Below are 56,556 nucleotides of genomic sequence, written 5' to 3'. Positions count from 1 at the left end.
ACCGTGGACACGGCGACACCGCTGGCAAGGCGGCTTTCCGCCCGGGCGGCGGAACGGGGATTGGTCATCGTCGGCAAGGAAGCGGTGCCCGCCAGCCATCTGTTGAAGGGCTATTTCTCCGCGATCGCCGAGGACAAGGAGACGATCGTCATCTTCGTCTGGGACGTGATCGGTCCCGACGGAAACCGTCTCCACCGCATCCAGGGGCAGGAACGCGTCGCGGCATCGGCGGAAAACGCCTGGACGATCGTCCCACCGCAAACCATGGAAACGATCGCCGACAGGACGATCGACGAGCTTTCGCGCTGGCTCGAAACGCATCCCGGATGATCATCGTAGCGGAAACGCTTTCTTTGGATTAGCCGACGAATCCGGCCGCCGGCGCTTGCAATGGCGGATTCCGACGCTAAAAGCCACACGAACCGAGCTTGGCGTTCGCCGGGGAAACTTCATGAAGCTATTTGCGGGCAACTCCAACCGGGTGCTGGCCGAAGCCGTCGCCCGGTACCTGAACGTTCTCCTGGGACGGGCGAGCGTCAGGCGGTTCGCCGATCAGGAAATATTCGTCGAGATCCAGGAAAACGTGCGCGGCGAGGACGTATTCGTCCTCCAGTCGACCTCCTATCCGGCCAACGATCACCTGATGGAAATGCTCATCATGATCGACGCCTTCCGCCGGTCCTCCGCGCGGCGCATCACCGCCGTCATGCCCTATTTCGGCTACGCACGGCAGGATCGCCGCGCGTCCGGCCGCACGCCGATCTCCGCCAAGCTGGTGGCGAACATGATCACCGGCGCAGGCGCCGACCGGGTGCTCACGCTTGATCTCCATGCCGGACAGATCCAGGGCTTCTTCGATATCCCGACCGACAACCTCTTCGCGGTCCCCGTCCTCGCGCGCGACGTCAAGGCGCACTACCAGCTGGCGAACGTCATGGTCGTGTCGCCCGACGTCGGCGGCGTGGTGCGCGCGCGCGCGCTCGCCAAGCGCATCGACGCTCCCCTCGCCATCGTCGACAAGCGGCGCGAACGACCGGGCGAATCCGAAGTGATGAATGTCATCGGCGACGTGCACGGCAAGGATTGCCTGCTGATCGACGACATCGTGGATTCGGGCGGAACGCTCTGCAACGCCGCCGACGCGCTGCTCGCGAACGGCGCCACCAGCGTCACAGCCTATATCACCCACGGCGTGCTGTCGGGTGGCGCGGTGGCCCGCATCACCGGTTCCAAGCTCAAGGAACTGGTGACCACCGATTCGATCCAGCCGACCTCCGCGGTCGAGGCCGCTCACAACATCCGCGTCGTTTCCATCGCGGATCTCATCGGCGAGGCGATCTCTCGCACGGCGACGGAAGAATCCGTATCGAGCCTCTTCGACTGACCAGCTATCGGTAGCGGCGACGGGCGCCGATTCCGGCCTTTCCGGTTTGTTAACCTAGGCTCTGGTCATCTTTCTTAACCCCATGCCGCTTAAGCTACGTCATGGCGCAAGGGGTTATGGAAAACACCGCCGGTCGACCGCGATCCGGCTTCGGGAGGAGCCGATCCACAACTGGCTTCTTGTGGCGCATCCATGAGTGGATATCCGCTGCTCCGGGCAACGATGTGCCGGAGGTTCGCGAGCGGCTGATCCGCAGCGTGTTCGAACGCAGGGCCGTCGTGGTCTTCGGCGCGGTAACCTCTACCGTATCCGCCATCACGGCCGCGATCCTCACCGACGCGTCATGGCCGTATCTGTGGCTGATCGCGGAAGCCATCCTGTTCGTGGCGCGAATGCGGGGACTTGTCGCCGTCGACAATTCCTCGCCGCAGCAGGCGGAGCGCTGCTACGCAATTCTCTTTTTTCTCGGCATCACGTGGGGAACGGTCTTCGGCCTCGGCAGCTACGGACTCATATCGACGGGAGACCCGTTGCTGGTCGTGCTGGCCGCCATCAACGTCGCCGGAGCGGTCGGAAACATTGCCTCACGCAACGCGCCGCTGCCTCGCTTCGGCGCGCTGGTGATGGCAGCGACCTGCATCCCGTTTGCGACGGCTCTCCTCGTCCACGGTCCCTCCGAGATGTGGATCGCGCTCCTGATGGGTCCCGTATGGGTCGCAGGCATGGTTATCGTCATGCTTCAGAACCACGATATGACGGTTCGCATGATCGTCGCCGAACTCGAGAACCATCGTATCGCGCGGACAGACCGGCTCACCGACCTCCCGAACCGAATTTCGCTCGAGGAGCGCCTTGCAGAACTCTGCAGCGCCATCGGAACCAGTGGCAGCGAAGACAGCTTCGCGATCCTCTGTCTCGACCTTGACGATTTCAAGCCCGTCAACGACGAGTACGGCCATGCGGTCGGCGACAAGCTCCTGGGCGCCGCCGCGCGCCGCATCCGCAATTCGATCCGTGAAGTGGATTCGGCATACCGCTTAGGCGGCGACGAGTTCGTGGTGCTCCTGCCCGGGACTGCGCGCGCGGAGGCAGTCTTCGTCGGCTCCCGCATCATCACCGCCCTCACCCGGCCTTTCGACGTGGGTGCCGGCGAGCTGGTCCGAATCGGTGCCAGTATCGGCAGCACGGTCGCCGATGCGCCGAACGTCGACCCCCAGGCTCTCCTCGATCGGGCAGATCAGGCGCTCTATGCCGCCAAGGCGGCCGGCAAGAACGTCTATCGCGACAGCCACACCGGCGCAGGCGGATAGGGCACCAGGCCGGGTGCCACTCCGGCCGCAGGCACCTTCCTCAGCTCCGAACGAGCAGCATGGCCGCGCCGGCCAGTGCCGCGAGCACCAGGACGGCGATCAGGTTGGCGTGGAAGCGCAGGAGCGCGATGCCGGCCGCAATCGCGATGACCGCGGCCGCCACGTCGAAGCTCGCAAGATCCGGCGCGGGAAGATCGAACGGACCGATGGAATAGGCGTGCACGTCGCCGAAGAGCACGTGGAGTGCGAACCAGACCGCGAGGTTGGCGATGACGCCGACGACCGCGGCCGTGACCGCCGCCAGCGCCGCCGCCAGCCAGCGGACGTTTCGCACCGTTTCGACATAGGGCGCTCCGGCGAAAATCCACAGGAAGCAGGGCACGAAGGTGAACCAAAGCGTCACCAGCGCGCCGGCGAGCCCACCCAGGAGCGGATCGAGAGCCGAAAAACGCGCCGCTCCCAGATAGCCGACGAAGACAAGCACGAGGATGAGCGGTCCCGGCGTGGTCTCCGCAAGTCCCAGCCCCGTCAGCATCTCGTCCGGCCGCAGCCACTGATGCACCTCCACCGCCTGCTGGGCGACGTAGGCCAACACCGCATAGGCGCCGCCGAACGTTACCGCGGCCATCCTGGAGAAGAACGATGCTTCGACGGCGAGCACGTGTTCCTGGCCGAGCGCGGCGTGGAGCAGGAGCAGCGGACCGAACCAGAGCGCCAGCCAGATCGACGTGGTGGTGAGGAAGCGGGCGAGGCTCGGCCGTGCCCAGGACGGAAGCGGCGCCTCCGAGACCACATCGGCAGCCGGATGACCGGCGCCGGTCCCCCTGACGGCCGGCGAACGAAGCAGATGGAGCACGGCCCCGATCAGCGCCGCGCCCAGGATGATGGCGGGAAAGGCTATGCCGAGGAACGCGATGGCCACGAAAGCCGCCACCGCGATCGCCACCATCGACGGTCCTTTCAAGGCGCGCCTGGAGACCTTGATCAGCGCCTCCAGCACCACGGCGAGCACTGCCGCCTTCAGCCCGAAGAGTAGCCCCTGGACGATCGCGACCTGCCCGACGAGCATGTAGGCCGTGGTGAGCGCGACCAGCACCACCGCGCCCGGAAGCACGAAGAGGAGCCCCGCCATCAGCCCGCCCCGCACGCCGTGCAGCAGCCAACCGGCATAGGTGGCAAGCTGCATGGCCTCCGGTCCGGGCAGGAGCATGCAGTAGTTCAGCGCGTGCAGGAACCGCGCCTCGTCCAGCCATTTCCGCTCCTCGACGAGATAGCGGTGCATGAGAGCGATCTGTCCGGCGGGGCCGCCAAAGGACAGGAGGCCGATGCGCGCGAAGACGGAGAAGGCCTCGCCGAACGGGACCGTACCCGCAGACGGCGCCCCGGGAGCCGGATTCATGGTTCGGCTCCGATCGCAACCACGGAGTTTCCCCCTTCCTCCCAGGCCGCGAAGCCGCCTTCGAGATAAACAGCATCGACGCCGGGTTCCGTCAGCCGGTCGGCGTCGATCAGCAATTGCGGTTCGGGCAAGGAGATGAGATCGGCGGGAGTGATCGGGATCGGCATGGCAGGCCTCCGCAACAGATGAGCGAAAGCGGACTTGGGCCGAAGCCTCTCGCGGGGAGTCCACCCATGCCCCCGAAACATCAGACTATCGCGGCGTGGCGCCGCGAGCAACGGCCAGCGTCAAGCCTGGGCCGAATATTGCGCGTCGGTGACCGGCTCCATCCAGTCGACGTGCTTGCCGTCCAGCGCCTCGTGGATGGCGATATGGGTCATGCCGGTATCCGGTCCCGCGCCGTGCCAGTGCTTTTCGCCCGGCGCGATCCACAGCGTGTCGCCGGGACGAAGCTCGATGACCGGCTCCCCGAGCTTCTGCGCCAGCCCCAGGCCGGAGACGACGTGCAGCGTCTGCCCGAGCGGATGCGTGTGCCAGTTGGTGCGCGCGCCGGGCTCGAAGCTAACCGAAGCGGCCCGCACCCGCGCCGGCTCTTCCGCCTCGACGATCGGGTCCTGCCAGACGGTACCGGTGAACCAGTCGGAAGAAGCTCTCTTCGTCGCGCGCGTTCCGCTCTTGAAATGTCGCATCGTATTTCCTCCGAAGTTTCAGGTCTGCGTGTGCGCGGGCTGCGCGAGGCAGAGCGCACATTGGAATGGCATAGGTAGCATTGCAATCCTACGACAGCGCGGGCTGCGTGGCCGAGAACGCCTCCCGCATCGCAGCCGCCATGCCGTTCACCGCCGCGCCCTTGGCGGCCGGGTTCCGGTGCAGGACAACATGCGAGGCATCGATGTCGCCGAAACCGTCCTCGTGGCTCAGGGCGCGGCAATCCTCGGGAATATTGCTGCGCGAGATGGGCGCGATGGCGAGGCCCGAGGTGACGGCAAGCTTCAAGCCACCGTTCGTGTCGCTGACATAGGCCACCCTGTAGTCGATCCCGCGCTGTTCCAGCGAGCGGACCGCGAAGTTCCGGCACCAGCCGGAACTGCCATAGAGTGCGATCGGCAATGGGCGTTCCTCGTGCATGCGGTGGAGTTCGGACGTCACCCAGACGGTCGGGTCTGTCATCAGTATCTCTCCTTCGGAAAAATCCTGCCACTCGAAGATCACCGCCAGGTCGAGCTCGCCGTTGCGGACCTTCGCGAAATGGTCGGCGGAGAAGCCGTACCGGACGGTGACCTCGACATTGGGCTGCCGCTTGGAGAATGCGCCGAGCGCCCGCGACAGCGTACGCTGGCCATACTCCTCAGGAATTCCGATGCGGACCTTCCCGTCCAGCGCCGGCGCATCGAGCATGGCGACCGTCTCGTCCATGAGCGACACGATGCGCCTGGCGTTCGACAGGAGCTGGTCGCCCCTGCGCGTGATCTCGACACCCCGCGAACCGCGGGCGAAAAGCGGGCCACCGACCTGCTCCTCGAGCCGCTTGATCTGCATGGAGACCGCCGACTGCGTGCGGCGCACATGCTCGGCCGCCTTGGTGATGTTGCCGGTTTCGGCCACCGCCACGAAGGTGCGCAGAAGGTCACTGTCCAAGCGGGAGGTCATCCGTCCACCATAAACATTCCTGATGGCTGGCATCATTGCAATTCGTTTGAAGCATGTCAAAGGCTGGCTATATGCATGGCTTCGGCACTTGGAGCAGATCATGGCCTATTCGCAGACTTTTCAGGGAGGCATCTCCCTTCGCCGTTCGGAAGTCGCGGCCTCACCGGCACCGGCTCCGTCGGTCCCGCTGGCGAGCCTGCTCGACAGGCGCGACGACCACCTGCTGACCGACATCGGCCTGACGCGCGACGACTTGCTCGGACCGGCGGCGCGGTTCTGGCGCGAATGGAACGCGACCAAGGAGCCATGGTCGCTCTGACGCGCAAAGGTTCACCGGCTCCTCACTGGCCCGCCTGCGCGAATGCAGGCGGGTGCTTTTTTCGTGGCGAGAACACGCACGGGCCGGCAACTTGCACTCGGTTCGGCCTTCCGGTATAGGACCGCCACCCGCGTAGACACCCTTGGAGGCAACGCGGCGGAGGGCCGCCTCGCGAGGCGGCTTTCGACGTTTGCGGCCGGTCCGCCGCCCGCGAGCGCTCCAGCAACACGTGAAAGGAAATGCCATGGCTCACGAAGCTTACGAGCTGAAGGCCGAGGCGCGCGAACGGGTCGGTAAGGGGTCCGCCCGGGATGTTCGCCGCAACGGAAAAGTACCCGCCGTCATCTACGGCGACAAGCAGGCGCCCCTCGCCATCGCCTTGACCTACAAGGACGTCTACATGAAGATTCATGGCGGCGGCTTCCTGACCACCATCGCCACGATCGATCTCGACGGCAAGAAGATCCAGGTCCTCCCGAAGGACTATCAGCTCGATCCGGTCCGAGACTTCCCGATGCACGTCGATTTCCTGCGCGTCGGCAAGGACACGGTGGTGACCGTCGAGGTGCCCGTGCACTTCGTCAACGAGGAGAAGTCTCCCGGCATTCGCCGCGGCGGCGTGCTCAACATCGTGCGTCACGAGATCGAATTCACCTGCCCGGCCAATGCGATCCCCGAGTTCATCTCGGTCGATCTCGACGGCACTGATCTCGGCGATTCCATCCACATCTCCGCCGTCAAGCTGCCCGAAGGCGTCAAGCCGACGATCACCGATCGCGATTTCACGATCGCCACGATCGCCGCGCCCGCCGGCCTGAGGTCGGAAGAGGATGAAGGCGCCGAAGGCGCCGCGGAGGAGGAAGAAGGCGGGGAGGAGTAGTCTCCCCCGCGCCGTCTGGCCAAGGACATTCAAGGCGCGTCGCGATCTTTCCGATTCGCCCCCTGCGCTTCAGCTGTCTGTTTTTGCGCATGTCTTTGTCCCGAAACCGGATCCCACTTTCGAGAGACACGCTCTAGCGCCGGGAGGCGGAAACCATGCAGATCATCGCAGGTCTCGGCAACCCGGGCGCAAAGCACGAAAACAACCGGCACAATGTCGGCTTCATGGCGGCGGACGCGATTGCCCGCCGCCATTCCTTTTCCCCCTGGTCGAAGAAGTTCAAGGCCCTGATCGCCGAGGGCATGCTGGGCGGCGAGAAGGTGCTGCTGGTCAAGCCGCAGACCTTCATGAACCTGTCGGGCCAGTCGGTCGGCGAAGCGGTGCGCTTCTACAAGCTCACCCCCGCCGACGTGACGGTGCTCTACGACGAACTCGACCTTGCCCCCGGCAAGGTCCGCATCAAGACCGGCGGCGGCGCGGGCGGCCACAACGGCATCCGCTCGCTCGATACCCACATCGGCAAGGACTATCGCCGCGTGCGCATCGGCATCGGCCATCCAGGCGCCAAGGAACTCGTCTACAACTGGGTGTTGGGCGACTTCGCCAAGGCCGACCAAGAATGGCTGGAGCCTTTGCTCGACGCCATCGGCGACAACGCCGCAATGCTCGCCAAGGGCGACGACAACGGCTTCATGAACAAGACGAGCCTCGCCGTGCCCGGCTCCGCGAAGGCGGAAGCCTCGCGCGGCGGCGAAGAACGCCCGGCGAAGGGCAAGAGCCACATCCGCCAAGCCCGGCCGCAGCAGCCGGAGGTGAAGGTTCCGGAGACAGGGCCGATGGCGGCGATGCTGAAGAGGCTGTTCGGGAAGGATGGCGACTAGTGAAGCGGCGGCTGAGCCAGACGGGAGCGGCGGGATAAGAGGGCTTGCGTTGATCGCACTCTCGACAGTCCCACAGGATTCCATACGTAGTGTTAGGATATTCTATGCTCAGGCGGGCGGCTGAATATTGTAAGTCGATGGTTCTAGACTAGTAAAGCGCCCCCGCGAACTTTGGCGGGGGCGCTTCAATTTTCCTGAAGTAGGTGTCAGCACTGAGGCCCGACGCAAACGCACGCGGGGGGGAAAAGACCTGACAAACAGAGGGCTTCCGCACCCCCCCAGTACCAAAGCCACGCAAGGACGGCGCTTACTGCAGCTGACCCCCCTGCGATCCCAATGCCGCGTAGAAATCCGTCAAACAAATCATCCGATGATGAGGCGATGAGAACAGGCATCGCGCGATCCCGAGGAGTCGCGATACTCCACTCTAAATCTCTCGTCATTTCAACTTGGTCATATGCGCTCCCATCTGTGGCACTCTCGATCGGAACATGGCTAGCCATCGCAACCGACACGTACGCCATCAGCACAACGACGAACGTGATAAACGCGACAAGTATGATCCTGATCCTATTGTTGATCCAAGCAGATACCAGCGTCGTTTCAGCGTCATTATTACGCATTTTCATTCTCCCTTCTGCGTAACATAAGCAATTACAATTTAACTTCTCTCGGTAAATTGTATACCGTGTTTACATGGCACTTATTCTGTACGATTTGTATTCTTATACGTAACACCGTATCTAAAATATATCAAATGAATTGGAAAAAGTCGCGATTTAATATGAGTTTATATCTATAATTTTGGAGCCTATATGAAATATTGCTATTATATTTCATCTGCATGACCAGTAATTCGAGAGATTTTGTACGATTGACAAAACTGCTACACATTCTGAGCCATAACTCTTGCAATCCAGCGGATTCCGTAGAATCTTACAGACTTACATATCTTCCTGTATGGAGCCGATCAGTGGTTGGTCTGATTGAGTCAGCAACATTATCGTCAGCCGAGCTGGGCAGTATTCTCTTTAAGTATCGATCTTGGGAGCCGTGCTCATGGGACGAGCTATTGAGGTTATGCAAATTTCCCGCCAAGGCGGCCAATCGTTTTCAGAATTGTTGTCGAGGTCTAACGTCATTTGACAAGGAAGAAATCGTATCAATAAGTCGTATTCTCGATGAACATTTCGACGATGCACATTGGTACAAAATGAAAATTGATCTGAAGCTGATATATGATAAATGCGTTTTCATAAGAAGACCGTTGTCTAATGTTTTTGCTGGCATCAACGGCAACATAAGCAATGAAGCATCGGAATTTAATAGGAAGTGTACTGGAAAAGAAAATGGTGCATATCTTATAATTCGCTGGCGGGGCAATACAGATCTAATTATCGCCTATATGCTCATAAAAACATCAAGGCCTAGTAAACCAGTTGCCGAATTTCTTACTTATAGGCCGAGATCAAAAGATAAAACACGCCGTGTTCGTGGCGTTATTTTTGAACAGCGTGATATTATTTATTCATTTGGAAGAACACGAAATGCAAATGGTTTTAGGTCAGCAATTCTCAAGCAGCATAATGTATCTCGGGGTGGGTTTGATCGAACTGATCTGTGCGGAGTGAGACTTGGTCTCCAAGAGGACCCTGACCGCCCATTTGCCTATCCAATCTACTGCTATCAACTCATTAGAAAGCGACAGAAGACTGCTATTCGAGACATACTAGGCTACACAACTGTGGAACAGGTTGAAAAAAGTGGGCAGGTTGACGGAATAAGGGAAATATATGAGAAATTGACGCACGCAGCGCGGCACGAACTAGGATCCTGGTTTTGATTCATAGCTCTGTAAATCGCACTTAGGAAGAAATATAAAAGTTACGTCTTGTCAAGTGTAAAGAATATACATCGAGCATCACGTCCCCATCTCGATAGTCTCCACCTATGTCGTATCATCCTTCTCCAACGATAAAGAGCTACGTCATCACGTTATTATTAGTACTTATCGTCGTCACAACTTGTGAAATCTTCATATTTTCTGTCTCGAAGCTCCTACGCCACATGTGCCGGTGAAATGCACTCCGACGCGGGATAAAATCAACTACCCGATCTAAGAGGTGTCGTCGACAGATCGGCGCCCTTCGGCACCACCCCATCTCTCTCGAAATCACGGCTGCCGCGCGACTCATACGACTGCGGACCAGCTATCAGTGGTGGGATTGCCTGCTGCTCGCCTCAGCGATCGACCTGCGCTGCGAATGCTTCCTTTCCGAAGACCTGAGCGACGGTCATGCCATTCCCGGGTTGACGGTCATGAGCCCATTCCGGCATAGCCCTCCACACATCCCGCTCCACTAGGAAATACCAAGACCATGGGCTTCAAATGCGGCATCGTTGGCCTGCCCAACGTTGGCAAATCGACCTTGTTCAACGCGCTGACCAGGACGGCGGCGGCGCAGGCGGCGAACTATCCGTTCTGCACGATCGAGCCGAACACCGGCGAGGTGGCGGTTCCCGACCCGCGGCTTAAGGCGATCGCGGCCGTTGCGAAATCCAAGGAGATCATCCCGACGCGGATTTCCTTCGTCGACATCGCCGGCCTCGTGCGCGGCGCCTCCAAGGGCGAGGGCCTGGGCAACCAGTTCCTGGCCAACATCCGCGAGGTCGACGCGATCGTGCATGTGCTGCGCTGCTTCGAGGACGACGACATCACCCATGTCGAGGGGCGCATCGACCCCGTCGCCGACGCCGAGACGGTCGAGACGGAACTGATGCTCGCCGACCTCGACAGCCTGGAGCGGCGCATCGTCCAGTTCCGCAAGCGCGCGAGCGGCAAGGAGAAGGAGGCTATGACGGTGCTTTCCGTGATGGAGCGCGCACTGGAACTCCTGCAGGACGGCAAGCCGGTGCGCGTCATGCTGAAGGGCATCGCGGCGGAGGATCTTCGTATCCTGCAGGGGCTCAACCTGTTGACCGCGCATCCGGTGCTCTACGTCTGCAATGTCGCCGAGGGAGACGCGGCGACGGGCAACGAGCACACGCGTGCCGTCGAGAAGATGGCCGAAGCGCAAGGCGCGCGCACGGTCGTGATCTCCGCGGCAATCGAGGCGGAGGTTGCGCAGCTGCCCGACGAAGAGGCGCGCGAGTTTCTCGAATCCATGGGGCTGGAGGAGCCCGGCCTCGACCGCCTCATCCGCGAGGGTTACGCGCTGCTCGACCTCATCACCTATTTCACCGCCGGGCCGAAGGAGACGCGTGCCTGGACGGTCGAAAAAGGCTCAAAGGCGCCACAGGCCGCCGGGGTGATCCACACCGACTTCGAGCGCGGCTTCATCCGCGCGCAAACCATCGCCTATGACGATTATGTCTCTCTGGGCGGCGAAGTGGCGGCCAAGGAAGCTGGCAAGGCGCGCGACGAAGGCAAGGAGTACGTCGTTCAGGACGGCGACGTGATGCTCTTCAAGTTCAACACCTGAGCGTCTCCGCCTCGTTCCAACTCATCCGCTCTGACGTGTGAAGTCGCGCACAGACGTGTGCCGCGGCGTTCGCTATCGCTCGCCAAGGGTGAGCCCCGCCACCGGTACGACAAGTCGGACGGTGCCGTGGGTTGCCTCGACCGGATTTCGCTCACATCACGGCAAGGGGAACAGGCGGGGAGCACTGTGCCCGCGAACGGCGCTGTCCGGGAACTGCTGACCGCGGGATGCCGCGGAAAAGGGGCCTCACGCACCCGCCGCAAACCGGCGGCAGCAAGGAGTTTCTCCATGCCTCAGACCCTCGAAGACGTCAAGAAAGCGACCGAACCCAAGCACATTCCCAAGTCGCTGATGCAGATACTGACCGCCGCCTCCAACACGGTGAAGGTCAGCCACGGCCACGGAAAGGCCGGACGCCAGCCGAACCGGGCCCTGCTCGACACGCTGTCGGGAAACCGGGACCCCGGCATGTTCGGCAGGATGTTCCCGAAGCTCGCGCCGCTCGACATCCCGGATGCCAAGCTTCAGGCACTGGCGGACGCCATGCTCGAAGCAGGTGCAGCCGACGCTTCCGGGGACAACCCCAACATTCCGGCCGGCTTCACCTTCCTCGGCCAGTTCATCGACCACGACATCACGCTCGACCTCACCTCGCTTGCCGAGAAGCAGAAGGACCCGCTCGGCATCGAGAATTTTCGCACGCCGGCGCTCGATCTCGACTGCGTCTACGGGCTTGGCCCGGACGGCAGCCCGCATCTCTATGCACGCAGATCCTCCTCCGACCGCAAGCATGGCCCGAAGCTCCTGATCGGCCGGAACTTCGATTCCGGGGAAGGCGCGTTCCGTAACGACCTGCCGCGCAGCCCCGAGGGTTTCGCGCTCATCGGGGATCATCGCAACGACGAGAACCTCCTGGTCGCGCAGACGCACCTGCTCTTCCTGAAGTTCCACAACGCGGTCTGCGACTGGCTGGCCGGTTCCGCCAATCCGCCGCCCGACGTGTTTTCCGAGGCACGGCGGCTGACGTCATGGCACTTCCAGTGGATCGTGCTGCACGACTGGGTGGAGCGGCTTACCGAGCCGGGCATCGTCGCGAAGATCCTGCATGACGGTCGAAAGTTCTATCGCTTCCGCAAGACGCCCTTCATGCCGATCGAGTTTTCCGCCGCCGCCTATCGGCTCGGCCACTCGATGGTGCGACAGTTCTACAACGTCAACCGCGTGGCCGGCCCGACCGACTTCAAGACGCTTTTCGAGTACAGCGGCCTTTCGGGCGGCATCGTGGGCGATCTCGCGCCGACCCCGCCTCTGGACCCGCCCGCAACCGCCTACGCGAGCGTCCCGAGCAAGATGATCCTCGACTGGCGTCGCTTCTACGACCTCGACCTGCCGCCCCAGGCGGGCGTCGCCACGGCCGCGTCGCGCCGGCTCGACCCGTTCCTGGCGAAGGAACTGCACATGCTGCCGGACGGCACGAGTCTTCCCTTCCGCAACCTGAAGCGCGGCGTCAATCTGGGCCTCCCGTCCGGCCAGGACATCGCCGCGGCGATGAAGGTCAAGAATCCGCTGACGCAGGACGAAATCGCCTCCGGCTCCGATGGAGCGGTGGCGAAGGCGCAGGGCCTGCACAAGGCCACGCCGCTCTGGTACTATATCCTGAAGGAAGCGCATGTCCGACACGCCGGGCTTCGGCTCGGACCGGTTGGCTCCACGATCATCGCGGAGGTGTTCGTCGGGCTCGTGCATGGCGACCAGCAATCCTATCTCTGGCAGCGCAAGAACTGGAAACCCGAACTCCCGTCCAGGACGGCGGGGGAGTTCACGATGGCGGACCTGATCCGCTTCGTCGACGACGTCAATCCGCTCGGATGATGTCCGGATCGCCCGCCGCCCGGGCGGGCGATCTTTTTCATGCCCCGTTGCTTCCGAATGTCTACGGCGATCAAATTCCGCCGCCTCCGCGACAGGGTGATCAATGACCTCCAAGGTGCTTGCGCCCTCTCTTCAAAACGGCCAGAAACCGTTCGGCTTTGAACAGGTGCAGGCGATGACGGACAAGAAGTGGGCCTACGAGGATTTCGAGGTCGGGCGCTCGATCGATTTCGGGCCCCGCACCGTGGAAGCGGACGAGATGATCGAGTTCGCCGCCGAGTTCGATCCCCAGCCGATGCATCTAGACGAGGCAGCCGGAAAGGAGAGCCTGCTCGGCGGGCTCGCCGCCTCCGGCCTCTTCACCACGTCGATCTTCATGCGCATGATGTGCGACGCCTACATCCTGGATTCGACATCTCAGGGTTCTCCCGGCGTTGACTACGTGAACTTCCGCCGCCCCCTGATGGCCGGCGATACGGTCAGGGGACGAACCACCGTCCTGTCCAAGCGGATCTCGTCATCGAAACCGGGGCTCGGCTTCATCTCGGTCAAGCACGAACTCTTCAACCAGCATGGCGACCTGGTGTGCGACATGGCCAATTCCGGCATGTTCCTGCTGCGCGAACCCGGAGCGGCGGCATGAGCATCGACAGGAGACTCGGCATCGGCGAGACCGTGACGCTCGGCAGCCACACCTTCGGCGCGGAGGAGATCAAGGCTTTCGCGCGCAAATACGATCCCCAGCGCTTCCACGTCGACGAGGAGGAAGCCAGGAACAGCGTGTTCAAGGCGCTCTGCGCCTCGGGCTGGCACACGATCTCGATGTGGATGAAATACAACGCGGCGACCTTCGCCGCGACCGTGGAGCGCTCGAAGGAATTCGGCGATCCGGTCGAGTTCGGCCCCGCCGCCGGCCTGCGCGAGCTGAAATGGCTGAAACCGGTCTACGCCGGCGACACCATCACCTTCACCCGCACCCCGCAGTCGCACCGGGCTCTTGCCAGCCGCCCGGGCTGGCGCATGCTTACGACCCGCAACGAGGCCTTCAACCAGCATGGGGAACAGGTGATGTCCTTCGTCACCATGGTCCTGATGAAGGTCGGCTGAAGCGCCCGGCGCCTTAGAAACTCGCCAAACCTCGCCTCAGGACGTGTCGGCCGGCCGCTACGCGCAAGGCGTTTGCGTCACTGCATCGTATTGGGCAGCCACATGACGACCCAGGGGAATGCGATGAGCAGCCCGAGGCGGATGATGTCGGTCGCCACGAACGGCAGCACGCCGCGATAGATGGTGGGCAGGCTGACGTCCCTCGCGAGCGTATTGATGACGAAGACGTTCATGCCGATCGGCGGCGTGATGAGGCCGAGTTCGACGGTCATGACGATGATGACGCCGAACCAGATCGGGTCGAAGCCGAGCGCCAGGACGACCGGATAGAGGATCGGGATCATCAGGATGATCATGGCCATTGCGTCCAGAACGCAGCCGAGCACGAGCATGAATGCCAGGATGAGCAGAAGGGTCGGATAGGCGCCGAGTTCCAGACCCAGCAGAAAGTTGGTGACCTTCTGCGGCGTCTGGGTGATCGTCAGGAAATAGCCGAACAGGATCGCCCCGATCAGGATCATGAAGATGCCCGCGGTGACCTGGATGCTTTCGAGTAGGCTCTGGAACAGTTTCCGCCAGCCCATCCTGCCTCGCACGACGCTGATGATGATGGCGCCCGCGGCACCCATTCCGGCCGCCTCCGACGGCGTGAACATGCCGCCGTAGATGCCGCCGATCACGAAGACGAACAGAAGCAGGATCGCCCACACTCCGCGCAGGGCGGCGAAGCGTTCGCTCCATCCAGCCCTCTCGTGCGCCGGGATGCCGCCGCCGGAAAACGCCACGTAGAGGCGGACGGTGGCGAGATACATCAGGAGCGCCAGGATACCGGGGATGAGCCCCGCAATGAACAACCGGCCGATGTCCTGTTCGGTCATCACCCCGTAGATCGCGAGCACGATCGAAGGCGGGATCAGGACGCCCAGCGTGCCCCCGCCGGCGATCGAGCCGGTCGCGAGCGTATCCGGATAGCCGTAGCGCTTCATCTCCGGGAGCGCGACCTTCGCCATGGTCGCCGCCGTCGCGACCGAGGACCCGCAGATGGCCGAAAATCCGCCGCAGGCGACGATCGTCGCCATGGCGAGACCGCCGCGACGGTGGCCAAGGAAGGCATTCGCCGCGCGATAGAGTTCCGCGCTCATGCCCGATGCGGAGGCCACCGCGCCCATGAGGATGAACATCGGTACCAGCCCGAGCGAATAGTCCGTGACGGTGCGGATCGGCGACAGCGAGAGCAGGTTCAAGGCCGGCGTCCAGGAACTCAGGAGTCCGAAGCCCCCTATCCCGACGATACCCATCGCGACGCCGATAGGAACCCGAAGCAGGAGGAGAAGGAAGAGGACGACGAAACCGCCGACCGCGATGATGTCGTTGGCCATCATCGCTCCAGGCCCTGCGCCGGCTCGCGGAAGGTCGCTATCGCGCGAAGGATCCGGGCGACGAGCACCAGGAAGCAGAACGCAATGCCGAGCCACGCCACCGCGTTGAACGGCCAGACCGGGATCGCGAGCTCGAAGGTCGTGAGGCCGGAATCGCGCACCTTGTCGACCTGCCGGTACAGCATCCAGGCGAGCGCACCGATGAAGCCCGCAAAGACGATGTCGGCGAAGATGTCGAGGATCTTCCGGACGGTCCGCGGCATGACCTGCCACAAGAGGTCGACCTGGATGTGCTCGTTGCGCCAGGCCGCCGCCGCGATGCCCCAGAATATCGCCACGCCCAGCAACAGCCGGCTGACGTCGAAGGAACCGGGGAACGGCAGGTTGAAGACGTAGCGCAGGAGAACGGCGGTGAATGTCAGCGCCGTGATGATCGCCAGGAAGATCGCGGCTGCCGCGTCCACGACGGCAGACACCCTGCTGATGACCCGCTCGAAACCGCCCATTTCCCGATCCGGCCTTGATGTGACGAAAGGAACCTCACCTGCGCGTCGCGCGCGAGATCCATGAAGGAGGGCGTGCGCCGGTCCGGCCGGCGCACGTCACGGTTCTCAGTAGGCGGCGTCGCGGCCTTCAAGTTCCGAAATCAGGCCGTCCATCGCTGCTTTGGCATCGACGCCGGCGGCGGTGACCTTCTCGGCCCACTGGTCGCGCAGCGGCTGTGCCGCCTCGCGCCAGGCGGCGACGTCTTCCTCGGAGGGCACGATCAGCTCGTGTCCTTCCATCGCGGCGATCTTTTCACGGCCGCTGTCCTCGTTATCGGCCCAGCCGGAGGCGACCCGCTCGGCCCACTCGCTGTTGCAGTGGTCGTCGATCACCTTCTGCTGGCTCTCCGACATCGATGCGAACTTGTCCTTGTTCATCACCCAGGCGAAAGTCGTCGCGTAGAGCGGCATGTCGAGGTGATAGTTAACCGCCTTGTCGATGCCGAAGATGAGGATCGAGTTCCAAGGGAACGTGATGGCGTCCGCCACGCCCCTCTCCAGCGCATCGCGCGATTCGGGCGCGGAGACCTGCGCGTTCTGGCCGCCGAGCAGCGTCACGAAACTCGCCATTGTGGCGTGCGCAGGACGCACCTTCATGCCCTCGACGTCGCCCGGCACCTTGATCGGCTGCTTGGAGTGGAACGTGCCCGGCGAGTGGAAGTGCACGAGGCAGACCTTCACGTCGGCCATCTCCTGCGCGGAATACTGCCGGTACCAGGCGTCGAGGCCCGCCGATCCGCCCTTGGCATTGCTGATCAGGAACGGCAGTTCGCCCGCCGCGATGACCGGGAACCGGCCGGGCTGGTAGCCGGGATTGATGAAGGCGATGTCGGCGATGCCGTCGCGGGCCATGTCGTAGTGGTCCGCCGCCTGGCCGAGCTGCTGGGCGGGATAGATGGTGACGTTGATCGAGCCGCCCGAAGCTTCCTTGACCGATTCCGCCCATTCCGTCATGCCGTGGACCTGCAGCGGGTGCTGCGGCGGCACCCAGTGGGCCAGGCGCAGTTCGACCGCTGCATCCTGAGCCAGTGCCGATCCCGACAGGAGCGCGAATGCCGCGACCGTCGTGGCGAGAGTGCGATTGCGAAACATGTCTATTCCTCCCTTTGAGATATGCGAACCGCCGCTTGACGCATCTTGCCAGGCGCCGACCTCCGGGGGGAGCCTATGTCCGCAGGCTGCCCCGCGCAAGATGATAGTTTGGCTCCAAACTGCATTTGGCCTATGATCCGCGGATGAAGGACGTCGCAAACCAGAAATCGGACGGGGATTCCCTGGCCGGCGGATCCGCCCGACAGGTGCGCCTGGGCGACCTCGAGACCTATATCGGCTATCATCTGAGGCTGGCGCAGAACGCATCCTTCCGCGCCTTCCAGCGCAAATCCGGTCGTGCCGACCTGCGGCCCGGCTGGTATGCCGTGCTGAGCCTGATCGGCGACAATCCGGGCATCACGCCCATGGCGCTGAGCCGGGCGGCCGGGCGCGACAAGTCCACGCTGACGCCCGTCCTGCGCGACCTGACCCGGCACGACTACGTCGCCTCGACGCCGCATCCGGGCGACCGTCGCAGCTATGGGCTCAGCCTGACCGATCTTGGCCGTGAGCGCCTGTCGGAACTGGCGGACCATGCCGCCGCGCACGACCGGGTCCTCGACAACATCGTGGGGGAGGAGAAGGAGAGGCTGATCGCGCTGTTGCGGCGCATCACCGAGGAACTCGCCTGAGCGACCCTTGCGCAGCAGACGGGATGATGTTTGATTCCAAACTAGATTGAAGGATATGGCGCCCCACGACTGAGGGCGCGCAATCGGAGGAAAAGATGCTCGACAGGTCGGCAGGCATCGACGGCAGCACCGAGGTGACGGCGGGAGCCGCCCTGTTCACCCGGCTAAAGGCACTCGGTGTCGACTACGTTTTCTGCAATTCGGGCACCGACTTCCCGCCCATCATCGAGGGTCTCGCCGAGGCTGCCGCCAAGGACGTCGCATTGCCCGAGGCGGTGGTCATCCCGCACGAGCATGCAGCCTTGGGGATGGCACATGGCTACTACCTAGCCACGGGCGCGGCGCAGGCGGTGATCCTGCACACGAACGTCGGCCTGTCCAACGGCTCCACCGGCGCGATCAACGCGGCGACAGACCAGATACCGATGATCCTGATGTCGGGACGCACGCCGGTGATGGAAAAGGGCCGCTTCGGCGCCCGCACGGTGCCGATCGGCTGGGGCCAGGAAATGCGCGACCAGACGGCCCTGGTGCGCGAAGCCTGCAAGTGGGACTACGAGCTGCGCTTTCCCGAGCAGATCGGGCCGCTTCTCGACCGCGCGCACGCCATCGCCAACTCCACCCCGAAGGCCCCGGTCTACCTCAGCCTTCCGCGCGAGGTGCTGTGCGAGAGCGTGTCGTCCGACGGCCTCCTGGCTCCGCCCTCGATGCGGCCAGTAACGAGTTCGGCCGATGCGGCCGACATCGAGAAGACCGCCCGCCTGCTGGCCGAGGCTAGGTCGCCGCTCATCATCGCCCAGCGCGGCGCAGGATCGGAAGCCGGGTTTGCGGCACTATCGAAGCTCGCGGAAGACTGGTCGATCCCGGTCTGCCAGTGGTGGGCGGTCGCCACCGCAATCGCCACGGACCATCCCTGCTATGTCGGCGCCGATCCCCTGCCCTGGATCGGGGAGGCCGACGTGATCCTCGTGATCGACAGCCTCGCGCCCTGGTGGCCCGACATGCACGTGCCTGGCACGGACACAACGGTCGTGCATCTCGGCCCCGACCCGCTCTTCGCGCGCTTTCCGGTGCGCACCTTCCGGTCCGACCTGTCGATCGGGTGCGAGACCGGCGAAGGCATCGTCCGGCTGGAACAGGCCATGCGCGAGCGACTCTCCCGCCAGGTCGGCGCACGCATGCGCCGCCGCAAGCTGCTGGAAACCCGGGTTCCCGCCATTCGCGCGAAGACCGCGGACGCGGCGGCTGCCAGCCACCCGATGACCAAGGCCTTCGTGTCGAAATGCCTGTCGGACGCGATCGCCGGAAAGGATGCGACGGTGCTTTCCGAACTCGGCTGCCCGCTCGACCCGATCGTGCTGAAGCGCCACGGATCATGGCATCAGGAGCCGCATTCGGGCGGGCTGGGATGGTCCTTCCCCTGTGCGCTGGGCATGCAGCTTGCCGACCGCGACAAGCTGATCGTCGCCACGATGGGCGACGGCTCCTACATGTTTGCCAATCCGGTCGCCTGCCATCAGATCGCAGAGGCAATGGAACTCCCGATCCTGGTGCTGGTACTGAACAACACGGAATGGGCGGCGGTGCGCCATTCGGTGGCGGGCCTCTATCCAAACGGCTACGCCGCGCGCGCCAACAGGATGCCCCTCACTTCGCTTCAGCCGAGCCCGGATTTCGTGAAGGTCGCCGAAGCAAGCCGCGCCTGGGCGGTGAAGGTGGACACGGCCGAGGAGCTGCTGCGGGCGCTGGAGGACGCCATCCGCCACATCCGCGAGAAGCGAAGCCTGGCGTTCGTGGAGGTGACGATCGGCTGAAACTTCAGGCGAGGAATTCGCCCGACAGGTTTTCCGCGCGGGGGCAGCCGATCAGCGCGAGCGTGTTGTCCATCTCGGCCTCGAGGATGCGGATGACCTCGTCGACGCCGGCCTCCCCCCGCGCGGCGAGGCCATAGAGCGGCGCGCGGCCGAGCAGCACCGCGTTCGCGCCGCGCGCCAGCGCCTTGACCACGTCCGCGCCCCTGCGGAAACCCCCGTCGACCAGCACCGCCTTGCCCTCGGGCGCACGGACGGAAGCAAGCACGTCGACCGGCGCCGGCGTGTCGTCCACCTGGCGCCCGCCATGGTTGGAAATCACCACGCCGTCCGCCCCGCAGGCGAAGCAGCGTGCCGCGTCCTCCGCCCGCATGATGCCCTTCACCAGAAGTCTGTGCGGCCACCGCTCCCGCAGCGCGGCGAGGTCGTCCCACGAGAAGCTCGCATCCATCTGGCGCAGCATGAGCAGCGCCTGCGACGAAGCGTCCTTCGCCTCGGCGCTGACGAGATTTCCGAACTGCGGCAGACCATGCCTCACCTGGGCGAGCGACCATGCCGGCCGCACCGCGCAGCCCGCAAAGAAGCGCGGGGTCATCCTGAACGGTATCCCGAAGCCGTTGCGCACGTCGCGCTCCCGGCGGCCGCTGACGGCGACGTCCACGGTCAGCACCAGCGTGCGGAAGCCGGCATCCAGCGCGCGCCTGGTCAGGCTGTCGGCGAGTTCCCGGTTGAGCACGTAGAGCTGGAACCACTTCTCTCCATCCGACGCGCGCGCGACCTCCTCGATCGAACTGGTCGAAGCGGTGGACAGGACGAAGGGCACCCCGGCGCGGGCCGCAGCCCGCGCGAGCATGAGGTCGGCGCCGGGACGCACCGAACCGCTGAGGCCGGTCGGACCGATCACCAGGGGCAGCGGCAGACGGCGGTCGAAGAACGGCACGGAGAGATCGCGGCGGCTGACTTCGGCCAGCGCATGCGGCGAGAGCAGTATTCGCTCGAACGCTGCCCGGTTGCGCGCCACGCCGCGTTCGTCGCCCGCGCCGCCCTCGACATAGTCGAACACGGCGCGCGGCAGCCGCCGCGCGGCGATCCGCCGATAATCTTCAACGCTGACCGGCCTGCCCATGCTGCTCCTCGACGTTTCGTGCCCGAGATGAACAACAGTTGCGAGCGCCGATCAACAGGACATGAGGCTCTTCCGCCCGCGATGGCTGCGCGATGCGGATTTCGCGTAAGCAGCACACGATGGCGTGGATGAACCCGAATGATTGACGGGCCTAGTGCAGCGCGCTGGATGCGAGATTGGATGACGTGGTCGGTAGAGGCAACTTCATCTTTTGCAGTGCATAGGTGGCGCCGGATGTGGTGAAGTGGCCGTAATCCCATTGCAGGGGAGCACCCTCCGGCGTCAGCACCTGGCACTTCTTTCGCGGGCACACGGCATCGAGGACGGAGACCAGTGTTGCCGAAGTGCCCGAAAGCGCCCGTTCGACGGCTCTCTGGGTCTTCGCCTTCGCCTCGTACCGACGCGATTCCCGCATCAGATCGCGCCCGGTCATTTTCGACTTGGCCAGAAGTCTCGCGAGTTCGTGCCGATACTCGATCGTTGGACCGAGCACGATGACCTTGGCAACGTGTCGCTTAAGGGCTTTCACCGACTTCCTGAGCTTCTTGATGCCATGGTTGTTCCATCGCGCCGATACGATCACGGCATCGAAATCCATTCCTGGAACGTACTTTTGGAAGACATCGTTCATGAGGTTCGTGCAGCGTTTCGACCCGACGGGTTTAATCGTCGGCTGGCAGCCGGATGCCGTGGCCTGAGCGAAATTGATGCCGGGGTAGAGTTGACGAAGCGATGCGACGTAGTGGTTTGCGTGGCTGTCGCCGATGACCAGGACGTTCGGTTTGTCCGCTGTTATGGCCAGACACCTGTCGGACTCGAAGGACAATCCCTCGCGAGCGCTTTCGCTCGTGATGAAGCACGCAGGATCGCGCCGGTTTGGGGTATCGAAGTCGAGGAACGATGCGTAGTACCGCACATCGGGATCCAGTCGCGACGGGATACCCGCCATGGCCACGATGCCATAGCCGCAGACGGCCACGACGGCCGCCGCGGAGAGCCCCGCCGGAATCGTCACATGATGGCCGAAACGCCGCCTCCTGATCGGGTTTTCGACTGCGTAGAGTGATATCGTCGCGAGCAAGATCGAGAGCAGTATGAGGGCGACCTTCTCGTAGGTTCCCGGCATGTCGCCGATGCCGTACAGCCGGTAGAGAACCAGGATCGGCCAATGCCACAAGTAGAGCGAGAAGCTGATCAACCCTATGAAGACCATCGGGCGAAGCGACAGAGCGCGCGCCACCATCGTCCGCTGCGCGGTCGGCCATATCAGCAGCGCGGCGCCAACGCAGGGATAGAGGGCGTTGAGACCGGGAAACGGTGACCTGGAGGTAAGTGCGAATACGCCATACGCGATGAGCGCAAGACCCAGCACGGCGAGCGCTTCCGCCGCGAGGCGATGGCGGATCGCCGGCACGAACACCAGGAGCGCGCCGATCGCGAGTTCCCACGCCCGCGTATGCAGCATGTAGAACGCTACCTGCTGGTTCCGCTCCACGATCAGGATCGATGCTCCAAGGCTGACCGCGATGATGAGCGCGAGCGTCGCCACCACCGCCGTCCGCGACCCGCTTGAAAACCGGAACACCAACAACAGGAGCAGCGGCCAGACGAAATAGAACTGTTCCTCGACCGCCAGCGACCATGTGTGAAGCAGGGGCATCAGGTCGGCGGCGCTGTCGAAATAGCCCCCGGTGTTCCAGAGGAAGAAGAAGTTGGCAAAGCCGAATGATGCGTAGACCGCACTCTCCCCGAAGCCTGCGAAATCCTTGGGAAGCAGAACGAAGTAGCCGACGATGCCTGTGCCGATGATCGCAAGGAGCGTGGCCGGCAGGATGCGTCTGAAGCGGCGATCGTAAAACGCGAGGATCGAAAACCGATCCTGTTCCATCTCGCGGTAGATGATGGAGGTGATCAGGTAGCCCGAGATGACGAAGAAGACATCAACTCCGACAAAGCCGCCAGTGAAGCGTCCGAGACCGTAGTGGTAGAAGATGACGGACAGGACGGATACCGTGCGCAGCCCATCTATGTCGGGCCGATAATCAGGTCTCATTCGCTTTTCCCGGCAAACGCAAGTCGCCCCGCCCCTAGCATGCAAACCCAGCCTGGGGCAATTCGGTGGCCGGCGGTCCGGCAAGGCAGGGATGTCTCAGGGAGCAGGTCGCACGGGAATTTGCCGCCCTACGCGATTTCGCTTCGCCAGGGGGGATTGGCGCCCGCACGCGACACAGTGACGCCTGCCGCCCTGTTGGCGAATTCGATCGCGGTTCGGACCTGCACATCGGACAGATCTGCGATCCGGGCTTTCGACAGCAGGCCGGCTTCGTGGAGCGCCGCCAGGATGCCGGCATTGAACGTATCGCCGGCGCCGATCGTGTCGACGATTTCGACCTTGCACGGCGGCACGCGCACATGCCCGTTTCTCGTGTAGGCCACCGCATCGTCGCCGCCGCCCGTGACGAGGACAAGGCGCGGACCGAGCTCCAGCCAGGAGCGAGCGACCGCGTCGGCATCCGTACCTTCGCCGAACCAGGTAAGATCCTCGTGCGAGAGCTTGACGATGTCGGCCATGGCGAGCATGCGGCGCATGCGCCCGAGATGGGCGTGCCTGTCGGTGATGAAGGCTGCGCGTATGTTGGGATCGAACATCATGACGCGCGCGGTGTGCTCCCGCTGCATCAGCGCCTCGTAGGCGCTGCCGCAGGGTTCGGAGACGAGGCTGATGCCGCCGAAGAGCATGGCCTCAACGTCAGGACCGATGTCCGGCAGGTCGCCGGGCGCGATCATCCGGCCGGCGGTGTTCTCGTCGTAGAATGTGTACCGCGCCTGCCCCGCCTCGAGTTCCACGAAGGCGAGCGTCGTCGGGCGCGCGGAGCGCAGGCAGAGCCGTGTGTCGACCTTCGAACCCGCCAGCGCCGCTTCCAGCGTGCGGCCGAAGAGGTCCGTCGACAGGCCGGAGAAGAAACCCGCCGGCGCACCGAGCCGCCCGAGCGCGATGGCCGTGTTGAAGACGGCTCCGCCCGGCGCGGGCAGGTAACCGGTCCCTTCCTGCCCCAGCGCGCGCGGCAGCATGTCGATCAGCGCCTCGCCGCAGCACAGGATCATCCGTCTTTTCTCCCTCCCCGATGCCGTTCAGGCGGGGGAATCGCCACGAATATAGCGTTCCACAACCGGGGAGACGCCATCCCGCCAGAGGGCCGTCAGCGCAGCGGCAAACGGCGCCGCGAACGCGTCCCGGCTGGCAAGCGGCCCGAACACCCGCGACATCCGCAGCCAGGCGGAGGGATCGGTCTTCGCCTCCCGCGCTCGGCTCTTCAGCTCTTCGGCCATTGGATCGTCGATTTCGATCGTCTTCCCGTTCTCGTCTATCGCCGCACAATAGCGGCACCAGAGCGCGACCTCCAGGGCCAGCCCTTCGACCGAGCGTCCGTCGCGCAGCCTGTCGGCGATCGTGGGCAGGATGAACTTTGGCTGCCGGTTGGACCCGTCGAGGCAGAGCCGCGCGACGGTGTCGCCGACTTCCGGGTTCGAGAAGCGCTCGACGATCTTGCGGTAGTAGGCCTCAAGATCCTCACCCGGGGGAGTAGGCACCGTGGGGATGATCTCCTCGTGCTCCAAGCGGTCGAGGAAGCCGGCGACGAGCGGGTGGCGCATGGCATCGTGGACGTAGCGGATGCCCAGCAGTCCCGAGACGTAGGCGATGGCCGCATGGCCGCCGTTGAGGATACGCAGCTTCATCAGTTCGTAGGGCGCGACGTCGGCGACGAACTGGACCCCGACCTCCTCCAGCGCGGGACGTCCCTGCGGAAAATGGTCCTCCAGCACCCACTGCCGGAACGGTTCGCACACGACCGGCGCGGCGTCGTCGATGCCGAAGCGGTCGCGCACCAGCACGATCTCGCGCGGACCGGTAGCCGGCGTGATACAATCGACCATGCCGCTCGGAAAGGCGACGTCGCTCGCGATCCAGTCCTCCATTCCCGGGCGCATGCTGCGCGCCAGCCCGATCACCGCCTGGCGGGTGATGTGGCCGTTTTCCGGCAGGTTGTCGCAGGACATCACCGTGAAGGGCGGCAGGTTCGCCTCGCGCCGGCGGGCCAGCGCGGCGATGATGGCGCCGAACACGGTCTTCGGATTTTCGCGGTCGCCCAGATCGGCGAGGATGTCGGGATGGGAGGCGTCGAAACCGCCGGTCCCGGCATCGATGAAGTAGCCGCCCTCGGTCACGGTGAGCGACACGATGCGGATCTCCGGGCGAGCCATCGCGGCGATGAGCGCCTCCGGCTGTACCGGCACGAAGTCGATCATCGAGCCGCAGATGCGCGCCGAGAGTCCGGCGGGGTCGAGCTCGACGACGGTGGTCAGCCAGTCCTGGGCCGACAGCCTGTCGCGCATGGAGGTATCGGAAGGCCGGACGCCGCCGCCGACGATCGCCCAGTCGCGATTGCTGCCCTTCTCGAACAGCCGGTGCATGTACATGGCCTGGTGCGCGCGGTGGAAGTTGCCCACGCCGACGTGAAGTATGCCGGGCGACAGGTCGGAGCGCCTGTAGGTCGGGCGTTCCACACCGACCGGGAGGTGCGACAGCGCCGAGAGGCGAAGCTGGACAGGGGGCGGATTGGACATCAGCTCATCCAGTTCCCGCCGTCGACATTGTAGGTCTGGGCGACGATGTAGTCGGCTTCCGCGCTGGCGAGGAAGATCGCCATGCCGGTCAGGTCCTGGGCCGTCCCCATCCGTCCGTAGGGGACGGCAGCGGCGACCTGCGTCTTCTTTTCGCCCGGGCGCAGGCATTCATGGCGGGCGAAGAGCGCATCGACGCCGTCCCAGTGTTCGCCATCGACGACGCCCGGCGCGATCGCGTTGACGTTGATGCCATGTTTGATGAGGTCGAGGCCGGCCGACTGAGTCAGGCTGATGACCGCCGCCTTGGTGGCGCAGTAGACCGCCACCAGCGCTTCGCCGCGCCGTCCGGCCTGGCTCGCCATGTTGATGATCTTTCCGCCCTTGCCGCGCGCGACCATGGAGCGGGCGGCGGCCTGGAGGGTGAACAATGTGCCGGCGACGTTGACGGCGAAGAGGCGGTCGTAGCTCTCGCGCGTGATTTCCACGACCGGGGCGAGGTCGAACAGCGCGGCGTTGTTGACGAGGATGTCGATGCCGCCGCGACGCTCCTCGACGGCACGGACCGCGGCCTCGATCGAGGTCTGGTCGGTCACGTCCAGTCGCACGGCATGGGCCCCCTGCCCGATCGCCGCGGCGGCTTCCTCCGCCCCCCCGAGGTTGATGTCGCCGATCGCCACCGTGGCGCCCTCGCGGGCGTAGGCTTCGGCGAAGGCCCTGCCGATGCCGCGCGCGGCGCCGGTGATCAGCGCCGACTTTCCTTCCAGTCGTCTCAAAGCGCGAGGCCCTTGTCGTCGAAGCGATGGAGCCGGTCCTGCGCCGGCGTGAGGTAGACGGTGTCGCCGTGATGCAGGTCGACCTCCCCGTCGGTCCTGACCGTCACGGTGCCATGGTCGATGCGGACATGGAGGAAGGTGTCTGAGCCGAGATGCTCCGATACGCCCACCGTCCCCTTCCAGGTGCCCTCGGTGCGAGAGATCGTCAGGTGCTCGGGCCGGATGCCGATCGTATGCGCGCCGTGCTTCTTCGCCTCCGCGCCCTCGACGAAGTTCATCCGCGGCGAGCCGATGAAGCCGGCGACGAAGAGATTGCGCGGGCTGCGGTAGAGGTCCAGCGGCGAGCCGACCTGCTCGATGTATCCGGCGCGCAGCACCACGATCTTGTCGGCCATGGTCATGGCCTCCACCTGGTCGTGGGTGACGTAGATCATCGTCGTCTTCAGCCGCTCGTGCAGTTCGCTGATCTCCAGCCGCATGCCGACGCGCAGGGCGGCGTCCAGGTTGGAGAGAGGTTCGTCGAAGAGGAAGGCTTCGGGCTCGCGCACGATGGCGCGGCCGATGGCGACGCGCTGGCGCTGACCGCCGGAAAGCTGGCCTGGCCGCCGCTCCAGATAGTCTGTCAGGTTCAGGACCTTGGCGGCGGCCTCCACCTTGCGATCCTGCTCGGCCTTGTCTATGCCGGCCATGCGCAGCGGGAAGGCGATGTTGCGCCTGACCGACATGTGCGGATAGAGCGCGTAGGACTGGAACACCATGGCGAGCCTGCGCTTGGCCGGCGGCGTGCTCGTCGCGTCCTGGCCGTCGATCTCGATGACGCCGCTGCTGACGTCCTCCAGCCCGGCGATCAGGCGCAGCAGGGTCGATTTCCCGCAGCCGGACGGCCCGACGAAGACGACGAATTCTCCGTCGTTGATCTCCAGGTCGAGCGGCGGGATCACCTTGGTGGTCCCGAAGCTCTTGGTCACCTGCTTCAGCACGATGCTGCCCATGGTCTCCCCCTATTTCACCGCGCCGAAGGTCAGGCCGCGCACGAGTTGCTTCTGACTGAACCAGCCGAGGATCAGGATCGGCGCGATCGCCATGGTCGAGGCGGCCGAAAGCTTGGCGTAGAAGAGCCCCTCGGGGCTGGAATAGCTTGCGATGAAGGCCGTCAGCGGCGCGGATTTGGCCGCCGTCAGGTTCAGCGTCCAGAAGGCCTCGTTCCAGGCCAGGATGATGTTGAGGAGCAGCGTCGAGGCGATGCCGGGAATGGCCATCGGCGTCAGCACGTAGAGGATTTCAGACGACAGCGTCGCCCCGTCCATGCGCGCCGCCTCCAGGATCTCGCCGGGGATCTCCTTGAAATAGGTGTAGAGCATCCAGATGATGATCGGCAGGTTGATCAGCATCAGCACCACGACGAGGCCGACGCGCGAATCGAGCAGGTTGGTGTCCCGAAATATGAGGTAGATCGGGATCAGCACGCCGACCGGCGGCAGCATCTTGGTCGAGAGCATCCACATCAGGACGTCCTTCGTCCGCTTGCCAGGCACGAAGGCCATGGCCCAGGCCGCCGGGATCGCGATGATCAGGCCAATGACGGTCGAGCCGACCGACAGGATCACCGAATTCCAGAAATGGCGGAAATAGTCGGAGCGCTCCTGCACGGTGGTGTAGTTTTCCAGCGTCCAGTCGAACAGGAGGAACGAGGGCGGCGTGGCGACAGCCTCGGCCTCGGTCTTGAAGCTGGTGAGCACGGTCCACAGGATCGGAAAGAAGATGAGAAGGCCGATGGCCCAGGCCACCACGGTCGTGGCGGCGATACGGCGGGTGGAAGCTGCGCGGGCCATGGTCAGGCGTCCAGATTCTTGCCGATCATCCGCATCAGGAAGATCGCAACGATGTTGGCGAGGATCACGGCCACGATGCCGCCGGCCGAGCCGCCGCCGACGTCGAACTGCAGCAGGGACTGCGCGTAGACGAGGTAGGTTATGTTGGTGGAGGCGTAGCCCGGACCGCCATTGGTGGTCACCAGGATCTCGGCGAAGACGGACAGGATGAAGATAGTCTGGATCAGGATCACCACCGTGATCGCCCGCGCCAGATGCGGCAGCATGATCCATATGAACCGGCTGCCGAAGCCGGCGCCGTCCATTTCGGCCGCCTCCAGCTGTTCCTGATCCAGCGACTGGAAGGCGGTCAGGAGGATGAGGGTCGCGAAGGGCAGCCACTGCCAGGCGACGATCAGGATGATCGAGAAAAGCGGCGCATGAGCGAGGAAATCGAAGGGTTCGAGCCCGACGACCTTCGCCATCCAGGCAAAGAGACCGTTCACCGGGTTCATGAACATGTTCTTCCAGACCAGCGCCGAAACCGTCGGCATGACGAAGAACGGCGCGATCACGAGGATGCGCACGATGCCCTGCCCCCAGAAAGGCTGGTCGAGCAGGAGGGCGAGCGCGACACCACCGATGGTGGTGATCAGAAGCACCCCGCCCACCAAGAGGAGCGTGTTGGTGAGCGCCGCGAAGAAGGCGGGGTCGGTGAGGAAGAAGCGGTAGTTGAGGAAGCCGATGAATTCCTCGGTTCCCGGCATCAGGAGATTGTAGCGCAGGAACGAGAAGTAGATCGTCATCGACAGCGGCACCACCATCCAGCCGAGCAGCAGGATGACGGCAGGCGCGATCATGAGCCTGGCGGCGGCGCGGGAATGAGCGGTGGCCATCTGAGCAACCCCGTGGGCGGATGGGATCGGCGGACGGAGGCCGGCCTCGCTGGGAGGCCGGCCCCGCCGGGAGGAGCCGCTACTTGGGGTAGCCGGCTTTCTGCATCTCGCGATCGGTGAGCTGCTGGGCACTCTGCAGTGCCTGGTCGGCGCTGACCTGTCCGGCGAGTGCGGCCGAGAACTGCTGCCCGACCGAGGTTCCGATGCCCTGGAACTCGGGGATCGCGACGAACTGGCCGCCCGTGTAGGGGATGTCCTGCACGGAGGATTTTTGCGTGTTCGCGGCGTTCATCGAGTTCAGCGTCATCTCGGCGAAGGGCGCGGCCTTCTGGTACTCCGGGTTCTCATAGAGCGAAGTGCGCGTTCCGGGAGGCGCCGAGCGCCAGCCCTGTGCCGCGGCGACCAGTTCGGTGTAGCCCTTGCCCGTCGCCCAGGCGACGAACTTCTTGGCGGCTTCGGCCGAATCGGTCGACGCCGGCACCGCGAGGCTCCACGCCCACAGCCAGTTGCCGCGGTTGTCCATGCCTTCCTTGGCCGGGAACTGGGCGAAGCCGACCTTGTCGGCCACGGTGGAGTCCTTCGGGTCGGTCACGAAGGAGGCCGCGACCGTCGCGTCGATCCACATGCCGCACTTGCCCTGCTGGAACAGCGACAGGTTCTCGTTGAAGCCGTTCGAGGAGGCGCCGGGAGGGCCGTACTCATTCATCATGGTGAGATAGTCGTCGAGCGCCGACTTCCACTCGGGGCTGTCGAACTGCGGCTTCCAGTCCATGTCGAACCAGCGGGCGCCGTAGCTGTTGGCCATGGCGGTGATGAAGGCCATGTTCTCGCCCCAGCCGGGCTTGCCGCGCAGGCAGATGCCGTAGACCTCGCCGGACTTGTCGGTCATGGCCTTGGCGGCGGCCATGATGTCGCCCCAGGTCGGCTGGGCCGGGATCGTCACGCCCGCCTTCTCGGCGAGGTCGGTACGGTACATCACCATGGCGGATTCGCCGTAGAACGGCGCGGCATAGAGCGTGCCGTCGATGGAGAGCGCATCGCGCACCGCCGGCAGGAGATCATCGACGTCGTAACCTTCCGGCATGTCGTCCAACGGCAGGAGCCAGTCCTGCTTGGCCCAAATCGGCACTTCATAGGTGCCGATGGTCATCACGTCGAACTGGCCGCCCTTCGTCGCGATGTCCTGGGTGACCCGCTGGCGCAGCACGTTCTCCTCGAGCGTGACCCATTCGAGCTCGATGCCCGGATTGTTCTTCGTGAAATCGTCGGTGAGACCCTGCATGCGGATCATGTCGCCATTGTTGACGGTCGCGATCGTGAGGGTCTCGGAAAGGGCGGCGGTCGAGACGAGCGACAGCGCCGACGCGCCCAGAAGGGCGCGGGTAAGATAGTGCATGATTTCCTCCCAAGGATCGTAAGGCGAGCAATTGCTATGCTTACGGGCAAATATTCACACCCGTGCCGCATCGTGTCAAGCGCCTGATGAGGCCATCGCACGCATATCGCCTGGAAAAACGAAATTATCCCTGTAAAATCAGGATATTATACATACTGAAATTTTGCCTACGCCTTGAGCAAAAGCTCGGCCGTGTGCTCGTTCGAGATCAGGTGGTTGATCAGGCCGCCCTTCATGGCGCCGCGGATGGCGGCGACCTTCTGTTCGCCCGCGGCTATTCCGTACACGGGATTGGCCTGGTTGGCCCTGAGCGGAGCGCTGTTGACCTGGTCGTTGACGAGCCCTTCGATGACCTTTCCCCGCGCGTCGTAGACCCAGCTGGTGATCTCGCCGACCGCGCCGGCCCGGGTGAAGGCGCGGATGTCCTCGCGGGTCAGGAAGCCATCGATCAGGAGCGGCGCGTTCATGTCCATGTTGCCGATGCCGACGAAGGTGACGTCCGCCTGGCGGATCAGTTCGAGGATGTTGTGGACCGGTTCCTGGCTGTGCAGGATGCGCTTCTCCTCAGCCGAGCGGGCGTAGACGGGAAGCGGCATGGGATAGTGCCGCGCGTTGACCCTGTCGGCCATGCGGATGACGACGTTGTAGGCTGTCGCCGCCCCGTCCGACATCATGTTGCCGAGCAGAGAGACGATGCGGTGCTGCGGGCAGTCCATCGGCGAAAGCTGTTCCACGCAGGCGCGCAGCGCCCGGCCCGTCCCGATGGCGATGATCTTCGGGTGCTTCGACTTCAGATGCCGTTCCATCTCCGCCGCGCCGGCCTGGGCGAGGCCCACGATGGAGGACGGCGCGTCGGGATCGCTGGGCACGATCTCGCTGCCCTGCAGGCCGTATTCCTCCTTGAGGCGATGGCTGAGTTCCATGCAGTGGGCAATTGGATGATCGAGCCGCACCTTGACCAGCCGCTCGCTCACGGCCAGCGAAACCAGGCGCTGCGCGGACTGGCGCGAGACGCCGAGCTTGCGGGCGATCTCGTCCTGGGTGTTGCCCGCGACGTAGTAGAGCCACCCGGCGCGCGCCGCGTCGTCCAGCCGGTTGCTCTCCGTATCCGCTTTCGCGCTCATGATCCCGAAGATCCCCACTCACCCCGGCCAAGTCCAGGGGCCATCTGGAAGAACTGGTCCCACTTGTCAAAGGTGGTGATGCCATCGAATGCCGGATCGCCATGGAAAAGCGTTGGCTGGAAGTGGCTGCCGCCGGCAAAGCACCACACCTCCATCCCGGCCGCCCTGGCGGCGGCGATGCCGGCGAGAGAATCCTCGATGACCAGGCATCGGTCCGGCGTGACGCCCATGGAGCGGGCGGCCAGCAGGAAGAGATCCGGCGCCGGCTTGCCGTGCTCGACCTGCGACGCGGTGAAGACGCGGTCTCCGAAGAAGGACGCGAGGGCCGAGATTTCGAGCGAGCGCCTGACCCGCGCCGGGCTGCTGCTGGTGGCCGCGCAGAAGGGCACCGCCAGGCCTCCGAGCACCCTCTCCACGCCAGGCATCGTCTTCAGTTCTGTCTCGTAGGCCTTCAGGAGCTCGGACCGGTAGTTGCCTTCGAAGTCCGTGGTGAGGTCGAGCCCGTGCGTCTGTCGAATCTCGGCAGCCACCTTGGACCAGGACCGCCCGAGGAAATGTCTCTGCACGTGTGCAAAATCGACGTTCACGCCGACGAGGCCGAGCTGCCTGATCAACGTGCGCGCGCTGATCACCTCGCTGTCGATCAGGACGCCGTCGCAATCGAAAATCACGAGTTCGCAGCCGACTTGCAGTCCCGCCGAATGCGATGCCGTGGCTGAAAACAAGATCCCTCTCCGATAAGCGTGGAACAAGGCTTGGCGCGCAGGTGCGGTCAAATCCGCACCCGTCTCAACATTGGGGATGCGCTTTCAATCGCAAGACCTCGCCACGTGCCTTGCACCGGTTCCGAACGGTGCCGAATGCGGGTAGCAACCCTGGACGAATGAGAGAGCCGCCCGCCACGCAGCCACGATACCACTCCGTTTGTGCGGTATGAACGACGGTCTTCCCTTCCGAATATCGTGGTGCGACTGCGGGACCCGGGTTCGCTTCCCCCGCTGGCACTCCCGGAACAGCGCCTCAAGCGGAAACGGTTGCCTGAACGGCTTCCACATTTTCGGCACCCTGTCAAAACTGCCGCCAGATCCTGTCCACCCGCAGGGGCGCACTCCGGATCGGGGGATTGTTGAATCCGATAGTTGGACGAAAAGCGCCGCCGGTCATAAACCGGTCGAGCGCGAATACTCGACGCCGCGCGGTCTCGCTGATAACGAGTGATGTTCATCAACGGCGTGTCGGAACGAATGGTCACGGTCATAGGCAGACCCGCCGTCGGCTAACCCGCGCATGAACAGAGTCACGGGCTGGAACAATGGCCACGGTACGGCAGAAGGTGGTCGTCGATCGCCTTCGAGACATGATCATCAATGGCGCCTTCAAGGAAGGCGAGCATATGCAGGAGATGCCGCTCGCGCGGCTGCTAGGCGTTTCGCGCACCCCGATCCGCGAAGCGCTCGTGATCCTGGGGCACGAAGGATTGCTTCGATACCGCCCGAACCGCGGCTATGTCGTGCGCGGCTTCAAACTGAACGAGGTCATCGATGCCTTTCTCGTGCGGGAGACGCTGGAAGGGCTGGCGTGCCGGATCGTGGCCGAACGGCGGATGGATGCCGACCTCGAGGCCGAACTCACCGAGGCACTGCTGGACGGGGACCAGATGCTGGCCCAGGCTTCAACCGGCGAATACCTCCGGCGACCATGGGCGAAGATGAACGCGCGGTTTCATCGCGCGATCCTCTATGCAACGCAGAATGCCGCACTGATCGACGCGACCGAGCGCGTTCTGACGTTTCCCTTCTCGTCGACGCTGACGATACCGTGGTTCGACAAGGGCGACACCGCGAGCTACGAGATGCTGCAGAATTCGCATCGCGAGCATCACGTGATCTTCGAGGCTCTGAAGGCGCACCATCCTTATCGCGCGGAAGCCGCCATGAAGGAACATGTCGCGCGCGCGATCGTGTCCATCCAGAAGCTCGTCTCGCTGCCCGGGATTTTTACGGGCTGACGGGACGGCGTCTCAGTCGTCGTAGGTGGATGCCATTGGACCGGCTCGCCTTCCCGCGGCCAGATATTGTGTGCGCATGCGGTCGACGATCGCGGCGACCGGCTCCTCCTCCTTCATGATACCGATCCCCTGGCCCGCGCTCCAGATGTCGCGCCATGCCTTCGCGCTCGCCATCAGACTGCCGTAGTCCCTTTTGGGCCTGTCCCCGTCGAGCGTTATGCCCGCGCGCTCCAGCGACTGGCGCAGAAAGTTGGAATGGGTGCCGGACACCTTGTCCGTGTAGACGATGTCGCCGGCGTTCCCGTCGATCACCATCCGTTTGTAGTCGGCAACGGCATTGGCCTCCCGTGCGGTGATGAAGCAGGAACCGCAATAGGCCATGTCGGCGCCCATGACCTGCGCCGCCAGCACCGCGCTTCCGGTGGCAATGGCGCCTGAAAGCAGAAGCGGGCCATCCCACCATTCCCGGATTTCCTGGACGAGAGCGAAGGGCGACAGAGTGCCGGCATGGCCGCCGGCCCCCGCGGCGACCGCGATGAGGCCGCTGGCACCCTTGTCTATCGCCTTGCGGGCATGGACAAGGTGGACGACGTCGTGAAGCACGATGCCTCCGTACCCCCTGACCGCATCGTTGACCTCTGGCCGCGCGCCGAGCGAGGTGATCACGATGGGCACTTCGTGCTTGATGCAGGCGGCGAGTTGCTCGTCGAGCAGCCCGTTGGACTTGTGGACGATCAGATTGACGGCGTAGGGAGCGGCCGGCCGGTCCGGATGGTCCTGGTCGTGGTCGGCCAGCGCATTGCCGATACGCGTCAGCCACTCGTCCAGCACATCGATTGTACGGGCGTTGAGCGCCGGCAACGATCCGACCACGCCGGCGACGCACTGGGCTATGACCAGTTCGGGGCCGGACACGATGAACATCGGTGCACAAATGACCGGCAGGGACAGATGGCGTCCGTGGGGCGTCCATGATTTCATGCTCTCTGCCTCCGATTTCGTCCAGGTGGTAGCGCTACCTTTCGGCAGCATACATGTGTCCCGTGCGACCGGGTCAAGCAGCGGAAACTGCCCGGATGCCAGCCCGTAAAGCCGCTGATCCCGGCTTCGCGACCTGTCAGTCCGCAAAGTTTCCTCAACTGGGGACAGCTTCCCTCCCCTCTTGCAGTTTTTCTATACAAAACAGTGGATTAGTTCACTTCCTCGAAAGTGTCTCCGCGGCGGGTGATCACTGCTGGAGAGACTCTAGCGTGGATAAGCAGCCCTACCCTCTCTCCCATGCTCGGCGCGTCCCCATCAAGGGGGATGCCTCGCGGCTCTCGCCATGAGAAATTGCATACATGATCAGAGCACGCGAGCCGGAGGCTTCGGCCGTCGGGCTGGGAGGGATTGCAGCGGCATGACGCAAGAAGCGATCGGGGTCGAGAGAACGGGCGGGATCGGAGTCCTGAAACTCTCCCGGCCCGAGGTTCTGAACGCGCTTTCTCCCGACCTCGTCGGAGTTCTCGGGCAGGAATTCAAGAAGATGTCGAACCCGGAAAGCGGGGTGCGCTGCATCGTCATCACCGGTGAAGGGCGGGCTTTCAGTTCGGGCGCCAACCTGGGGGAAGACAGCGGCAACGACCGCGCCGGTCCCGGAGCGGGTTCGATCCTCCAGCGCGTCTATCATCCTCTTCTGCGCCTGATGCGCGACAGCGAGGTTCCGATCGTCACCGCGGTCAATGGCGCGGCCGTCGGCGCAGGCATGAGCATCGCCATGATGGGCGACATCATCACCTGCGCGCGCTCCGCCTACTTCCTCCAGGCGTTCCGCCGCATCGGGCTGGTCATGGACTGCGGTTCGAGCTGGCTCCTTCCGCGTCTGATCGGCATGGCGCGGGCACGCGAACTCTCGTTGTTGGGAGGCAGGCTCGACGCGGAGACGGCGCTGCAATGGGGGCTGGTGAACAGGGTCTTCGACGACGCCGTCTTCATGGACGAAACCATGAAGATCGCAAAGCAGATCGCGGATGGACCGCTCGGCGCGCAGGGCAAGATCCGGCGGCTCTACTGGGAGACGACGCGCAATTCCTTCGAGGAGCAGCTCGATCTCGAGGACAGGCTCCAGCTGATCGCCAGCGAGAGCGAGGAGTTCGAGGAAGGTGTTGCCGCGTTCCGCGAGAAGCGACCGGCGCGTTTTACGGATCTTGGTCAGGTTCCCGGGGGAGTGGCTTCTTGAGCATCAACGGCAAGGCCTATATTGCAGGCGCGTTCGAACATCCGACCCGCAAGGCGACGGGCAAGACCATCCCGCAGCTCCATGCCGAGGTAGCGGCCGGTGCGCTTGCCGATGCAGGCCTCGAAAGCAGGGACGTCGATGGCTTCTTCTGCGCCAGCGACGCGCCGGGGATGGGCGGCATCGACATGGCCGAGTATCTGGGTCTGCGGCCCCGATACGTCGACAACACTGACACGGGCGGATCATCCTATGTCCTGGCGGTCGGTCATGCGGCGCAGGCAATTGCGACCGGCAAGTGTTCGGTGGCCCTGATCACGCTGGCCGGCATGCCTCGCACCGGACCGGGACCGGCGGGCGAAGGCGCCTTCCTCACCGATCCGATCAATCCCAACGTGCCCTACGAACTGCCTTTCCGGCCCGTCATCACCAATCTCTACGGCATGTGCGCCAAGCGGCATATGTACGAATTCGGTACGACAAGCGAACAGCTTGCTTGGGTGAAGGTCGCGGCTTCCCATCATGCCCAGCACAACCCCAACGCGGTGCTGCGGGACGTGGTCACCGTCGAGGATGTGGTCAACTCGCCGATGATTTCCGATCCCCTTCATCGGCTCGACTGCTGCGTAATCAGCGACGGCGGCGGGGCTCTGATCGTGGTCTCTCCCGAAGTGGCGCGTGACCTGAAGAGACCGAAGGTGATGGTGCGCGGCGCGGCGGAAGCCATCAAACATCTCGACGGAGGCCGGACCGACATAACCTATTCCGGCGCCGTCTGGTCAGGCCCCAAGGCATTCGATGAGGCAAAGATCACGCCGTCGGACATCAAGTACGTGTCCATCTACGACAGTTTCACCATCACCGTCCTGATGACGCTCGAGGATCTCGGCTTCTGCAAGAAGGGCGAGGGCGGCAGGTTCGTCTCCGATGGAAATCTCATTTCCGGTTTCGGCAAGCTGCCTTTCAACACGGATGGCGGCGGGCTTTGCAACAACCATCCGGCCAATCGCGGCGGGATGACGAAGGTCATCGAGGCCGTGCGCCAGCTTCGCGGCGAGGCCCATCCCGCGGTGCAGGTGCCGAACTGCGACCTGGCGCTGGCGCACGGTACCGGCGGCTATCTTGGCTCGCGCCACGGCAGCGCGACGCTGATAATGGAGAGGGTCTGAACATGGCGGAGACATCTGACATCGCACCGGAACGCGATATCGCTCCGCAATGGCGCTCTACCACCGGTAAGTTGCTCGTCCAGAAATGCGGCGCCTGCGGCAGCGCCTTCTACTATCCGCGCGTCGTCTGCCCGTTCTGCCTTTCCTCCGATGTGGGGTGGTTCGAGTGCAAGGGCGAAGGCGAGATCTATTCGGTCAGCGTCATGCGCCGAGGAGAGCCCTACGCGCTGGCATACGTGACGCTCGACGAGGGTCCGCGCATGATGACGAACATCGTCGGCTGCGACCTCGACGCCATCGCCATCGGACAGCGAGTCGCGGTCGTCTTCAAGGACATCGAAGGCATCCCCACGCCGATGTTCAGGCCGGCCAGACCGGCGTGACCGCCGCCATCGGCTTCGGCAGGGTTTTTCAACGGACATATTGGGAGAGATTGACGTGACATTGCGATTGGATGGGCGCGTGGCGGTGGTGACCGGCGCCGGAGCGGGACTGGGGCGGGAGCACGCGCTGCTGCTGGCCAGGCAGGGAGCCAAGATCGTCGTGAACGATCTCGGCGGTTCCACCGACGGGCGCGGCGGAGACAGCGCCGCCGCCGACAAGGTGGTGGCCGAGATCAAGGCAGCCGGCGGCGACGCCGCCCCGAACTACGACAGCGTGACGTCCCCGGATGGCGCGAAGAACATCGTGGACACCGCGCTCGAGGCGTTCGGCAGGATCGACATTCTGGTCAACAATGCCGGGATTTTGCGGGACAAGTCGTTCGCCAAGGTGGAGATGGACGACTTCAAGGCCGTCTTCGACGTGCACTACTGGGGATCCGTGTACTGCACCAAGGCTGCCTGGGGGCCGATGACCGAGCAGAAATACGGCCGCGTCATCTTCACGACCTCGGTGGCCGGGACCGCCGGAAACTTCGGCCAGGCGAACTACGGTTCCGCCAAGGCCGCCGTGCTCGGCCTGATGAACGTGCTCGCCATCGAAGGCCGCAAGAACAACATCTACGCCAACGCGATCTCGCCCGGCGCGCTGACGCGCATGACGTCCGGCCTCGGCATGGACGAGAGTTTCATGGAGAAGCTCAACCCGGCCTTCGTATCCCCGGCCGTCGCCTGGCTTGCCAGCGAGCGGTGCGAGGTCACGGGCGGCATCTTCACAGCGGCGGGCGGCGGCTTCGGACGCCTGCACTACTTCGAGACGTTCGGCGTGCAGTTCGACACCTCCGCTCCGATCACGGTCGAGATGTTCGACGACGCATTCCCCAAGATCAACGATTTCTCCACCGCCGTTCCGGCTCCGGCGGGCACCGAAGGGCGCATGCAGGAGCGATTCGATTCCCTGAAGCGGTAGCCGAAGGATCGTCGGCGGGCGCGAGAAGCGGCCGCCCAGATGGAGGCAAGGGGGAGGACCGGATGGATCTGACACCGAGTGCGGAAGACCTGGCTTTCCGGCAGGAGGTCAGGACCTTCATCCGGGACAATCTCCCGGCCGACATCGCCGAAACGGCCCGCAGGAGCTTTCACATCGCTCCCGACGACATGCGCTGCTGGCAGCGTATCCTGTACGAGAAGGGTTGGGCGGCTCCCTCCTGGCCGAAGGAATATGGCGGAACGGGGTGGACCGCCCTCCAGCGCTACATCTTCGATGAAGAGTACTGCATGGCGGACGGGCCGCTGCCGCTGATGATGGGCCACGGGGTACCGATGGTCGGGCCGCTGATCTACACGTTCGGGACGGAGGAGCAGAAGTCGCGGTACCTGCCCCGCATCCTTCGCGGCGACGACTACTGGTGCCAAGGCTTCTCCGAGCCCGGTTCGGGGTCCGATCTGGCGTCCCTGCGCACCCGCGCATCGGCAGACGGCGACCACTACGTCATCAACGGACAGAAGATCTGGACGAGCCTGGCGCATCACTCGAACATGATCTTCTGCCTGGTGCGGACCGATACGACCGGCAAGCCGCAGCAGGGTATCTCCATGCTCGTCTTTCCGATCGACACTCCCGGTATAACGATCCGACCGATCATTTCGATCGACCGGGGCCACAGTCTGAACGAAACCTTCTTCGAGAACGTGCGCGTTCCGCGATCCAGTCTCATCGGCGAGGAGGGAAAAGGCTGGACATACGCCAAATTCCTGCTCGGCCACGAACGCTTCGCGATCGCCGAGATCGCCCGGTCGAAGCGTCGCCTCCAGCGCCTGCGGGAGATGGCCAGGCAGGCCAGGGCAGGCGCGCAGACGCTGGCCGATGATCCGGTCTTCACCGACAAGCTGGCAGCGGTCGAGATCGAGCTGATGGCGCTCGAACAGATGGGGCTGAAGATCGCCTGGGAGATGGACCAGCGGATCGACAACCCGCTGTCGGCGAGCATCCTCAAGATCCGCGGTACGCAGATCATCCAGGCCGTGACGGAGCTTTCCATCGAAGCGATGGGCTACTCCGGACTGGCCTACGAGAGCCGGCAGGACGGTTCGCAACATTCGCCTTCCGCGCCGGAAATCTCCCAGGGCAAGATGGAGGAGTTCCTCTTCCTGCGCGCCGCGACGATCTACGGCGGGACGACCGAGACCCAGCAGAACATCATCGCCAAGATGATCCACGCCAACTGAGGCTCATCATGGATTACCGTCTGGACGAAGAGCAGGTGCTGCTCAAGGAAAGCCTCGAAGGCTGGCTGTCCCGGAACTACGGCTTCGAACGGTGGCGCCGGCTCGCCGCCAGCGATCACGGATTCGACGGGGCGAACTGGCACACCTTCGCGGAGATGGGCTGGCTGGGCATCGGCATTCCGGAGGAATTCGGCGGGCTCGGCTTCGGCGCCGTCGAACGGATGCTCATTGGCAAGGCATTCGGCCGCCATCTCGTGAACGAGCCCTACCTCGCCTCCTCGGTGCTCGCCGGGTCGCTTATGCTGCACGCCGGCTCCGAGGCACAGAAAGCGGAATGGCTGCCGCGCATGGCAGCAGGAGAAGCAAGGCTCGCCCTTGCCTTCGCCGAGACTGCGTCCCGCTTCGACCTGAACCACGTCGCCACATTCGCCCGAAGGCGGGCATCGCGGTGGATACTCTCGGGAGAGAAGATACTCGTGCTCGATGCCCATGCCGCGGAGCGCATCCTCGTGCTGGCGCGAACGTCGGGAGAGACCGCGGACAGGCACGGCCTCGGCCTCTTCCTTGTCGACCCAGCCGCCGAAGGCCTCTCCCTGCGCTCCTACACGACGGTGGACGATCGCCGGGCGTCCGACATCGTTCTCGAAGGCGTGGTAGCGGAGGCCCTGATCGGCGACGACGGTGGCGCCTTCCACCCGCTCGAACGCTGCCTCGACGAGGCAATCCTATATCTGTGCGCCGAAGCCCTCGGGGCCATGGAGGCGCTCTTCGAGATGACGCGCCACTACGCAAAGGCCCGAAAGCAGTTCGGACAGGCGATCGGCGACTTCCAGGTGATCCAGCACCGCCTCGTGGACATGCGGGTCCAGATCGAATGCGCGCGTGCCCTGCTGCTGCACGCGGTGGCGGGCGTTCCCGGCGACGATCCGGTTGCACGGGCGCGGGCGGCATCGGCCGCGAAGGTCCAGATGGGGAAATCCGCCCGCGTCGTCGGCCGCAGCGCCATCCAGATCCACGGAGGCATGGGCATGACCGACGAACTTCCCGTCGGCCACTACTTCAAGCGGCTCGTCATGGCCGAGACCTTTTTGGGCGACATCGCGTATCACCAGAAGCGTTTCGCCGGCCTGCCTTCCGAACTGGCCTGAATCGCTGACCGCTCGTGCGGTATAGCCTGCTTCGCGCCGAATCGGCTCAGTCGTAGTCCCGCTCCTTCCACCATGGAAAGAAGTCCGGCATGTCACGCGACACGCGCCCGGGAAAGCGCGGTGCGCGCTTCTCGAGAAAGCTCGCGACGCCTTCCCTGGCATCGTCGGTTCGCCCGCGCGCGTAAACGCCGCGGCTGTCGAGCCTGTGGGCTTCCATCGGGTGATCTGAACCGGCCATGCGCCACAACATCTGGCGCGTGAGGGCTACGGAAACCGGCGACGTGTTGTCGACGAGCTCGCGCGCAAAGGCAGTCGCCGCTCCGATGAGGTCGTCCGGATGATGGAGCGAGCGCACGAGACCTCGCTCCAGCGCCTCTTGCGCCTGAAAGACGCGGCCGCTCAGGCACCAGTCGAGGGCGGTCGGCAGTCCGACGATCCTCGGGAGGAACCATGTCGATGCTCCTTCCGGAACGATGCCGCGTCGTGTGAAGACGAACCCGAAACGGGCGTCTTCGGTGGCGATCCTGACGTCCATGGCGAGCGTCATGGTGACCCCGACCCCGACGGCGGCGCCATGGATGGCGCCGATGACCGGTTTCAGGCAGCGGTACAGCCGAAGCGTCAGCAGGCCGGCGCCGTCGCGCACCGCCGGATTGCCGTAATCGATCGTGCCGTCGGGCTGGATCGGCGACGCGCCGGGCTGGCCGCCGAGGCTTTCGTAGTCGAACGTCCGATCGCCGGACGACATGTCGGCGCCCGCGCAGAAGTGTTTCCCGTTGCCCGCAACGATGATCGCACCCACCGCATCATCCGCCTCCGCTCGGTCGATCGCTGCGATCAGTGCGGTTATCATTCCAGCATTGACCGCGTTCAGCTTGTCGGGCCGGTTGAGCCGGATGGTCGCGATCCCTTCCGCTGCCGAATACGCTACCGGCGTGTCGATCATTCGCTCCCTCCGGCCATCTCAGGCGGTCAGCATTTCGGCGTCGTATCTGCGGAAGTGTTCGTCCTCACTGCCGAAGCTCGCGCAGATGACCAGACCTCGCTTGAAATAGCGGCCGATCCGCAATTCGTCGGTTATACCCATCCCGCCATGAAGTTGCACCGCCTGCTGGCTCACATGGCGAAGCGCGCGATCGATGAGGATCTTCACGGCGGAGACGGACGACTTTCGTCGCGCCGGATCGTCGGTGAGCACGGCCATGTAGAGCATGGATCTGGCCTGTTCCCGCAGCACCACCATGTCGGCGAGGCGGTGTTGAAGAGCCTGAAAGGCGCTGAGCGGCTGCCCGAACTGACGACGCTGGACGAGGTAGGCGGCGGTGTGGGAGATCAGTGCTTCGATAATGCCGACGGCCTCAGCGCACTGGGCGAGGATCGCATGGTCGATCCATGGCGAGAGCACGGCAGCCCCCTCCCCTTCGCCGCCCACCATGAAGAGCGCCGTCGCGCCGTCGAAGCACACCGTCCCGGCGGGCTGTCCGTCGACGCTCCGCCAGGGTTCCATCGTCACGCCGCTGGCATCGGCCGGAACCAGAAAAAGCGAGACACCGCCCCCCTCGACGCCGCCGGTCACCAAGAAATGGCTGGCCACCGGTGCCTGGAGCACGACGGACTTGGTGCCGCTCAGTTTGAACACGGTGCCGTCTCGCCGGGCGGCGGTCCCGGCGGATGCCAGATCGAAGCGTGTCGATCCTTCGTTGTGCGCGAGAGCGACCGTCACGTCGCCGGCCATGATCCCGCCCAGGATCGACCGGACTTCGTCGCCGCCGGCGGCGGCCAGCGTGTTGCCGGCCAGAACAATGGTCGAGAGATAGGGACCATGCACGAGGGCCTTCCCGAAGGCCTGCATGACGATCATCGTTTCGACGGCGCCCCCTCCGAGTCCTCCGCCGTGGGTCGGGATCATCAATGCGGCGAGTCCGAGTTCCTCGCAGAGCCTGCGCCAGAAGTCCCGGTAACGCACGATGTCGATGGCCTCGCCGGCCGCATGCGCCGCCTCGTCCCAATTCCGCTCGAGAAAGGCCGACAGGGTATCGGCCAGCATCGCCTGTTCGGGCGAGAGATCGAAGTTCACGTTCCGGCCACCTGCCGCGCGTCGGCCGCCCTGTCCCAGTAAGGCGCGCGCATCTCCCGCTTCAGGATCTTGCCGGAGGCATTGCGCGGCAGGGCGTCGATGAACTCGATCGACTTCGGCGCCTTGAACGAGGCGATGCGCGTCTTCGTGAAGGCGATGAGTTCCTCTGCGCCGGCGTGATGCCCCTTGCGCAGCACGACGAATGCCTTGACGTCTTCGCCCCATTTGACCGACGGGACCCCGATGACGCCCACCTCCAGCACGGCCGGGTGCGAGGCGAGCGCCGTTTCCACCTCGGCGGGATAGATGTTCTCGCCGCCGGAGATGATCATGTCCTTGATGCGGTCGCGAACGTAGAGATAGCCCTCTTCATCGAGATAGCCGGCGTCGCCCGAATGGTACCATCCGTCCACGAGCACTTCGGCGGTTGCTTCCGGCTTTCCGTAGTAGCCTTTCATGACCGAGCCGCACCGCAGCAGGATTTCTCCCGTCTGTCCGTTGGGAAGCTCGCGGCCGTCGCCGTCGACGATCCTGATCGACATGTCGTGCAGAGGCTTTCCGCACGAGGTCAGAAGGTGCGGGCGATTGAAATCGTGATCTTCCGGCAGGAGCGTCGTGCCCATGGTGGACGTCTCGGTCATGCCGAACATCTGGATGAAACCGCAGCCGAGTTCCTGGATGCCGCGGCGCAGCAGATCGACGGTGATCGGAGACCCGCCATAGCCGATCGTCTGCAGCGATCCGATGTTGCTCCGGTCGAACTTCGGATCGTTGAGGACCATCTGGATGAGAGCGGGGACCAGGCCGGCCTTGGTGATTGGCGCGGAGGCTAGTGCCGCCAGAACGTGATCCGGACCGGCCTCGCGGGTGATGTAGATACCGCCGCCCACATAGATCGCGTACATAGCCCAGCAGGTTCCGCCGCTGTGGAAGAGCGGCAGCGGCACGAGCGACAGGTCCTCTTCGCCCCAGGCGGTCAGTTCTCCGCTCTCCGCGTGCCGCGCACTCCACAGCAAGTTCCCATGCGTCAGCATCGCGCCCTTCGGACGGCCGGTCGTGCCGGATGTGTGGAGCTGGGCGACCACCTCGTCGCCCGAAAGGTCGAGTGCGGGGTCGGAATCCGCATGCCGGTCGCGCCACGCGTCGAACGGTTCGGTGTCGGGTGCCTCCCCGTCGATGACGACCACTTTGCGGAAGGATGGCCGTGCCGCCCGAATCTGGTCGAGGTAGTGTAGGAAATCCCTGTCGATGATCAGGCATTCGGTATCGAAATCATCGAGCAGGAACAGGATCTCCGGCAAGGCCAGGCGCCAGCTGATGGGCGCGAGGACCATGCCCGCCTTGCCGCATCCGATCAGGGCCTCGAAATACCGCGAATCGTTCTTGCCGAGATAGGCGATGCGCGCCTGCCGGGGAGATCCGGTCGCCAGTAATGCATTCGCGATCCGGTTCGATCGCATCTGCCATTGTCGGTAGGTGAGTGTCTTGCCGTCGAAGTGGATGGCGACCTTGTCCGGCCGCCGGGCCGCGTGGAAGTCGATGAGGCTTCCAAGCGTCCGCAGGCGGCCTCTCGCCGCCGGCCCACTTTCGATCTCGGTCATCGAAGATTCCACTCTCTTATCTCCGCTGTGCAAGGCGAACCCGCGCCGGGGGCTACGGGAAGTAGACGAACACGATTTCGGCCACCAAGGCCGGCTTGTCGGCGCCGTCGAGCTCGATCGTCAGTTCCGACGACACCCGCAGCCCGCCCGAGCCTTCCTCGACGGCGCGAATAGTCTCGCTGGAACGGATGCGCGCGCCGGCGGGAACCGCCTTGAGAAACCGCAGCTTGTTGATGCCGTAGTTGATGGTGCGCTGCGCCTTCACCGTGTAGAGCGTCGGCTGGAGGACGCCGATCAGCGACATCACGAGATAGCCGTGAGCGATCGTCGTGCCTTCGGGAGACTCCCGCCGCGCACGCTCGACGTCGACATGGATCCACTGCCGATCCCCCGTCGCATTGGCAAAGTCGTCGATCATCGATTGCGTGACCGTCAGCCAGTCGCTTGAGCCGAGCCGTTCTCCGATCACGTCGCGAATTTCGTAGGGCGATTCAAACGTGCGCATGGGCGGCCTTTCCTGTTCGGCGGTGCGTTCGATACTGGAGCAAAGCCGGCTGTTTCATGCCCGGTGCTCCTCCAGGATCAGCCTGGCGATGATGTTGCGCTGGATCTCGTTGGAACCCCCGTAGATCGAACGGGCGCGATCGTTGAGGTAGCGGGCGGTCGCGCGCATGCCGAACTCGGGTCCCACCGGGGGAACGTCGCTTCCGGGCGCTAGCGCTGCGCGCTGGTCGGGAATTGCAAGTTCGCCCAGCGCCTGCATGGCGAGTTCCGTCGCGGCCTGCTGCACTTCGGACCCGTGAAGCTTCAACACCGACGACATCACGCTGCCCGCACCGTGGCCGAGCGCGAGACCGGCAATGACGCGCTTCTCCGTCCAGCCTTGCGCAGTGACCCGGATATCGAGTTCCGCGAAGCGGCGCCGGAACATCGGATCGTCCCACAACCGGACTCCGTTTAATGGATCGGAGATTTCGGCGGCGGACCGGGCTTCGTCGAGGAACGCGCGGGCCAGCGCGGCATAGCTCCCGCCCCGCTCATGTTCCAGGAGGTACTTGGCAATGGCCCAGCCCTGGTTTTCGTCCCCGACCCGGTTCTCGGCGGGTATCCGCAGTTCGTCGAAGAAGACCTCGTTGACCTCATGCTCGCCGGACATGGACAGGATCGGCTGGACGGTTATTCCCGGAGCGTCCATGGGCGACAGGAAGAAGCTGATCCCCGCCTGCGGCCTGCCTTCGGTCGACGTGCGCGCCAGAAGAAAGATCCAGTTGGCGTTGTGCGCGTGGGTGGTCCAGATCTTGGATCCGGTGACGACGTAGTGGTCTCCGTCGCGGACCGCCCGCGTCCTCAGCGCCGCCAGGTCGGAACCGGCGCCGGGCTCGGAAAAACCCTGACACCAGTAATGCTCGCCCGACAGGATGCGGGGAAGGAAGTACTCCTTCTGCGCATTCGTTCCGAATTCCATGAGCACGGGGCCGCAGAGTTGCAGCCCCGCGAGGAAGAGTTGCGGCGCGCGGGCTCGTGCGCATTCTTCCTCCCAGATGTGACGCTGCACGACATCCCATCCGCAGCCGCCATGCTCCTTGGGCCAACCGGGTGCGATCCAGCCCTTCTCGTGAAGCACCCCGTGCCACCAGATTCCCAGATCACGCTCCGCCGCCACGCCAGTCTGCCGCATGCTGCGCCGGACGACGTCCGGCGTCAGGGCGCCGCGCAGGAAGGCGCGGACCTCCTGCCGGAAGCTGTCGTGTTCGGGGGAGAGACTGCCGTCCATCAGCGACGCCGTGCGCGCCGGAACGCGACGAATGATGTATGCTGTCTGCTATCGGTCATCGTCTTTGGCGCAAGCCGAAAAGTTATCGAGTCGATGCCCATAGCGTGACCAGTTTCCGGAACTGAACCATTTTCCGGTCCTTTTCTATCGATAACCAACCTCCTCTCGCATCCCCCGGCGAAGGGACAGAAGGAGGAAAGCAGTAACATCGTCATGTATGCATTTGGAGATCTCGCATATTGACGCCCGGCCGACCCGATCGGACCACCCCAATGCGCGGGGATGGAGCGGCAACGTCGCGAGCGCCACGGTGCGTCGGCAAAAGCTCTCCCTCGCCGATCAGAGAGAAGGAGCGGCACGGGCCGCCGATGAACGCATCGACGGCTATGCGGGGAGGTTCAGCCGCCCGACAGGAAGCGAAGCGGGAAGAGGGTGATCTCGGGGAAGAAGACCATCAACAGCACAAGAATGACATCCGCCACGAGGAACCACAGGACACCCCGGAAGATCGAGGTCAGCGATACCGTGTTGCCGACGACGCCCTTGATGACGAAGATGTTCATGCCGACCGGCGGCGTGATCATGCCGATCTCGAGCAGCTTTACGAGCAGGACGCCAAACCAGATCATGTTGTGGCCGCCGCTCTCGATGATCGGCAGGACGATCGGCATCGTCAACAGCAGCGCTCCGAGCGGCTCCAGGAAGCAGCCAAGCACCAGATAGACGAGAACGATCAGCAGCACGATGACCAGGTTGCTGTCGCTGACCCCGAGCACGGCATCCGAGATCACGCTGCCGACGCCGGACAGGGCGAGGAACCGGGCGAACAGGCTGGCGCCCACGCCGATGATGATGAGCGCGCTGGTGGTTATGAGCGTTTCGACCGCGGCGAGGCGGAACCGCTGCCAATTGAGCGTACGTTTCGCCAGACCCACCACGCATGCCATCGACGCGCCGAGCCCGCCCGCTTCTGTCGCGGTGAAGACGCCGCCGAAGATACCGGCGAAGATGCCGAGCATCACGAGGAGGATCGGCCAGGTGTCGCCGAGGGCCCGCCATTTCTCCGCGCGTCCTATGCTCGTGGAGACGGAGGGCGCGAGCGCAGGATTGAGCTTCACCCGGATCACGATCACCAGGATGTAGGCGATGGCGGACAGGATGCCGATGGCAAAGCCGGCGATGAAGAGTTGCGGCACCGACTGGCGGGCGATAACCCCGTAGAGGATCATCAGGATCGATGGCGGGATGAGCGCTCCGATGGTCCCCGCCACCGCCACCGTGCCGGTGGCAAGTTCCGGATGGTACTTGCTCTTCAGCATCTCCGGCACGGCGATGCGGCCCATGGCGGCCGAACACGCGACGGAGGAGCCGCACACGGCGGCAAAGCCGGAGCTGCCGATGACCGCCGAGATGGCGAGCCCTCCGGGCAGCCGCGCCAGCCACACCCGCGCGGCGTCGAAGAGCCCTTTCGTCAGCTGCGCATGGTAGGACACGAAGCCGAGCAGAAGGAACATCGGGATCGAGCTCAGCACCCAGTTGGCCGAGAACTGGTACGGAATGATCCCGATGGATCCCCAGGCGACATTCCAGCCTACGAGAGCCCAGATGCCGCTGAACGAAACGCCGATCAGCGCGATTCCGATCGGCACCCGAATGGCCAGCAGCAGGAGCAGGACCGCAAGTCCCGCGAAGCCGATCTGCACGCCGCTCATGTCGACGCCCCTGCTCTCTCGGGCAGCGTATCGACCAGGCTCTCGTTCAGGCCCGACGGCGAACCCGTCACGTAGCAGGCCAACTTGTAGAGCAGGACAACCAGGACGAGAACGCATCCCACGGGGATGACGTAGTATGCCGGCCATATGATGATGTCGGAGGTGCCCTGGGTGACAAAGGCGCCGATCGCCTGCTTCTTCTGGGCTTCGAAAAAGGTCCTGACCGTCAGGAATCCGAACACGATGATCGACAGGAGGTAGGAAAACGCTTCCAGATGGCGCTGCAGCCATACCGGCATCTGGTCGGTCACGAGTTCGACCGAGATGTTCCGGTTCTTCTCCTCGGTGAAGCACAGGGTGAGAAACCCTATGATGATCATGTAGTAGTTCGTGACGATCTCGATCGTTCCGTCGACCGAGGATTTGAAGAAATACCGCATCACGACATCAGCGGTGATGTGCAGCATCATGACGATGATGAAAATCGCTCCGATGTTCGAGATGAAGCTTATGGCTCGGGATATTGCCTTTCCGAGATTGAACATCGTCCCCTCCACGTTGCCGAAGCCGCGCGAAGAAAAAAGCGGCCGACGGTGGCCGCTTCCTTCTTCGCTTTCGCCGAGATCATTGACCGTACGAAGCGACGTCCACCTTGGAGACGGCCTCGTTCCAGACCAGGTCCGCGAAGGCGTCGGCACTGTCGATGTCCTGCACCAGCCCAACCCATTTCTCGAAGAGTTCCTGCATCTTCGCGATCGCCTCGTCGGTACCCTCCAGTTGGTACTTCTCGGCGTAACTCTTGGCGATCGTCTGAAGGTCCTCCTGCGTGAAGGCACGGGTCGCGTCGATGAACTCCTGCGCCGGCTCGATGACGTCGATCCCGCGTTCTTCGGCCTTGGCCAGCGCCGCCTGGTTATTGACGTTGTAGTTCCAGGAGTTCAGGGCGCCGTGATAGTTGCTCGCCTTGAGCAGGTTCAGGCGCTGCTCCGGCGAGAGGCCGGTCCAGACGTCGAGGTTGACGTTCGACTGGGCGGTACCGCCGAAGCCGCCGCCGGGCACGTCGCGAATGACGTACTTGACGACGTCCATCAGGCCGAGGTCGACGAGTTCGGCCGCACCGTTCAGCGAGCAGTCGAGAAGGCCCTGGCTCAAGCCCTCGAAAATCTCGTTTTGCGGGATCGAGACGGAGACCGCGCCGAGCGACTGGGCCCAGCGGGTCCAGTGCGCCCCCGGCGCGCGGATGCGCACGCCCTGCATGTCCTGCGCCTTCTCGATCGGCTTGATGCACATCAGCATGTACTCGGTGGATGAGGTCGACGTGAACACCTGGTTCTGCGCCTTGATCTCACCGCGGCATTTGTCGCAGTTCAGCATGATGTATTCGACGAGCGCGCCATGCCAGGCTAGGCCGCCGCGGTTGTTGGTGTCATGCAGTGAGAACAGCATGGTCATCTCGGAAACCATGGTCGAATTCGGAAACTCGGCCGGAAAGTACGGGAACAGCACCATGCCTATATCGGCGATGCCGTCGCGCACGCCCGGAGACATTTCGGAGAAGCTCAAGAGGGACTGCGCGAAGACCTTCATGTCGATGTCGCCGCCCGAGTACTCCTTGGCCTTTTCCGCATACACGTCGGCCGCTTTGGCGCCGGTCGAGTTCGGAGCGAAGCCGGTTGCATACCGAAGCTCCACCGCCTGAGCCGCCGACACACTCGCCACGGCTGACAATACGCCGGCAACGCCGGCGCAAACGATCCATTTGCTCGCTTTCATCTCACTCCCTCATGAATAGCGGAACTCTGCTGAAAAAGGCCCACTGCATCCGTGGTTGAGCTTCGGCCGCTCTGTTGGACACGTGTGCCTCTCCCCCAAGCAGACTATCTGCTGCCCTAGGGGGAAGCGTCCCCCTGCATGAGGACAAATCAATCATGTATGCAAAGCGGAATTCGGACGATCTGACAGAGATGGCTCCGTAAAGCGGGACACTCTGTACAAGTGGAATTTCTGACAGAGATCGGCATGATGACATGAACAGGCGAGACCATTTGCAGATGACTGCGCCGTAGCCACAGTCAGCCTACAAGGCGAAAAGTCGCACTTGCCGCGATCAGGGACGAGAAGACGCGGGCCGAATGGGCCGAGCAGTTTGATGTCCAATCCGATCAATCGGCCGAAACAATCGGCGGCGAATGGATCAGACTGGCCTGCAAGCCAGTGTGACTACGAAGACAGCCAGTGTGCATCTTCCCACGTGCACTGCTCCCGCCGCCGCTGGGCTCGCCGTAACATGCAGGCAACTGGAATGTGCTTCCCGAGGCTTGGCGTTGCGAACACTGAATTCGGAGAGGGCATCGCGGGGTATTGCCTCCCGTGGACTGCAAGATACCCCCATACGGATACCCCCATTCTCGTGCGAGGCAAGGGGATGCCATGTTCAGCCATGGTCAGTTGGCGAAACAGAACTCGTTTAAAAGCAAGGGTTACTTTCAGATATGTTCAGAGGGGAGAAGGGGGAGTGGTGCCCAGGGGCGGAATCGAACCACCGACACTGCGATTTTCAGTCGCATGCTCTACCAACTGAGCTACCTGGGCATGATGACGGACCGTCGTAGACCGCCGCGGCATCGTCGGGCATTAGCCCGAAAGCGCGTGGGTTATAGCACGGGATTCCCCCCTGTCCAGCGCCCTCGTGACAGAAATCGGACAATCGGAAAAAGCTCGCGAACCCGGCCCACGGCGAGGATGGCGCCTGTCCGGAAGGAGTTGGCCTGATAGGCCCGGAACGAACGCCTGGGGCGCCGGCAGACGCCGCTTCCCCGGTGAAAAAGAGGCTGCTGGACGCGTCCGAGACAGCCACCGGCGGCCGCCGGACGGCGTCCGGTCAGCCGCGATCCTCGTCGTCGTTCTGCCCGTCCAGCGGCTCGCCAGGAATGACGTAGCGCCCGGACAGCCACCGGTTCAGGTCGACGTCCTTGCAGCGCTGCGAGCAGAACGGGAAAGACTGCCGGGCTGAGAGCTTGCCGCATTCGGGACATTTGCCGCGCGGCCGCAGCGGCGTCACATTTGCTTCTCGTCTTTCCGTCATTCCGCTTCGCTCTGGCTATGGCCTGTCGGGAGGTCGTGCCTCGCCGTCTAGGGCATGGGATCGATCACCGGAAACTTAGGCGGCAGCGCCGGGAATGCAAATCGGAGAACCGAGGCGACCGGGCCGGCCTGCGCAAGACGCTGTCGGCTGGACGGGTCCGGAAGTCTTTTGGCGCGGGGTGGGATTCAGTGCCCCGAGAAGGCGATCAGCGTGCGCACCTCCACGCCGAGCGCCTCGAGCTTTGCGCGCCCGCCCAGATCGGGCAGGTCGATGACGAAGCAGGCGGCGACGATGTCGGCGCCCATCTGCCTGAGCAGGCGCGTGGCGCCTTCCGCGGTTCCCCCTGTGGCGATCAGATCGTCGACCAGAATGACCTTCTCGCCCTCCTTCACCGCGTCCTTGTGCATCTCCATTTCGTCGACGCCGTATTCGAGGCTGTAGGCGACGCGCACGGTGTCGTGCGGCAGCTTGCCCTTCTTGCGGATCGGGATGAAGCCGGCCGAAAGCTGGTGCGCGATGGCGCCGCCGAGGATGAAGCCACGCGCCTCGATGCCGGCGATCTTGTCGATCTTGGTGCCGGCATAGGGATGCACGAGTTCGTCGACCGCGCGACGGAAAGCGCGCGCATTGCCGAGAAGGGTCGTGATGTCGCGGAACAGGATGCCCGGCTTCGGGTAGTCCGGGATTGTGCGGATCGCCGCAAGCAGCGTGTCTTCGAGGGAGGTCTTCATGTGGGGATCCGTTGCGGTTCGACGTCCGGGCCGACGGTCCGTCCGGATAGGATTATCCTCGGCCCCGGCTTGCGAAATGACAAGGGCGCCCTCACGGACGCCCTTCGTGGAATTCGCGCGCCGGGATAAATCAGTGCGCGAGTTGGTGCCAGACCTTGCGCTTGGTCAAATAAACCAGGCCGGCGAAGATGACGAGGAAGATCATGACCCGGAAGCCGGTGCGCTTGCGGTCTTCCAGATGCGGCTCGGCGGCCCACATCATGAAAGCGGCGACGTCCCGGGAATACTGGTCGACCGTCTGGGGCGCCCCGTCGTCATAGGTGACGACGTCGTCGGACAGCGGCGGCGCCATCGCGAGAGATTTTCCGGCGATGAAGTAGGGGTTGTAGTAGGTGCCCTCGGGGATCTCCATGCCTTCGGGCGGCTCGTGATCGTAGCCGGTCAGGAGCGAATAGACGTAGTCCGGCCCGCCCTCGGCATACTGCGTGAAGACGTCGAAAACGAAGGTGGGGAACCCGCGCTCGACGACACGCGCCTTTGCCAGCAGCGAGAAGTCGGGCGGAGCCGCTCCGCCATTGGACGCGGCCGCCGCCTGGGTGTTGGGGAACGGTGAGGGGAAATAATCCGACGGAACTGCCGCCCGTTCGAACATGTCGCCGTCCGCGTTCGGGCCGTCGGTGACGGTGTATTCGGCTGCCAGCACCTTCACCTGCTCCTCGGAATAGCCGAGATGCTCGAGCGTGCGGAAAGCGACGAGGTTCATGCTGTGACACGCCGAGCAGACCTCCCGGTACACCTTGAGCCCGCGCTGGAGTTGGCCCTTGTCGTAGGTGCCGAACGGCCCGTCGAAGGACCAGTCGAGTTGGTGCGGCTTCAGGATCGGGAAGTGCGTCGGCTCCGCCACGCTGGCATGGTCTGCCTGTGCCAGGGCGACGCCGGAGGCCATGCCGAGGGCAACTCCGATGGCTGCCAGACCGCCGAGAATCTTCTTCATTCCAAAAGTCCTTTCAGGATTCACGGTGGTCCGGCTCAGCGGTTCTCGGGCGCCGCGGCGGCACCTTCCGGTGTGGCGGTCGCGCTTCCCTTGGTCTTGGCAAGCACCGCCTCGGTGATCGAGTTCGGCAGCCTTCGCGGCGTTTCGATCAGGCCGAGGACCGGCATGATGATGATGAAGAAGGCGAAGTAGTAGAACGTGGCGATCTGCGACATGATCACGTAGCTGCCTTCCGCCGGGCGCGAGCCCAGCCAGCCGAGGAAGATGGCATTGATGACGAAGAGCCAGAAGAACAGCTTGTACCACGGCCGGTAGACCGCCGAGCGCACCTTCGAGGTGTCGAGCCACGGCACGAAGAACAGGACCGCGATCGAGCCGAACATGGCGAGCACGCCGCCGAGCTTGGAGTCGATCGGCCCGATGTTGAAGGTGATGGCGCGCAGGATGGCATAGAACGGCAGGTAGTACCATTCAGGAACGATATGCGCCGGCGTCTTCAGCGGATCGGCAACGACGTAGTTGTCGGGATGGCCGAGGAAGTTAGGGATGTAGAAGACGAAATAGGCGAACACCGCGAGGAACACGATCATCGCGAACGCGTCCTTGATGGTCGCGTATGGCGTGAAGGCGACCGTATCGGTCTTCTCCTTGACCTCGATGCCGGTCGGATTGGTTTGGCCGGTGACATGCAGCGCCCAGACATGCAGCACGACCACGCCCGCGATCATGAAGGGCAGCAGGTAGTGCAGTGAATAGAAGCGGTTGAGCGTCGGGTTGTCGACCGCGAAGCCGCCCAGCAGCAGCTGCTGGATCCACTCGCCAACCAGCGGGATGGCGGTGAAGAAGCCGGTGATGACGGTGGCGCCCCAGAAACTCATCTGACCCCAGGGGAGCACGTAGCCCATGAAGCCCGTCGCCATCATCAGAAGATAGATGATGCAGCCGAGGATCCACAGAAGCTCGCGCGGGGCCTTGTAGGAGCCGTAATAGAGGCCGCGGAAGATGTGGATGTAGACGGCGATGAAGAAGAACGAGGCGCCGTTGGCGTGCAGGTAGCGCAGCAGCCATCCCGAATTGACGTCGCGCATGATCTTCTCGACCGAATTGAAGGCGAGCGTCGTATCGGCGGTGTAGTGCATTGCAAGCACCACGCCGGTGAGGATCTGCGACACCAGCATGATGGAGAGGATGCCGCCGAATGTGTAGGCGTAGTTCAGGTTGCGCGGAACGGGATAGGCCACGAAGCTGTCGTACATCAGTCGCGGCAGGGGCATGCGCTTGTCTATCCAGCGCTCGAACCCGGTATTCGGGGTGTAGGCAGAGTGTCCACCGGCCATATCAGTCGTCCCCTTAAACTCAGCCGATCCGGATCGTGGCGTCGGATATGAATTCGAATGTCGGCACCGCCAGATTCTGAGGCGCCGGGCCTTTGCGGATGCGTCCCGCCGTATCGTAGTGCGACCCGTGGCAAGGGCAGAACCAGCCGCCGAAATCGCCCGCCTGGCCGAGCGGCACGCAGCCGAGATGGGTGCAGGAGCCGACCATCACGATCCAGTTCTCCATGCTCTCGCCGGCCGAGCGCGCGACGTCGGTCGCAGGCGAATCGGCGGGGATATTGGCGTTGCGCGCGATGGGATCCTTGAGTTCCGTCAGCGGCACATCCTTGGCGGCCGCGATTTCCTCTGGCGTGCGGTTGCGGATGAAGATGGGCTTGCCGCGCCATTTCGCGGTGATCGACATTCCCGGCTCGATCGCCGACACGTCGACCTCGATCGTGGCCAGTGCGAGCGTCGAGGCGTCGGGGCGCATCTGGTCGATGAACGGCCATACGACCGCTCCGGCGCCGACGACCGCGGCGGTTCCTGTGGCAACATACAGGAAATCCCTGCGGTTGGGTTCGGTGATGTCGTGTGCGCTCACGGGCCCTTGATCCTCTTGCCACCAATTCGCCCGAGTGGTGTGCTTTTTGCTGGCATACCCTCGACCATGCTTGCGCAGACACGGCTACGCAGGCCGGTCGGAATCCCCCGGCGATTGGCGTTGGTTTCTAGGCGTCATGCCCTGGCTTGTCCATATGATAGCGGGACGGGTGGGCAGTTTGTCGCGGGAGGCCGCGCAGCTTGCAACCGGCGTCCCGCCGCGCGGTGCACGGGCTAGGCGCCGGGTACCTGCTGGAAGGACGTGATGGTACGTTCGACGGCCTCAAGGATGACGATGTCGGGATCGATCGCGCGGATCAGATCGGGGTCGGGGACGCCGAGTCGGTTTGGCATCCATGTGAATTCAGCCGCGAACCGCATGAAGAGCGGTCCGAGCAGGCTTGCCGAAAAGGAATCCCCGATGACGAGGACTTTCGGCCGCCGCGACGGCGCGTCGGACGGGTCGCGCGGACGGAGCTTGTAGATCTCGTTGCTGCCGCCTTTGTCCAGGACAGTGCGTTCGAAGGGGGCTTCCGAGAACAGTCCAGGGTCGGTCGGCAGGGAGGGGAATTCGACGAATTTCTCCTGCAACTGCTGGATCGCGACGAGGTCGCCGCGGCGATCGAGGGGCACAGGCGGACCGAAGGCGGCCTCAAGATCGACGGCCGCGCCGGAGTGGCCGACCCTTTGAACGATCTCGTTGAACGCGACCGCCGCGCCGAATGCTGTCCAGTGCGTGTCGCCTCTCCAGTAGACGAGACGGTCCGCTGTCCAGGACTTCAGGGCCGGCCTCAGGTCAACCGCATCGATCCCGCTCGCGCGGAGCCGGTCGTGCAGGGCGTCCAGCTCAGTGCGCACCGGCGCCTCGCGCGCCCAGACCGGTAGCTTTTCGCGATAGATCACGTGCTTGTTGGGTGCGATCGCCACCAAAAGGGTGCGGGGCCGGTCGCCGAGGATGCTCCGGAGTTCGTCCGCAACGTTCACGAACGCCGACAGCGCGGCCACGTCGTAGCGCTGGCCGGTCGCCTGGCCGAGCACGTCGAGGTCGGTGATGAAGAGCCATCCGCCCGCGCCTTCCACGACGCGACGCGAGCCTCCCGAGAACAGCTTCTTCATGTCGCGGTTCAGGTTGACCATCTGCTTGCGCAGACCGAAGTGAGTCGCGACGAAGCGGTCTATTCGTCCCGCGAACCCTATGTCCTGGCCAGAAGCGACGTCCGCCGCCGTCTCGTCCATCAGCCGTAAGGTGTTGTAGGCGAGGCCGACGGCGGGAAGTGCCAGGAGGATGGCCATCCAGCCGAGGAACCAGATGTGGAGGAACCGCATCGCTCAGAACCTGAAGTAGAGGAACGGATTGTTGCCGGCGCCCGCGATACCCACCATGCTGAAGAGGAGCAGCAGCCAGATGCCGACGTCCTTGGCGAGGCGACGGGCTCCCGCGACAACGGGCGTGACCGCCCGGTCCCGGCGGCGGGAGGCGAATAGCGGTCGGATCCGGACCGTCGACAGCAGAACCCCAAGAACGAAGACCGTCGACCAGTAGGGCGTGAGAAGCGAGGCGAAATCGGGATCGAACTGGCCGTTGCCCTGGCCTCCCGCGAGCGCGCTGAAATAGGTCGTCGCCGCTGCGAAACCATCCGCCCGGAACAAGACCCAGCCGAGCATCACCACGAGCAGGAGATAGACGTGGCGCGCGAGCGCGGGAAGGCGCGCCAGAATGCGCAACAGGAATGCCCGCTCGAGCACCAGAAGCGCGCCGTGCCAGGCCCCCCATGCCACGAAGGTCCAAGCCGCTCCGTGCCAGAGGCCGCAGAGCAGGAAGACGATCACCAGGTTGAGATAGGTCCGCGCGGCTCCTTCCCGACTTCCTCCGAGAGGAAAGTAGAGATAGTCGCGAAACCAGCGTGACAGGCTGATGTGCCAGCGCCTCCAGAACTCTGTCACTGACCCGGAGGCATACGGCATATCGAAATTTCGCGGAAAGCCGAAGCCGAGGGCGAGCCCGATCCCGATCGCCAT

At 63.9% G+C, this 56,556-nt stretch carries 54 protein-coding genes and 1 tRNA gene (2 of these 55 cut by a window edge); 20 read left to right on the top strand and 35 right to left on the bottom strand.

The genetic code is table 11. The features are described 5' to 3' along the window. The 3 genes from ABGN05_RS03540 to ABGN05_RS03530 all read left to right on the top strand — a co-directional run. A protein-coding gene (locus ABGN05_RS03540; protein WP_367952604.1) for a hypothetical protein crosses the window boundary here: on the top strand, positions 1–330 show its 3' portion. It extends 228 nt beyond the left edge of the window; the window shows 330 of its 558 coding nt (coding positions 229–558); its start codon lies off the left edge, out of view; its stop codon occupies positions 328–330. A 121-nt stretch (positions 331–451) separates the two neighbouring features. Then, on the top strand, positions 452–1,384 hold the full coding sequence (locus ABGN05_RS03535) for a ribose-phosphate pyrophosphokinase (RefSeq protein WP_367952603.1): 933 nt from the start codon (positions 452–454) through the stop codon (positions 1,382–1,384). A gap of 224 nt (positions 1,385–1,608) precedes the next feature. Further along, complete coding sequence (locus tag ABGN05_RS03530) at positions 1,609–2,694, top strand: GGDEF domain-containing protein (RefSeq protein WP_367952602.1); 1,086 nt, start codon at positions 1,609–1,611, stop codon at positions 2,692–2,694. Positions 2,695–2,734: 40 nt separating this feature from the next. Here ABGN05_RS03530 and chrA read toward each other — a convergent pair whose 3' ends face one another. The 4 genes from chrA to ABGN05_RS03510 form a co-directional block, all read right to left on the bottom strand. Continuing rightward, positions 2,735–4,093, bottom strand: a complete 1,359-nt coding sequence (gene chrA, locus ABGN05_RS03525; protein ID WP_367952601.1) for a chromate efflux transporter — start codon at positions 4,091–4,093, stop codon at positions 2,735–2,737. Further along, the gene (locus ABGN05_RS03520) at positions 4,090–4,260 is read right to left on the bottom strand and encodes a hypothetical protein (protein WP_367952600.1); all 171 of its coding nucleotides are present in this window, start codon (positions 4,258–4,260) and stop codon (positions 4,090–4,092) included. The genes chrA and ABGN05_RS03520 overlap by 4 nt, the downstream gene beginning before the upstream one ends. A gap of 120 nt (positions 4,261–4,380) precedes the next feature. Next, positions 4,381–4,782 carry a (R)-mandelonitrile lyase gene (locus ABGN05_RS03515; RefSeq protein WP_367952599.1) on the bottom strand — a complete coding sequence of 134 codons (402 nt, stop codon included), beginning with the start codon at positions 4,780–4,782 and terminating at the stop codon, positions 4,381–4,383. An 88-nt stretch (positions 4,783–4,870) separates the two neighbouring features. Further along, a complete protein-coding gene (locus tag ABGN05_RS03510) occupies positions 4,871–5,743 on the bottom strand; it encodes a LysR family transcriptional regulator (RefSeq protein ID WP_367952598.1) in 873 nt (290 codons plus the stop codon). A 100-nt stretch (positions 5,744–5,843) separates the two neighbouring features. On the opposite strand from ABGN05_RS03510, the gene ABGN05_RS03505 reads away from it, so the two are divergent. The 8 genes from ABGN05_RS03505 (at position 5,844) to ABGN05_RS03470 (ending at position 14,284) form a co-directional block, all read left to right on the top strand. Continuing rightward, a complete protein-coding gene (locus ABGN05_RS03505; protein WP_367952597.1) occupies positions 5,844–6,062 on the top strand; it encodes a hypothetical protein in 219 nt (72 codons plus the stop codon). Positions 6,063–6,306: 244 nt separating this feature from the next. Continuing rightward, entirely contained in the window at positions 6,307–6,942 is a 636-nt protein-coding gene (locus ABGN05_RS03500; protein WP_367952596.1) for a 50S ribosomal protein L25/general stress protein Ctc, read from the top strand. 155 nt (positions 6,943–7,097) lie between these two features. Further along, on the top strand, positions 7,098–7,823 hold the full coding sequence (gene pth, locus ABGN05_RS03495) for an aminoacyl-tRNA hydrolase (protein WP_367952595.1): 726 nt from the start codon (positions 7,098–7,100) through the stop codon (positions 7,821–7,823). 973 nt (positions 7,824–8,796) lie between these two features. After that, positions 8,797–9,666: a hypothetical protein gene (locus ABGN05_RS03490; protein WP_367952594.1), complete on the top strand. Its 870-nt coding sequence runs from the start codon at positions 8,797–8,799 to the stop codon at positions 9,664–9,666. 535 nt (positions 9,667–10,201) lie between these two features. Beyond that, complete coding sequence (gene ychF / locus ABGN05_RS03485; RefSeq protein ID WP_367952593.1) at positions 10,202–11,305, top strand: redox-regulated ATPase YchF; 1,104 nt, start codon at positions 10,202–10,204, stop codon at positions 11,303–11,305. A gap of 288 nt (positions 11,306–11,593) precedes the next feature. Next, entirely contained in the window at positions 11,594–13,177 is a 1,584-nt protein-coding gene (locus tag ABGN05_RS03480) for a peroxidase family protein (RefSeq protein ID WP_367952592.1), read from the top strand. Positions 13,178–13,352: 175 nt separating this feature from the next. Further along, on the top strand, positions 13,353–13,820 hold the full coding sequence (locus tag ABGN05_RS03475; RefSeq protein WP_367952591.1) for a MaoC family dehydratase: 468 nt from the start codon (positions 13,353–13,355) through the stop codon (positions 13,818–13,820). Further along, positions 13,817–14,284, top strand: coding sequence for a MaoC family dehydratase (locus tag ABGN05_RS03470; RefSeq protein ID WP_367952590.1), 468 nt, complete (start codon positions 13,817–13,819; stop codon positions 14,282–14,284). The genes ABGN05_RS03475 and ABGN05_RS03470 overlap by 4 nt, the downstream gene beginning before the upstream one ends. Before the next feature lie 77 nt (positions 14,285–14,361). On the opposite strand, the gene ABGN05_RS03465 is transcribed toward ABGN05_RS03470, so the two are convergent. From ABGN05_RS03465 to ABGN05_RS03455, 3 genes are all read right to left on the bottom strand, one after another. After that, positions 14,362–15,663, bottom strand: coding sequence for a TRAP transporter large permease (locus ABGN05_RS03465; RefSeq protein ID WP_367952589.1), 1,302 nt, complete (start codon positions 15,661–15,663; stop codon positions 14,362–14,364). Beyond that, complete coding sequence (locus tag ABGN05_RS03460; protein ID WP_367952588.1) at positions 15,663–16,169, bottom strand: TRAP transporter small permease; 507 nt, start codon at positions 16,167–16,169, stop codon at positions 15,663–15,665. The genes ABGN05_RS03465 and ABGN05_RS03460 overlap by 1 nt, the downstream gene beginning before the upstream one ends. Before the next feature lie 105 nt (positions 16,170–16,274). Then, on the bottom strand, positions 16,275–17,300 hold the full coding sequence (locus ABGN05_RS03455; RefSeq protein ID WP_367952587.1) for a TRAP transporter substrate-binding protein: 1,026 nt from the start codon (positions 17,298–17,300) through the stop codon (positions 16,275–16,277). A 143-nt stretch (positions 17,301–17,443) separates the two neighbouring features. Between ABGN05_RS03455 and ABGN05_RS03450 the strand changes: the two genes are divergently transcribed. After that, the gene (locus ABGN05_RS03450; protein ID WP_367952586.1) at positions 17,444–17,932 is read left to right on the top strand and encodes a MarR family winged helix-turn-helix transcriptional regulator; all 489 of its coding nucleotides are present in this window, start codon (positions 17,444–17,446) and stop codon (positions 17,930–17,932) included. A 95-nt stretch (positions 17,933–18,027) separates the two neighbouring features. After that, entirely contained in the window at positions 18,028–19,746 is a 1,719-nt protein-coding gene (locus ABGN05_RS03445; RefSeq protein ID WP_367952585.1) for a thiamine pyrophosphate-requiring protein, read from the top strand. Between the two features lie 4 nt (positions 19,747–19,750). On the opposite strand, the gene ABGN05_RS03440 is transcribed toward ABGN05_RS03445, so the two are convergent. The 11 genes from ABGN05_RS03440 to ABGN05_RS03390 form a co-directional block, all read right to left on the bottom strand. Next, complete coding sequence (locus ABGN05_RS03440) at positions 19,751–20,869, bottom strand: alpha-hydroxy-acid oxidizing protein (protein ID WP_367952584.1); 1,119 nt, start codon at positions 20,867–20,869, stop codon at positions 19,751–19,753. A 151-nt stretch (positions 20,870–21,020) separates the two neighbouring features. Next, positions 21,021–22,922 (bottom strand): acyltransferase family protein, encoded by a 1,902-nt coding sequence (locus ABGN05_RS03435; protein ID WP_367952583.1) that lies wholly within the window; start codon positions 22,920–22,922, stop codon positions 21,021–21,023. A gap of 128 nt (positions 22,923–23,050) precedes the next feature. Continuing rightward, the gene (locus ABGN05_RS03430) at positions 23,051–23,974 is read right to left on the bottom strand and encodes a carbohydrate kinase family protein (protein ID WP_367952582.1); all 924 of its coding nucleotides are present in this window, start codon (positions 23,972–23,974) and stop codon (positions 23,051–23,053) included. Positions 23,975–24,001: 27 nt separating this feature from the next. Further along, positions 24,002–25,495, bottom strand: a complete 1,494-nt coding sequence (locus ABGN05_RS03425; RefSeq protein WP_367952581.1) for a mannitol dehydrogenase family protein — start codon at positions 25,493–25,495, stop codon at positions 24,002–24,004. Continuing rightward, entirely contained in the window at positions 25,495–26,268 is a 774-nt protein-coding gene (locus ABGN05_RS03420) for an L-iditol 2-dehydrogenase (RefSeq protein ID WP_367952580.1), read from the bottom strand. Before ABGN05_RS03420 ends, ABGN05_RS03425 begins: the two co-directional genes overlap by 1 nt. Beyond that, entirely contained in the window at positions 26,265–27,260 is a 996-nt protein-coding gene (locus tag ABGN05_RS03415) for an ABC transporter ATP-binding protein (protein WP_367952579.1), read from the bottom strand. Before ABGN05_RS03415 ends, ABGN05_RS03420 begins: the two co-directional genes overlap by 4 nt. 9 nt (positions 27,261–27,269) lie before the next feature. Next, positions 27,270–28,100 (bottom strand): carbohydrate ABC transporter permease, encoded by an 831-nt coding sequence (locus ABGN05_RS03410; protein WP_367952578.1) that lies wholly within the window; start codon positions 28,098–28,100, stop codon positions 27,270–27,272. Between the two features lie 2 nt (positions 28,101–28,102). Next, positions 28,103–28,975, bottom strand: coding sequence for a carbohydrate ABC transporter permease (locus ABGN05_RS03405; protein ID WP_367952577.1), 873 nt, complete (start codon positions 28,973–28,975; stop codon positions 28,103–28,105). 79 nt (positions 28,976–29,054) lie between these two features. After that, positions 29,055–30,371: an ABC transporter substrate-binding protein gene (locus ABGN05_RS03400; RefSeq protein WP_367952576.1), complete on the bottom strand. Its 1,317-nt coding sequence runs from the start codon at positions 30,369–30,371 to the stop codon at positions 29,055–29,057. Positions 30,372–30,538: 167 nt separating this feature from the next. Beyond that, positions 30,539–31,495: a sugar-binding transcriptional regulator gene (locus ABGN05_RS03395; RefSeq protein WP_367952575.1), complete on the bottom strand. Its 957-nt coding sequence runs from the start codon at positions 31,493–31,495 to the stop codon at positions 30,539–30,541. Then, complete coding sequence (locus ABGN05_RS03390; RefSeq protein WP_367952574.1) at positions 31,492–32,220, bottom strand: HAD family hydrolase; 729 nt, start codon at positions 32,218–32,220, stop codon at positions 31,492–31,494. The genes ABGN05_RS03395 and ABGN05_RS03390 overlap by 4 nt, the downstream gene beginning before the upstream one ends. 587 nt (positions 32,221–32,807) lie before the next feature. On the opposite strand from ABGN05_RS03390, the gene ABGN05_RS03385 reads away from it, so the two are divergent. Beyond that, positions 32,808–33,503 (top strand): GntR family transcriptional regulator, encoded by a 696-nt coding sequence (locus ABGN05_RS03385; RefSeq protein WP_367952573.1) that lies wholly within the window; start codon positions 32,808–32,810, stop codon positions 33,501–33,503. A gap of 12 nt (positions 33,504–33,515) precedes the next feature. Here the strand turns inward: ABGN05_RS03385 and ABGN05_RS03380 are convergent, their stop codons facing one another. After that, on the bottom strand, positions 33,516–34,484 hold the full coding sequence (locus tag ABGN05_RS03380; protein ID WP_367952572.1) for an NAD(P)H-dependent flavin oxidoreductase: 969 nt from the start codon (positions 34,482–34,484) through the stop codon (positions 33,516–33,518). Between the two features lie 418 nt (positions 34,485–34,902). On the opposite strand from ABGN05_RS03380, the gene ABGN05_RS03375 reads away from it, so the two are divergent. From ABGN05_RS03375 to ABGN05_RS03350, 6 genes are all read left to right on the top strand, one after another. Continuing rightward, a complete protein-coding gene (locus ABGN05_RS03375; RefSeq protein WP_367952571.1) occupies positions 34,903–35,721 on the top strand; it encodes an enoyl-CoA hydratase/isomerase in 819 nt (272 codons plus the stop codon). Continuing rightward, positions 35,718–36,887, top strand: coding sequence for a thiolase family protein (locus ABGN05_RS03370; protein ID WP_367952570.1), 1,170 nt, complete (start codon positions 35,718–35,720; stop codon positions 36,885–36,887). The genes ABGN05_RS03375 and ABGN05_RS03370 overlap by 4 nt, the downstream gene beginning before the upstream one ends. A gap of 2 nt (positions 36,888–36,889) precedes the next feature. After that, the gene (locus tag ABGN05_RS03365; RefSeq protein ID WP_367952569.1) at positions 36,890–37,270 is read left to right on the top strand and encodes a Zn-ribbon domain-containing OB-fold protein; all 381 of its coding nucleotides are present in this window, start codon (positions 36,890–36,892) and stop codon (positions 37,268–37,270) included. Between the two features lie 55 nt (positions 37,271–37,325). Next, entirely contained in the window at positions 37,326–38,237 is a 912-nt protein-coding gene (locus ABGN05_RS03360) for an SDR family oxidoreductase (protein WP_367952568.1), read from the top strand. Between the two features lie 62 nt (positions 38,238–38,299). Then, positions 38,300–39,496, top strand: coding sequence for an acyl-CoA dehydrogenase family protein (locus tag ABGN05_RS03355; protein ID WP_367952567.1), 1,197 nt, complete (start codon positions 38,300–38,302; stop codon positions 39,494–39,496). Between the two features lie 8 nt (positions 39,497–39,504). Next, complete coding sequence (locus ABGN05_RS03350; protein WP_367952566.1) at positions 39,505–40,644, top strand: acyl-CoA dehydrogenase family protein; 1,140 nt, start codon at positions 39,505–39,507, stop codon at positions 40,642–40,644. A 46-nt stretch (positions 40,645–40,690) separates the two neighbouring features. Here the strand turns inward: ABGN05_RS03350 and ABGN05_RS03345 are convergent, their stop codons facing one another. From ABGN05_RS03345 to ABGN05_RS03270, 16 genes are all read right to left on the bottom strand, one after another. Then, entirely contained in the window at positions 40,691–41,590 is a 900-nt protein-coding gene (locus ABGN05_RS03345) for a crotonase/enoyl-CoA hydratase family protein (RefSeq protein WP_367952565.1), read from the bottom strand. An 18-nt stretch (positions 41,591–41,608) separates the two neighbouring features. After that, positions 41,609–42,721 carry an acyl-CoA dehydrogenase family protein gene (locus ABGN05_RS03340; protein ID WP_367952564.1) on the bottom strand — a complete coding sequence of 371 codons (1,113 nt, stop codon included), beginning with the start codon at positions 42,719–42,721 and terminating at the stop codon, positions 41,609–41,611. After that, positions 42,718–44,322 (bottom strand): long-chain-fatty-acid--CoA ligase, encoded by a 1,605-nt coding sequence (locus tag ABGN05_RS03335; protein ID WP_367952563.1) that lies wholly within the window; start codon positions 44,320–44,322, stop codon positions 42,718–42,720. The genes ABGN05_RS03340 and ABGN05_RS03335 overlap by 4 nt, the downstream gene beginning before the upstream one ends. Positions 44,323–44,374: 52 nt before the next feature. Next, a complete protein-coding gene (locus ABGN05_RS03330; protein ID WP_367952562.1) occupies positions 44,375–44,827 on the bottom strand; it encodes a MaoC family dehydratase in 453 nt (150 codons plus the stop codon). 54 nt (positions 44,828–44,881) lie between these two features. Then, on the bottom strand, positions 44,882–46,096 hold the full coding sequence (locus ABGN05_RS03325; protein ID WP_367952561.1) for an acyl-CoA dehydrogenase family protein: 1,215 nt from the start codon (positions 46,094–46,096) through the stop codon (positions 44,882–44,884). Between the two features lie 398 nt (positions 46,097–46,494). Next, the gene (locus ABGN05_RS03320; RefSeq protein ID WP_367952560.1) at positions 46,495–47,808 is read right to left on the bottom strand and encodes a TRAP transporter large permease; all 1,314 of its coding nucleotides are present in this window, start codon (positions 47,806–47,808) and stop codon (positions 46,495–46,497) included. Further along, entirely contained in the window at positions 47,805–48,353 is a 549-nt protein-coding gene (locus tag ABGN05_RS03315; protein WP_367952559.1) for a TRAP transporter small permease, read from the bottom strand. Before ABGN05_RS03315 ends, ABGN05_RS03320 begins: the two co-directional genes overlap by 4 nt. 79 nt (positions 48,354–48,432) lie before the next feature. After that, positions 48,433–49,581 carry a C4-dicarboxylate TRAP transporter substrate-binding protein gene (locus ABGN05_RS03310; RefSeq protein WP_367952558.1) on the bottom strand — a complete coding sequence of 383 codons (1,149 nt, stop codon included), beginning with the start codon at positions 49,579–49,581 and terminating at the stop codon, positions 48,433–48,435. Positions 49,582–50,324: 743 nt separating this feature from the next. Continuing rightward, positions 50,325–50,400: transfer RNA gene (locus ABGN05_RS03305), tRNA-Phe, on the bottom strand. A gap of 289 nt (positions 50,401–50,689) precedes the next feature. Further along, a complete protein-coding gene (gene yacG / locus ABGN05_RS03300) occupies positions 50,690–50,893 on the bottom strand; it encodes a DNA gyrase inhibitor YacG (protein ID WP_367952557.1) in 204 nt (67 codons plus the stop codon). Positions 50,894–51,078: 185 nt separating this feature from the next. After that, complete coding sequence (locus ABGN05_RS03295; protein WP_367952556.1) at positions 51,079–51,624, bottom strand: adenine phosphoribosyltransferase; 546 nt, start codon at positions 51,622–51,624, stop codon at positions 51,079–51,081. Positions 51,625–51,754: 130 nt separating this feature from the next. Further along, positions 51,755–52,618, bottom strand: coding sequence for a cytochrome c1 (locus tag ABGN05_RS03290; protein ID WP_367952555.1), 864 nt, complete (start codon positions 52,616–52,618; stop codon positions 51,755–51,757). Between the two features lie 35 nt (positions 52,619–52,653). After that, positions 52,654–53,955 (bottom strand): cytochrome b, encoded by a 1,302-nt coding sequence (locus ABGN05_RS03285; protein ID WP_367952554.1) that lies wholly within the window; start codon positions 53,953–53,955, stop codon positions 52,654–52,656. A 19-nt stretch (positions 53,956–53,974) separates the two neighbouring features. Then, on the bottom strand, positions 53,975–54,538 hold the full coding sequence (petA, locus tag ABGN05_RS03280) for a ubiquinol-cytochrome c reductase iron-sulfur subunit (RefSeq protein ID WP_367952553.1): 564 nt from the start codon (positions 54,536–54,538) through the stop codon (positions 53,975–53,977). Positions 54,539–54,771: 233 nt separating this feature from the next. After that, positions 54,772–55,863, bottom strand: a complete 1,092-nt coding sequence (locus tag ABGN05_RS03275; protein ID WP_367952552.1) for an alginate O-acetyltransferase AlgX-related protein — start codon at positions 55,861–55,863, stop codon at positions 54,772–54,774. Between the two features lie 3 nt (positions 55,864–55,866). Further along, a protein-coding gene (locus ABGN05_RS03270) for an MBOAT family O-acyltransferase (protein ID WP_367952551.1) crosses the window boundary here: on the bottom strand, positions 55,867–56,556 show its end. 735 nt of this gene lie beyond the right edge of the window; 690 of the gene's 1,425 nt are visible here — the last part of the coding sequence; its start codon lies beyond the right edge, outside the window; it ends in the stop codon at positions 55,867–55,869.

It is taken from the genome of Aquibium pacificum (genome assembly GCF_040839445.1).
GTDB lineage: Bacteria > Pseudomonadota > Alphaproteobacteria > Rhizobiales > Rhizobiaceae > Aquibium > Aquibium pacificus.
The sequence above is the reverse complement of the archived record's forward strand: the minus strand, read 5'-3'. Positions and strand labels throughout refer to the sequence as shown.

What these genes read in the sequence shown, in the direction of transcription:
- ABGN05_RS03535 (WP_367952603.1), top strand. Translation starts at nt 452, where the DNA reads ATGAAGCTATTTGCGGGCAACTCCAACCGGGTGCTGGCCGAAGCCGTC.
- chrA (WP_367952601.1), bottom strand. Translation starts at nt 4,093, where the DNA reads ATGAATCCGGCTCCCGGGGCGCCGTCTGCGGGTACGGTCCCGTTCGGC.
- ABGN05_RS03520 (WP_367952600.1), bottom strand. Translation starts at nt 4,260, where the DNA reads ATGCCGATCCCGATCACTCCCGCCGATCTCATCTCCTTGCCCGAACCG.
- ABGN05_RS03515 (WP_367952599.1), bottom strand. Translation starts at nt 4,782, where the DNA reads ATGCGACATTTCAAGAGCGGAACGCGCGCGACGAAGAGAGCTTCTTCC.
- ABGN05_RS03510 (WP_367952598.1), bottom strand. Translation starts at nt 5,743, where the DNA reads ATGACCTCCCGCTTGGACAGTGACCTTCTGCGCACCTTCGTGGCGGTG.
- ABGN05_RS03505 (WP_367952597.1), top strand. Translation starts at nt 5,844, where the DNA reads ATGGCCTATTCGCAGACTTTTCAGGGAGGCATCTCCCTTCGCCGTTCG.
- ABGN05_RS03500 (WP_367952596.1), top strand. Translation starts at nt 6,307, where the DNA reads ATGGCTCACGAAGCTTACGAGCTGAAGGCCGAGGCGCGCGAACGGGTC.
- pth (WP_367952595.1), top strand. Translation starts at nt 7,098, where the DNA reads ATGCAGATCATCGCAGGTCTCGGCAACCCGGGCGCAAAGCACGAAAAC.
- ychF (WP_367952593.1), top strand. Translation starts at nt 10,202, where the DNA reads ATGGGCTTCAAATGCGGCATCGTTGGCCTGCCCAACGTTGGCAAATCG.
- ABGN05_RS03480 (WP_367952592.1), top strand. Translation starts at nt 11,594, where the DNA reads ATGCCTCAGACCCTCGAAGACGTCAAGAAAGCGACCGAACCCAAGCAC.
- ABGN05_RS03475 (WP_367952591.1), top strand. Translation starts at nt 13,353, where the DNA reads ATGACGGACAAGAAGTGGGCCTACGAGGATTTCGAGGTCGGGCGCTCG.
- ABGN05_RS03470 (WP_367952590.1), top strand. Translation starts at nt 13,817, where the DNA reads ATGAGCATCGACAGGAGACTCGGCATCGGCGAGACCGTGACGCTCGGC.
- ABGN05_RS03465 (WP_367952589.1), bottom strand. Translation starts at nt 15,663, where the DNA reads ATGGCCAACGACATCATCGCGGTCGGCGGTTTCGTCGTCCTCTTCCTT.
- ABGN05_RS03460 (WP_367952588.1), bottom strand. Translation starts at nt 16,169, where the DNA reads ATGGGCGGTTTCGAGCGGGTCATCAGCAGGGTGTCTGCCGTCGTGGAC.
- ABGN05_RS03455 (WP_367952587.1), bottom strand. Translation starts at nt 17,300, where the DNA reads ATGTTTCGCAATCGCACTCTCGCCACGACGGTCGCGGCATTCGCGCTC.
- ABGN05_RS03450 (WP_367952586.1), top strand. Translation starts at nt 17,444, where the DNA reads ATGAAGGACGTCGCAAACCAGAAATCGGACGGGGATTCCCTGGCCGGC.
- ABGN05_RS03445 (WP_367952585.1), top strand. Translation starts at nt 18,028, where the DNA reads ATGCTCGACAGGTCGGCAGGCATCGACGGCAGCACCGAGGTGACGGCG.
- ABGN05_RS03440 (WP_367952584.1), bottom strand. Translation starts at nt 20,869, where the DNA reads ATGGGCAGGCCGGTCAGCGTTGAAGATTATCGGCGGATCGCCGCGCGG.
- ABGN05_RS03435 (WP_367952583.1), bottom strand. Translation starts at nt 22,922, where the DNA reads ATGAGACCTGATTATCGGCCCGACATAGATGGGCTGCGCACGGTATCC.
- ABGN05_RS03430 (WP_367952582.1), bottom strand. Translation starts at nt 23,974, where the DNA reads ATGATCCTGTGCTGCGGCGAGGCGCTGATCGACATGCTGCCGCGCGCG.
- ABGN05_RS03425 (WP_367952581.1), bottom strand. Translation starts at nt 25,495, where the DNA reads ATGTCCAATCCGCCCCCTGTCCAGCTTCGCCTCTCGGCGCTGTCGCAC.
- ABGN05_RS03415 (WP_367952579.1), bottom strand. Translation starts at nt 27,260, where the DNA reads ATGGGCAGCATCGTGCTGAAGCAGGTGACCAAGAGCTTCGGGACCACC.
- ABGN05_RS03410 (WP_367952578.1), bottom strand. Translation starts at nt 28,100, where the DNA reads ATGGCCCGCGCAGCTTCCACCCGCCGTATCGCCGCCACGACCGTGGTG.
- ABGN05_RS03405 (WP_367952577.1), bottom strand. Translation starts at nt 28,975, where the DNA reads ATGGCCACCGCTCATTCCCGCGCCGCCGCCAGGCTCATGATCGCGCCT.
- ABGN05_RS03400 (WP_367952576.1), bottom strand. Translation starts at nt 30,371, where the DNA reads ATGCACTATCTTACCCGCGCCCTTCTGGGCGCGTCGGCGCTGTCGCTC.
- ABGN05_RS03395 (WP_367952575.1), bottom strand. Translation starts at nt 31,495, where the DNA reads ATGAGCGCGAAAGCGGATACGGAGAGCAACCGGCTGGACGACGCGGCG.
- ABGN05_RS03385 (WP_367952573.1), top strand. Translation starts at nt 32,808, where the DNA reads ATGGCCACGGTACGGCAGAAGGTGGTCGTCGATCGCCTTCGAGACATG.
- ABGN05_RS03380 (WP_367952572.1), bottom strand. Translation starts at nt 34,484, where the DNA reads ATGAAATCATGGACGCCCCACGGACGCCATCTGTCCCTGCCGGTCATT.
- ABGN05_RS03375 (WP_367952571.1), top strand. Translation starts at nt 34,903, where the DNA reads ATGACGCAAGAAGCGATCGGGGTCGAGAGAACGGGCGGGATCGGAGTC.
- ABGN05_RS03365 (WP_367952569.1), top strand. Translation starts at nt 36,890, where the DNA reads ATGGCGGAGACATCTGACATCGCACCGGAACGCGATATCGCTCCGCAA.
- ABGN05_RS03355 (WP_367952567.1), top strand. Translation starts at nt 38,300, where the DNA reads ATGGATCTGACACCGAGTGCGGAAGACCTGGCTTTCCGGCAGGAGGTC.
- ABGN05_RS03350 (WP_367952566.1), top strand. Translation starts at nt 39,505, where the DNA reads ATGGATTACCGTCTGGACGAAGAGCAGGTGCTGCTCAAGGAAAGCCTC.
- ABGN05_RS03345 (WP_367952565.1), bottom strand. Translation starts at nt 41,590, where the DNA reads ATGATCGACACGCCGGTAGCGTATTCGGCAGCGGAAGGGATCGCGACC.
- ABGN05_RS03335 (WP_367952563.1), bottom strand. Translation starts at nt 44,322, where the DNA reads ATGACCGAGATCGAAAGTGGGCCGGCGGCGAGAGGCCGCCTGCGGACG.
- ABGN05_RS03330 (WP_367952562.1), bottom strand. Translation starts at nt 44,827, where the DNA reads ATGCGCACGTTTGAATCGCCCTACGAAATTCGCGACGTGATCGGAGAA.
- ABGN05_RS03325 (WP_367952561.1), bottom strand. Translation starts at nt 46,096, where the DNA reads ATGGACGGCAGTCTCTCCCCCGAACACGACAGCTTCCGGCAGGAGGTC.
- ABGN05_RS03320 (WP_367952560.1), bottom strand. Translation starts at nt 47,808, where the DNA reads ATGAGCGGCGTGCAGATCGGCTTCGCGGGACTTGCGGTCCTGCTCCTG.
- ABGN05_RS03315 (WP_367952559.1), bottom strand. Translation starts at nt 48,353, where the DNA reads ATGTTCAATCTCGGAAAGGCAATATCCCGAGCCATAAGCTTCATCTCG.
- ABGN05_RS03310 (WP_367952558.1), bottom strand. Translation starts at nt 49,581, where the DNA reads ATGAAAGCGAGCAAATGGATCGTTTGCGCCGGCGTTGCCGGCGTATTG.
- yacG (WP_367952557.1), bottom strand. Translation starts at nt 50,893, where the DNA reads ATGACGGAAAGACGAGAAGCAAATGTGACGCCGCTGCGGCCGCGCGGC.
- ABGN05_RS03295 (WP_367952556.1), bottom strand. Translation starts at nt 51,624, where the DNA reads ATGAAGACCTCCCTCGAAGACACGCTGCTTGCGGCGATCCGCACAATC.
- ABGN05_RS03290 (WP_367952555.1), bottom strand. Translation starts at nt 52,618, where the DNA reads ATGAAGAAGATTCTCGGCGGTCTGGCAGCCATCGGAGTTGCCCTCGGC.
- ABGN05_RS03285 (WP_367952554.1), bottom strand. Translation starts at nt 53,955, where the DNA reads ATGGCCGGTGGACACTCTGCCTACACCCCGAATACCGGGTTCGAGCGC.
- ABGN05_RS03275 (WP_367952552.1), bottom strand. Translation starts at nt 55,863, where the DNA reads ATGCGGTTCCTCCACATCTGGTTCCTCGGCTGGATGGCCATCCTCCTG.